This window comes from Pseudomonas sp. FW215-R2 (assembly GCF_058789255.1).
In genome coordinates this window covers 1-53936 of record NZ_JBYTBO010000021.1, presented here as the reverse complement: position 1 = coordinate 53936, position 53936 = coordinate 1, and the positions used below count along the sequence as shown (strand labels likewise).

Sequence of the window (53936 nt, the reverse complement as noted above, 5' to 3'; positions counted from 1 at the left end):
GGGCCGGATCGATCCGCTGGTCGGGCGTGAAACGGAAGTCGAGCGTGTCGCGCAAATTCTCGCGCGTCGTCGCAAGAACAATCCGCTGCTGGTGGGCGAGGCGGGCGTGGGTAAAACCGCGATTGCCGAAGGCCTTGCCAAGCGCATTGTCGACAACCAGGTGCCGGACCTGCTGGCCAACAGCGTCGTTTATTCCCTTGATCTGGGCGCCTTGCTCGCAGGCACCAAGTATCGCGGTGATTTCGAGAAGCGCTTCAAGGCGTTGCTCAACGAACTGAAAAAACGTCCGCAGGCGATCCTGTTCATCGACGAGATCCACACCATCATCGGTGCGGGTGCGGCGTCGGGTGGCGTCATGGATGCCTCGAACCTGCTCAAACCGCTGCTGTCGTCTGGCGACATTCGCTGCATCGGTTCGACTACGTTCCAGGAATTCCGTGGCATCTTCGAAAAAGACCGTGCCCTGGCACGTCGCTTCCAGAAGGTCGATGTGGTCGAGCCATCGGTGGAAGACACCATCGGTATCCTGCGCGGCCTGAAAGGGCGTTTCGAGCAGCACCACAACATCGAATACAGCGATGAGTCGTTGCGCGCCGCTGCAGAACTGGCTTCGCGCTACATCAATGACCGGCATATGCCGGACAAGGCCATCGATGTGATCGACGAGGCGGGCGCCTATCAGCGTCTGCAACCGGTCGAGAAGCGTGTGAAGCGCATCGAAGTGCCGCAGGTCGAGGACATCGTGGCGAAGATCGCGCGGATTCCGCCGAAGCACGTCACCAGTTCCGACAAGGAACTGCTGCGTAACCTCGAGCGCGACCTGAAGCTGACGGTGTTTGGTCAGGACGCGGCGATCGATTCGCTGTCGACTGCGATCAAACTGTCCCGTGCCGGCCTCAAGTCGCCGGACAAACCAGTCGGTTCGTTCCTGTTCGCCGGGCCTACCGGTGTCGGTAAAACCGAGGCTGCGCGCCAATTGGCCAAGGCTCTTGGGATTGAACTGGTTCGCTTCGACATGTCCGAGTACATGGAGCGCCACACCGTATCGCGTCTGATCGGTGCGCCTCCGGGTTATGTCGGTTTCGACCAGGGCGGTCTGCTGACCGAAGCGATCACCAAGCAGCCGCATTGCGTGTTGCTGCTCGACGAAATCGAGAAGGCGCATCCGGAAGTCTTCAACCTGCTGCTGCAGGTGATGGACCACGGCACGCTGACCGATAACAACGGGCGCAAGGCGGACTTCCGCAATGTGATCGTGATCATGACCACCAATGCCGGTGCTGAAACGGCGGCGCGTGCTTCGATCGGTTTCACTCATCAGGATCATTCGTCCGATGCGATGGAAGTGATCAAGAAGAGCTTCACGCCGGAATTCCGCAACCGTCTGGATACCATCATTCAGTTTGGTCGCCTCAGTCATGAGGTCATCAAAAGCGTGGTGGACAAGTTCCTCACCGAACTTCAGGCGCAGCTGGAAGACAAGCGTGTGCTTCTGGAAGTTACCGATGCGGCGCGCAGTTGGCTGGCGGCCGGTGGTTACGATTCGGCCATGGGCGCTCGTCCGATGGCGCGTCTGATCCAGGACAAGATCAAGCGTCCGCTGGCGGAGGAGATTCTGTTTGGCGAGCTGGCCGAGCATGGCGGTGTGGTTCACATCGACATCAAGGATGGTGAGCTGACGTTTGACTTCGAGACTACGGCGGAAATGGCCTGACGGCTGTGAAGTGAAAAGGCGCCTTCGGGCGCCTTTTTGTTGTCTGTTTGTTTGGTGTGAATATCCGTTGCTGCGGTTATGGCCGCTTAGGGTTCCGTCCTTACGGCGGGTCACTTTTGGCAAACGCCCCAAAAGTAACCAAAAGGTCTATGCCCTGACGTTCGGCCCTCGCTGTGGCTCGGGTTCCTTCGCTCCGGGATTGATCCGGGGGCATCGCCTACGGTTTGCTTCGCTGCACCTCCTCTCGATGTGTTTGGCTTCGCCAAACGGTCGCTGCGCTCCCACCCCGGATCAATCCCTCCACTCAGCCTGCCGACGGGCCTTGAGATCAAAAGCTTTACTCGAGCTAACGCTCATCGTGTTGAGTGTTGAGTATTGAGGGGCTCTTGATCTGGCTTTTGATGTAGCTCTTGATTTTTTGCCCCTTCGGCAGGCCGAGCGGAGGTGTCCATCAGGGGGTGGGCGCGCAGCGCCGTGCGGCGAAGCCGCATACATCGAGAGGAGGTGCAGCGAAGCAAACCGTAGGCGATGCCCCCTGGTGGACACCGTAGCGAGGGAACGCTGAGCCTAAGCGAAGTGCCGTACGCCGGGGCCAAGACTTTTTGGTTACTTTTGAGGCGTTTGTCAAAAGTGACTCGCTGTAAGAGCGAAACCGCCAGCGGCAGCACCCGAGACAACGGATATACACCCAAAACTCAAGCACAAACCCAAAGCGCCAAATCCCAGACAAACAAAAACGCCCGGCATTAAGCCGGGCGTCTTGTATTGACTTGATTAGCGAGCGCGGTAAGTAATACGCCCTTTGCTCAAGTCATAGGGCGTCAGCTCGACGCGCACTTTGTCACCGGTAAGAATACGAATGTAGTTCTTGCGCATCTTGCCGGAGATATGCGCGGTTACGACGTGCCCATTTTCCAACTCCACACGAAACATGGTGTTGGGCAGGGTGTCGACGACAGTGCCTTCCATTTCGAAGCTGTCTTCTTTCGACATGCAGTAAAGCCCTCGGTGTCCAATGAATGGCCCGGTGCAACTGCGCCAGGCAAAAGCGGCGTGCATTGTGCCCGAAAAATGGGGTTTACGCCAAGGGGTTTAGGGCTTGCATTCAGTTCAGGATGACCCAGCGCTGATTAATCAGCAGTTCGATCGGTCGATATTGGGTCTTGTAGTTCATCTTTTTGCAGTTTTTGATCCAGTAACCCAGGTACACCGCTTCAAGCCCCAGCCGCTGGGCCTCGCCGATCTGCCAGAGGATGGCGTAGCGCCCGAGGCTGCGGCGCTCTTCCTCTGGTTCATAAAAGGTGTAGACCGCCGACAGGCCATTGGGCAGCAGGTCGGTGACGGCGACCGCCAGCAACCGTCCGTCGAGCCGGAACTCGTAGAAGCGTGAGAAGGGCAGGTCGCGAACCAGAAAAGTCGAGAATTGATCACGGCTCGGCGGGTACATATCGCCGTCGGCATGGCGCTGTTCGATGTAACGCTGATAAAGATCGAAATATTCTTCGCTGAAACCAGGCTTGACCGGGCGCACCTGCAAGTCGGCATTGCGTTTGAAAATGCGTTTTTGCTGCCGATTGGGGTTGAACTGCGCCACCGGAATGCGCGCAGGCACGCAGGCATTGCAGTTCTGGCAATGCGGGCGGTACAGGTGATCGCCGCTGCGACGAAAGCCCATTTCCGACAGGTCTGCGTAGACATGCACATCCATGGGCTGGCTCGGGTCGAGAAACAGGGTCGTGGCCTGCTCCTCGGGCAGATAACTGCAAGAGTGAGGCTGAGTGGCATAAAACTTCAACCGCGCCAACTCGGTCATGATCAACCCTCGGGGGTAAGCTGGTGAATTAAGTGTAAGCCACGCGCGCAAAAGTCGCTCAGCAAACCCAGGTGGCAAGGTTGGGTTGATCGAGGTGCCGGGCCAGATATTCGGCAAATGCGGGGCGGGAGATCGCCCGGGCACCGAGGCTGTGCAGATGATCGGTAGGCATCTGACAGTCGATCAGCACGAAACCCGAGTCTTTCAAGTGTCGCACCAGGGTGGCAAAACCGTACTTGGAGGCGTTGTCGGCGCGACTGAACATCGATTCGCCAAAAAATAGTTGCCCCATCGCCAGGCCGTAGAGTCCGCCGACCAGTTCGCCCTGGTCCCACACTTCTACCGAATGGGCGAAGCCGCGCTGGTGCAGTTCGACATAGGCGTCCTGCATGGCCTGGGTGATCCAGGTGCCATCGGCGTAATCCCGTGGTGCGGCGCAGGCGCGAATGACCGCCTCGAAATCCTGATCGAAAGTCACTTGATAGCGTTGCTGGCGCAGCAGTTTGCCGAGGCTGCGCGAGACATGCAGTTCGTCGGGAAACAACACGGTGCGCGGATCCGGCGACCACCAGAGGATGGGCTGGCCTTCGGAGAACCACGGAAAGCAGCCATGGCGATAGGCCTGGATCAAGCGATCGGCGGACAGGTCGCCGCCGGCCGCCAGCAATCCGTTGGGATCGCGCATGGCCTTTTCCAGTGGCGGGAAAGTCAGTGAATTGCGTTGTAACCAAGTCAGCATGGCGTCCAGGCTTGCAGAAGGGGAGGGCAGTGGGCGGTGAGGCCCGTTACAAAGTGTGCCGGTAAAAAGCGCGAATGTCCCCCCGAACCTGTTCGAAGATTGCACGGCTGCAACTTGGTCGGGTGGACGCGGTCGTAGACGGGCGTCGGGGGCGAATGTGCACGGTGTCCGGGAAGGCGTCGAGTGGGGGCATTTGGCCGTCATGAACGATCAGATGTAGATGCTTCGCTACGTTCATCAAATACACCTCATAAGCCTTTGTCACAAAAGACAATGCATGCTCAAATTGCGTCGCAGGTTTTGTCTGCTTGGCTATGCTTGAACCTGGAGTTCGAAGCATGGCATCGCACGCGCAAACCCGTACAATGCCGGGCTGTTACAGAATATTCGCAGCGTGCCGTGTTTATAAAACACGGGGCGCAGTGTTAAAAGTAGTCTCAGTTGTGCCCGTCAATTTTTTTACCTGCCTGGATTGGGCAGTTTTTTATTGTCATTCAATAGATGGACGCGCCTCTGGCGCAGGAAAAGAAGCGTTTTGAAGAAATCCACCGCAGCACCAAAAACAGTCGTCCCGCTCTGGCGCCAGCAATTGCACTACCGACTCAAGGAAGGTGCATTGATCGCCATCGGTGCCTTGTGCCTGTTCCTGATGATGGCCTTGCTGACTTACGGCAAGGACGATCCGGGCTGGAGCCACAACAGCAAGATCGACGACGTGCAGAATTTCGGCGGCCCGGCGGGCTCCTACAGCGCCGACATCCTGTTCATGGTGCTGGGTTACTTCGCGTACATCTTCCCGTTGCTGCTGGCGATCAAGGCGTATCAGATCTTCCGTCAGCGCCACGAACCCTGGCAGTGGAGCGGCTGGCTGTTCTCCTGGCGCCTGATCGGCCTGGTGTTTCTGGTGCTGTCCGGCGCTGCGCTGGCGCACATTCATTTCCATGCTGCCACCGCGTTGCCGGCCGGTGCGGGTGGCGCGCTGGGTGAAAGCCTCGGTGATCTGGCCCGCAACGCCCTGAACATTCAGGGCAGCACATTGCTGTTCATCGCGCTGTTCCTGTTCGGCCTGACCGTATTCACCGACCTGTCGTGGTTCAAGGTGATGGACGTTACCGGCAAGATCACCCTCGATCTGTTCGAACTGTTCCAGGGCGCGGTCAACCGCTGGTGGTCGGCGCGGACCGAGCGCAAGCAACTGGTCGCGCAATTGCGTGAAGTCGATGACCGGGTACACGACGTGGTCGCCCCGACAGTCACCGACAAGCGCGAGCAGGCCAAGGTCAAGGAACGTCTGATCGAGCGTGAACAGGCCCTGAGCAAGCACATGTCCGAGCGCGAGAAACAGGTTCCGCCGGTCATCGCTCCGGCCCCGGTCAAGGCGCCGGAGCCAAGCAAGCGCGTGCAGAAAGAGAAGCAGGCGCCGCTGTTCGTCGACAGTGCCGTGGAAGGCACCTTGCCACCGATCTCGATCCTCGATCCTGCGGAAAAGAAACAGCTCAACTACTCGCCCGAGTCCCTGGCGGCGGTCGGCCACTTGCTGGAGATCAAGCTCAAGGAGTTCGGCGTCGAAGTCACTGTGGATTCGATCCATCCCGGCCCGGTCATTACCCGTTACGAAATCCAGCCAGCCGCTGGCGTCAAGGTCAGCCGTATCGCCAACCTGGCCAAAGACCTTGCACGTTCGCTGGCCGTGACCAGCGTGCGGGTGGTCGAGGTGATTCCGGGCAAGACCACGGTCGGTATCGAGATTCCCAACGAAGACCGGCAGATCGTGCGCTTCTCCGAAGTGCTGTCGACCCCTGAGTACGACAACTTCAAGTCGCCGGTCACCCTGGCCCTGGGCCACGACATCGGCGGCAAGCCGGTCATTACTGACCTGGCGAAGATGCCTCACTTGCTGGTGGCCGGTACGACCGGTTCCGGTAAGTCGGTAGGCGTGAACGCGATGATCCTGTCGATCCTGTTCAAGTCCGGCCCGGAAGACGCCAAGCTGATCATGATCGACCCGAAGATGTTGGAACTGTCGATCTACGAAGGCATTCCGCATCTGCTGTGCCCGGTCGTGACCGACATGAAGGACGCCGCCAACGCACTGCGCTGGAGCGTTGCCGAGATGGAACGTCGCTACAAGCTGATGGCGAAGATGGGCGTGCGAAACCTGTCCGGCTTCAACGCCAAGGTCAAGGAAGCCCAGGACGCCGGCGAGCCGCTGAGCGATCCGCTGTACAAGCGCGAAAGCATCCACGACGAAGCGCCGCTGTTGCAAAAGCTGCCGACCATCGTTGTGGTCGTGGACGAATTCGCCGACATGATGATGATCGTCGGCAAGAAGGTTGAAGAACTGATCGCCCGTATCGCCCAGAAAGCGCGGGCCGCCGGTATCCACCTGATCCTTGCGACCCAGCGTCCGTCGGTGGACGTGATCACCGGTCTGATCAAGGCCAACATCCCGACGCGGATGGCGTTCCAGGTATCGAGCAAGATCGACTCCCGGACCATCATCGATCAGGGTGGTGCCGAACAACTGCTTGGCCACGGTGACATGCTCTACATGCCGCCGGGCACCAGCCTGCCTATCCGGGTTCACGGCGCCTTCGTGTCCGACGATGAAGTTCACCGGGTGGTGGAAGCCTGGAAGCTGCGCGGTGCGCCGGAATACAACGACGACATCCTCAACGGTGTCGAAGAGGCGGGCAGTGGTTTCGAAGGCAGTAGCGGCGGCGGTGACGGCGATGATCCGGAAGCCGACGCGCTGTACGACGAAGCCGTGCAGTTTGTACTGGAAAGCCGCCGCGCCTCCATCTCCGCTGTACAGCGCAAGCTGAAGATCGGTTACAACCGTGCCGCGCGCATGATCGAAGCCATGGAAATGGCCGGGGTCGTGACGTCCATGAACACCAACGGTTCCCGCGAAGTCCTGGCCCCTGGCCCGGTGCGCGACTGATTCGATACCCTGATTCACATGCAAAGGACGGTGCATGAAGCGCCGTCCACTTTCCCACGAGTATTCAAGAGGACTCCCATGCGTCTTATCCGCATGCTGCTGCCAGTACTGGCTCTGACCACCCTCACGGCTCACGCCGATGACAAGGATGTGGCACGCCTGACCCAATTGCTGGAAACATCCAAGACCCTGACCGCGAACTTCTCCCAGCTCACTCTCGACGGCAGCGGCACCCAGTTGCAGGAAACCACCGGCGACATGACCCTGCAGCGTCCGGGCCTGTTCTACTGGCACACCAATGCCCCCGCCGAGCAGACCATGGTGTCCGACGGCAAGAAAGTCACCCTGTGGGACCCGGACCTGGAACAGGCCACCATCAAGAAACTCGATGAGCGCCTGACCCAGACCCCGGCCCTGTTGCTGTCCGGTGACGTATCGAAGATCAGCCAGAGCTTCGATATCAGCGCCAAGGAAGCCGGTGGCGTGATCGACTTCACCCTGAAGCCGAAAACCAAGGACACCCTGTTCGACAGCCTGCGTCTGTCGTTCCGCAACGGTCTGGTCAATGACATGCAACTGATCGACAGCGTCGGCCAGCGCACCAACATCCTGTTCACCGGGGTGAAGGCCAACGAAGCGGTCCCGGCCTCGAAGTTCAAGTTCGACATCCCGAAGGGTGCCGATGTGATCCAGGAATAAACACAGAGGTTTCAACGGTACGTGATGGATCTGTTTCGCAGTGCACCGATTGCCCAGCCGCTGGCCGCCCGTTTGCGGGCGACCAATCTGGATGAGTACGTCGGTCAGGAACACGTGCTCGCTCGCGGCAAACCACTGCGCGAAGCGCTGGAGCAGGGTGCCCTGCATTCGATGATCTTCTGGGGCCCGCCGGGCGTGGGCAAGACCACCCTGGCGCGGCTGCTGGCGGAAGTCTCGGATGCGCACTTCGAAACGGTTTCGGCCGTATTGGCCGGGGTAAAAGAGATCCGTCAGGCGGTGGAAATCGCCAAGCAGCAGGCCGGCCAGTACGGCAAGCGCACGATCCTGTTTGTCGACGAAGTTCACCGCTTCAACAAGTCCCAGCAGGACGCTTTTCTGCCTTACGTTGAAGATGGCACGCTGATCTTCATCGGGGCGACCACCGAAAACCCCTCCTTCGAATTGAACAACGCGCTGCTGTCGCGGGCCCGGGTCTACGTACTCAAGAGCCTCGACGAGGCGGCGTTGCGCAAACTGGTGCACCGCGCACTCACCGAAGAACGCGGCCTGGGCAAGCGCAATCTGACCCTCAGCGATGAAGGCTTCCAGATGCTGCTGTCCGCCGCCGACGGCGATGGCCGGCGCTTGCTCAATCTGCTGGAGAACGCTTCGGACCTCGCCGAAGACAACAGCGAGATGGGCACCGAGCTGCTGCAAAGCCTGCTTGGCGACACGCGTCGGCGTTTCGACAAGGGCGGCGAAGCGTTCTACGACCAGATTTCCGCGCTGCACAAATCGGTGCGCGGCTCCAATCCGGACGGCGCGTTGTACTGGTTTGCGCGGATGATCGACGGCGGCTGCGATCCGCTATATCTGGCCCGCCGCGTGGTGCGCATGGCTAGCGAAGACATCGGCAATGCCGACCCGCGCGCCCTGAGTCTGTGCCTGGCGGCGTGGGAAGTGCAGGAGCGACTTGGCAGCCCGGAAGGTGAGTTGGCAGTGGCTCAAGCTATTACGTATCTGGCTTGCGCGCCGAAAAGCAACGCGGTGTACATGGGCTTCAAGACCGCATTGCGGGCCGCTGCCGAACATGGCTCGCTGGAAGTGCCGCTGCACCTGCGCAACGCACCGACCAAGTTGATGAAACAATTGGGTTATGGCGACGAATACCGCTATGCCCACGATGAACCGGACGCCTACGCGGCCGGCGAAGACTACTTTCCGGAAGAGCTCGACCCCATCCCGTTCTACCAACCGGTGCCCCGTGGCCTGGAACTGAAGATTGGCGAGAAGCTCAACCACCTCGCCAAACTCGATCGTTTAAGCCCCCGGCAGCGGAGAAAATAGTGATTCGAACGATTCTTGCGGTGTCCGTGGCGGGCATCGCTGGTACATTACTGCGTTTCGCGGCTGGCAATTGGGTCAGCGCCAATTGGCCCCGGCATTTCTATGCGGCAACGCTGGCGGTCAATCTGGTCGGCTGTCTGATCATCGGCCTGCTGTACGGACTGTTTTTGACCCGGCCGGAAGTGCCGATCGAAATCCGCGCCGGTCTGATCGTCGGTTTTGTCGGCGGTCTGACGACGTTTTCATCCTTTTCACTGGATACGCTGCGTTTGCTGGAAAGCGGACAGGCCCTGATAGCCTTCGGTTATCTGGGCATCAGCGTGTTCGGCGGCCTGCTCGCGACCTGGGCTGGCCTGACTTTGACCAAACTTTGATAACGAGAAACCGACATGCTCGATTCCAAACTGTTACGTAGCAACCTCCAGGACGTAGCGGACCGCCTGGCTTCCCGTGGCTTTGCCCTGGATGTCGCGCGCATCGAAGCGCTGGAAGAACAGCGCAAGACCGTCCAGACCCGCACCGAAGCACTGCAGGCTGAGCGTAACGCGCGTTCCAAATCCATCGGTCAGGCCAAGCAGCGCGGCGAAGACATCGCGCCGCTGATGGCGGACGTCGAGCGCATGGCGGGCGAACTGAGCGCCGGTAAAGTCGAGCTGGACGCGATCCAGACCGAACTGGATTCGATCCTGCTGGGCATTCCGAACCTGCCGCACGAATCGGTACCGGTTGGCGAAGACGAAGACGGCAACGTCGAAGTCCGCCGCTGGGGCGCTCCGACGGCCTTCGATTTCCCGGTTCAGGATCACGTGGCCCTGGGCGAGAAGTTCGGCTGGCTCGACTTCGAAACCGCTGCCAAGCTGTCCGGTGCGCGTTTCGCGCTGCTGCGTGGCCCGATTGCCCGTCTGCATCGCGCACTGGCGCAGTTCATGATCAACCTGCACGTCACCGAGCACGGCTACGAAGAGGCTTACACGCCTTATCTGGTTCAGGCCCCGGCGCTGCAAGGCACCGGTCAACTGCCGAAGTTCGAAGAAGACCTGTTCAAGATCGCTCGCGAAGGCGAAGCCGATCTGTACCTGATCCCGACCGCCGAAGTGTCGCTGACCAACATCGTCGCCGGTGAAATCGTCGATTCGAAGCAGCTGCCGATCAAGTTCGTCGCCCACACCCCGTGCTTTCGCAGCGAAGCCGGCGCGTCGGGTCGTGACACTCGCGGCATGATCCGCCAGCACCAGTTCGACAAGGTCGAGATGGTGCAGATCGTCGAGCCGTCGACGTCGATGGACGCGCTGGAAAGCCTGACCGCCAACGCCGAGAAAGTCCTGCAACTGCTGGGTCTGCCTTACCGTACCCTGGCGCTGTGCACCGGCGACATGGGCTTCAGCGCGGTCAAGACTTACGACCTGGAAGTGTGGATTCCGAGCCAGGACAAATACCGTGAAATCTCGTCGTGCTCCAACTGCGGCGACTTCCAGGCCCGCCGCATGCAGGCGCGTTTCCGTAACCCGGAAACCGGCAAACCTGAGCTGGTACACACCCTGAACGGTTCGGGTCTGGCGGTCGGTCGTACCCTGGTAGCCGTGCTGGAAAACTACCAGCAGGCCGACGGTTCGATCCGTGTGCCGGACGTGCTGAAGCCGTACATGGGTGGCCTTGAGGTCATCGGCTAAATGAAATATCTGCCGCTGTTTCACAACCTGCGCGGCAGTCGTGTGTTGGTCGTCGGCGGTGGGGAAATTGCCTTGCGCAAATCCCGCCTGCTGGCCGATGCCGGTGCGCTGCTGCGGGTGGTCGCACCTGAAATCGAAGCGCAACTGCGCGAACTGGTTGCCGCCAGCGGTGGCGAGTGTCTGTCGCGCGGTTACGTTGAAACGGATCTGGACGGTTGCGGGCTGATCATTGCCGCCACCGACGATGAAGCCTTGAACGCGCAAGTTTCCGCCGATGCTCATCGGCGCTGCGTGCCGGTCAACGTGGTGGATGCGCCGGCGCTGTGCAGCGTGATCTTCCCGGCGATCGTTGATCGTTCGCCGCTGATCATTGCGGTCTCCAGCGGCGGCGATGCGCCGGTGCTGGCCCGGCTGATTCGCGCCAAGATCGAAACCTGGATTCCTTCGACCTACGGCCATCTGGCCGGTCTGGCCGCACGTTTTCGCAATCAGGTCAAAAACCTGTTTCCCGATGTGCAGCAGCGTCGTGCCTTCTGGGAAGACGTGTTCCAGGGGCCGATTGCCGACCGGCAGCTGGCCGGGCAGGGCGCTGAAGCCGAACGTCTGTTGCAGGCGAAAATCGATGGCGAAGCGGCCGTGGCCACGGGCGAGGTGTATCTGGTGGGCGCGGGGCCGGGTGATCCGGATCTGCTGACTTTCCGCGCCTTGCGCCTGATGCAGCAAGCCGATGTGGTGCTGTATGACCGTTTGGTCGCTCCGGCGATTCTTGAGCTGTGCCGTCGCGATGCAGAGCGGGTTTACGTCGGCAAGCGTCGCGCCGATCACGCCGTGCCGCAGGATCAGATCAACCAGCAACTGGTGGATCTGGCCAAGGCTGGCAAGCGCGTGGTGCGGTTGAAGGGCGGGGATCCGTTCATCTTCGGCCGTGGCGGCGAGGAGATCGAAGAACTGGCGGCCCATGGCATCCCGTTCCAGGTGGTGCCGGGCATCACCGCGGCCAGCGGTTGCGCGGCGTATGCCGGTATTCCGCTGACCCATCGTGATTACGCGCAGTCGGTGCGTTTCGTCACCGGGCACTTGAAGGACGGTTCCACCGATCTGCCGTGGGCCGACCTTGTCGCGCCGGCGCAGACGTTGGTGTTCTACATGGGCCTGGTGGGGTTGCCGATCATCTGCGAGCAGTTGATCAAGCATGGTCGTGCGGCCGATACCCCGGCAGCGCTGATCCAGCAGGGCACCACGGTCAATCAGCGGGTCTTCACCGGCACGCTGGCCGACCTGCCGCGTCTGGTGGCGGAGCATGAAGTCCATGCGCCGACGCTGGTGATCGTCGGCGAAGTGGTGCAACTGCGCGAGAAGCTGGCGTGGTTCGAGGGCGCTCAGGGTCAAATCTGACGACTCTGAAGTGATCGTTCCCACGCTGTGGGAACGATCCTGCTCTCAACCTTTGCGCCAAACCCCTTTCCCGCCCAACCGGTCCCGGTCATGGGCCACATTGAAATCCTGCTCCGGCCCCTTCGGCACCACCCCGGTCGGGTTGATGGTCTTGTGGCTGCCGTAGTAGTGGTTCTTGATGTGCTGGAAATCCACGGTCTCGGCAACGCCCGGCCACTGGTACATCTCACGCAGCCAGTTCGACAGGTTCGGATAATCGCTGATCCGCCGCAGATTGCATTTGAAGTGCCCGTGATACACCGCGTCGAAACGAATCAGCGTGGTGAACAACCGCACGTCCGCCTCGGTCAGGTATTCACCCGTCAGATAACGGTTGGCGCCCAGCAGCTGCTCCAGATGATCGAGTTCGGCAAACACATCATCGAAAGCCTCTTCATAGGCGTTCTGCGAAGTAGCAAACCCGGCGCGATACACGCCGTTGTTCACGGCGGGATAGATCCGCTCGTTCAACGCATCAATCTCACCGCGCAACGGCGCCGGATAGAAGTCCAGATCGTTGCCGGTCAAGTCGTCGAAGGCGCTGTTGAACATGCGGATGATCTCCGCCGATTCGTTGCTGACGATGCGCTTGAGCTTTTTGTCCCACAGCACCGGTACGGTGACGCGGCCGGTGTAGTCGGCGGTGTCAGCGGTGTAGCGCTGGTGCATGAAGTCGAAGTGGTCGAGTTTGTCGCCGGTCGAGCCGAGGTTCTGGTCGAAGGTCCAGCCGTTTTCCAGCATCAGCCAACTGACGACCGAAACATCGATCAGGCTTTCCAGGCCCTTGAGCTTGCGCAGGATCAGCGTGCGATGCGCCCAAGGGCAGGCGAGGGAGACGTAGAGGTGATAGCGCCCGGCCTCGGCGGCAAAACCGCCTTCACCGCTCGGGCCAGCCTCACCGTTGCGAGTGACCCAGTTGCGACGCTGCGCCTGTTCGCGCTGGAACGCGCCGTCCTTGCTGCTTTCGTACCACTTGTCCTGCCAGCGGCCGTCGACGAGTAAACCCATGATCAAGACTCCGGAAACCAATAATCGTTGGAGCCGAGTCTATTCCGATGAGTTCGAACAAAAAGCGCAAAGATCGGGCGTGAATGATCGGTTAAATAGATTTGTTCCGTGCGGCCCAGTATTGCTCGGCAGTTTCGAAGGCTTGTTCGCGACTTTGGCCAAGGCCTCGCAGGGCCAGGGCCATGGTCGAAATCAGGGCCATTTGCGGATAGCTGTCGACCACGTCGCCACGCCAGACGGCCTTCAGATGCTCGATATCCAGCGACGCCGGTTTGACGTGGCGTTGCGCCGACAACTGCGGCCATTCCTCGTCCCAACTCTCGCCGCCGGTGGTGCCGTACAGGTGGCTGTCGGCATCCGGATTGATCTCGATTTCGCCGCCGTCACCCTTGATCACGATCGCCGTATCGCCGAGCAGACCGCTGGCATCGCGGTGCACCGCCTGATAGCCGGGGTGGAAAATACTCTGCAAGCCGCAACGCGCGCCCAACGGATTGAGGATCCGCGCCAGCGAATGAATAGGCGAACGCAGGCCGAGGGTATTGCGCAGATCGATCATTCGCTGCAGCTGCGGTGCCCAGTCCAACAGTGGCATGAACGCCAGGCCACCGTTGTCCAGCGCCGCGCCGACCTGTTGCCAGTTGCGGCACAGCGGAATGTTCAGTTCACCGAGCAGTTGTTCGGAATACAAACGCCCGGCGGTGTGCGCGCCACCGCCGTGCATGAAGATGCGCAAACCGTTCTGTGCCAGGCACTTGGCTGCCAGCAGATACCACGGCAGGTGACGTTTCTTGCCGGCATAGGTCGGCCAGTCCAGATCGACCTTCAGTGCTGGCGCCTGCAAGCGTTCACGCAGGGCTTCGGTGAAGCCGGCCATTTCCTCGGCGCTTTCTTCCTTGTGCCGCAGCAGCATCAGGAAGGCGCCGAGCTGGGTTTCTTCGACGGCTTCGTCGAGCACCATGCCCATGGCTTCCCGGGCTTCCTCGCGGGTCAGGTCGCGGGCGCCGCGCTTGCCCTTGCCGAGGATGCGCACGAACTGGGCGAACGGGTGCTCGGCGGGCGTTTCGAGGGTCAGCGCTGGATAGTCGGTCATAGGCAATTCGTCGGTTTGGGCAGGCCCGCCAGTTTCGCGGCGAGTTTGGCAGGGGTGCCTTTGAACAGTCGGTTCAGGTGCAGGCTGTTGCCTTTCTCTGCGCCGAGCTTGAGCGCGGTGTATTTGATCAGCGGCCGGGTGGCCGGGGACAGCTGGAATTCGGCATAGAAGCTGCGCAGCAGTTCGAGGACTTCCCAGTGTTCGGCGCTCAGCTCGATGTCTTCGGCAGCGGCGAGGGCGCTGGCGACTTCGGCCGACCAGTCGTTCAGGTCGACCAGGAAGCCGTCCTTGTCCAGTTCAATGGCGCGGGCGCCGACGGTCAGCGCATTCATAGCCAGGAATTGACCTTGTCGTGGTGGATCGACAGTTCGACGAAGGCCGGGTAATCGATGGCTTCGGCCCAATCCGGAACCTGCACGGCGCGGGCTTGCGCGTCTTCGGCCAGAACGAAGAGTTTCACCCGACGGGTTTCCAGCGCAATGAACGGCGCAGTGCCGGGTTGCAGCGCATAAGCAGCATCGCCAGATAGCAACAGCGCGTCGGCAGAACCGAGCAGGCGCAGGCAACTGGTCAGGCGTTCGTCACCGAACGGGGAATGAGACAACACATGCAAAGTCGACATCAGAGGGTGATCACCTGGTCGTAACGGTCAATGAGGGCGGTGATTTCATCGGCGGCCAAGGGCAATGCCTCGTCCAGCGAGCGATCGCCGAGGCCGCGAGCACTGGCGCTGTCGGCGCAGTAGAACAGCGCTTCGACGCCGAACATCGGCAACGCTTGCAGGTTGGCGCTCAGGTCTTTCTGTTGCAGGGCCTTGGCGTTTTGCCCGGCGGCCAGTTGCAACACACCGTCGTCGAGAAACAGCAGGCCGATCGGCAGATCGAAGGCACCGCCGGCCAGCACGATGTCCAATGCTTCACGGGCACCGGGCCCGGACCACGGCGATTGACGGCTGATAATCAGAAGGGACTTGGCCATGTCATGCGCCTCCGAAACAGATCAGACGGTCGGCATCCTGAACCGCGTCATGCAACTGGCCGAGGCCGGACAATTCCCACGGTGCGCTGACCGCCACGGCATCACGCTGATAACGCCCGGCTTCCTCGGCATTCAACACGCCACGGCGCAAAGCGGCGGCGATGCACACCACACCGTCGAGGTTTTGTTCGGTGATAAACGTTCGCCACTGTTTGGGCAGGTCCAGTTCGTCCTGCGGCGTGACCACGGCGTCAGACGCGTTGTAGACACCGTCCTGATAGAAAAACAGCCGGACGATTTCATGCCCGCCGGCCAGCGCGGCCTGAGCAAACAGCAGGGCGCGGCGCGAGGAGGGCGCATGGGCGGCGGAAAACAACGCAATGGCGAACTTCATGACGGACTCGATCAGCAAAACTGCGGCCATGATAAAGCTTTCTCGGCGGGGCGGCGAAGTGGATGTTGCCGCAGACTTCAGCGCGGCATGTACCCCAACTGCCAGCGCCGGGGGATTTTCAGCGAGACCAGGCCGATCAACGCAGCCAGCAAACCGCTGGCGTACAGCGCTTTGAGCCCCAGGTGATGCTCCAGAACGGCACCGAGGATGGCGCCGATGAACATGCCGCTCCACGGCACTAGTTGCACGCGCCAGCCATTGCGCCGCTCGCCCATTATCCAGCGCCCCAGACCGCGACCGAACCGCGAGAGTGCACCGGTGACATAGGTCAGTCCCACCGCCAGACCGTTCACTTCTTCCACCGCGGCATTGAGCATGCCCATGGCGGTGATTGCCGCCAGCAATGCCGGCAGTTGCACGTCTGACGGCCAGGCGGCGGCCCCGCAGAGCAGCGTCGCGATGCACAGCAGCAACGGCAGTGCGCGGCGTCTGCCAAGGCGACCGATCACCACGCCGAGGGCGTTGCCGAGGATGAACGTCGCGACCAGGATCACCAGCCGCAGCGTCAGACTCACATCGCCATCACTGATCGCCACCGCCAGCCGTGTGGTGTTGCCGCTCATGAATGAAACGAAGTCACCACTGGCCATGAAGCCGATGGCATCGGTCATCCCCGCCAGGACCGAGAGCGCGGCCACCATGGCCAGCCCTACGCGACCGCGCCATTTCTGCATATGCAAGTGGCCGGGGCTGGCGCGGTGAGTCGAGAGGGTTGGCAGCATTGGTGCGGATGTCCTTGCGTAGAGGTCAGGGTTCTATGCCATAAAGGTCGCAATATGCCAACCATTCCATCCCGGCCATCTCCGCCACTTCCCGATGCACTTCCAGGCGTTGCGCCTGATAGTCCTCGGGCGTTGCAGCGGTCAGTTGCAGCGTCAGTTCCCAGGCAAACAAGCCCTGGCTTTCGGCCTCGGCTTCGAAGGCTTCGTGCAGGCGTTCTTCGCGGTACTGTGCCGGGGTTTCGCCTTTGGCCTGGGCCAGCAACGGGTTGAGATGATCGAGGGCTTCGCGCACTTCAGGGTGTGCATCGAGAAACAGTTTCAGGGCATGTTCATGTCGCTGGTCGGTAGGCGCCATGGGGTTTCCTTGTGGGGCTGATGACCTTTAATGTGCCGCAGCGGCCGGCGGGTGTCGCGCTCTAAATGCAGTAAAGCAGAACGATTTTGCGCGTTGCGGTGATACAGTCCGTTTTTTTTCCGAATGAGCGAATGCAATGCGAATGCTGATGGTGGCACTGGCGGCAACCCTGCTGGCCGGTTGCGCGGGTTCGGCGATGGAAGACGCCCGCACGCAAACCCCTTACAAGGTCCTGAGCTCGGACAAACCCGAGAAAGTCGTGGCCCAGTGCGTGCAATTCGCCTGGCAGGACGAAGCGGTGTTCGGCGTCGATGCGGCGGCGTATCTGCAACCGGGCAAGAAGGGCGGTTCGACGGTCTACACCCGTTCGGCGGAGTCGTTTGTCGACGTGACCACGAATGCGTCCGGCACGGTGCTGAGCTACTACGCGCAGAAGGATGACTTTGTCGCCAAGCGCCGGCTGGCGGCGTTGGCGACCTGTCTGTAACACCTGGCGATCCGCGGGGTTCAGACGTCCAGACGCTTCTGGAAAAACATGCGTTTGTGCCCCGGCGGGTAATCCGACAACTCGCCAAACTGGCTATATCCCAGCTTCTTGTAGAATTCCGGCGCCTGAAAATCGAAGGTGTCGAGCCAGGCCCCGATGCAACCCTTCTCACGCGCCAGGTCTTCGGCCATGCGCATCAGTTTCGACCCGATCCCCTGGTGGCGACCCTGCTCCGGCACCGACAGCAAATCGACGAACAGCCACTGGCAGACCAACCGGCCATAGAGTCCACCCAGAATGGTGTCGTGTTCATCGCGTACCAGCAGCGTGAGCGGCTCCGATACGGCAATCCCGGCCTGAGCGACGTTGTAGGCGTGCAGCGGCGCCAGAATCGCCAGGCGTTCTTCTTCTGTAGAGTCTTGCGACAGCTCGATCCGTAAACTCATGTGCAACATCCTTATGGCAGTGAACCGGCAGCCTATCGCGCCTCGGTCAATTGATCCATCCCGGCATCGAACAGTTGGAACCGTCGCTCCAGCGTTGGGGTCTAGCCCTTGAAGGCGTTCATTCCGAATGCGTTTATCGAGGAGAGTCCATGAACATTTTCGAAGCCCTTCGCGAGAGCCACGATCGCCAGCGTGGGTACGCCAAGACCTTGATCAAGACCAGCGGCGATACCCCGGAACGCGTCGAAGCCTACAAGCAACTCAAAGTCGAACTGCAGGCCCACGAAACGGCCGAAGAACGCCACTTCTACATCCCGTTGATGGAGTTCGACAACGGCGTCGATCTCAGTCGCCACGCCATCGCCGAACACCATGAAATGGACGAAATGATGGAGGAGCTCGACGAGACCGAAATGTCCAGCCCGGCCTGGCTGGCCACGGCGAAAAAGCTCTCGGACAAGGTCCATCACCACTTGAAGGAGGAGGAGCAGAAGTTCTTCCAGATGGCTGGCAAGCTGCTCGACGACAAACAGAAAGAACAGCTCGCCGGGCAGTATGAAAAGGAGTTCAAGGCGCAGCTTCCCTGAGCCGGTGAATGCAGGTTTTTGTAATGACGCCGTGTAGGCTTTTTGCCATGCGTTGGGTGAGCGTCGTCGCAATGTACTGTGTTTATATACAGTATTTTCGGTGTTTTACGCATTTCACCGCCGCAGGCTGCGACAAAACCGCCGATGGACAAAAAATCCCCCTCCGTTAGCTTGAAGGCCTCTCCTCGGAAAGGAGAGTTCTTAAATCAACGGAGTGAAAAACATGAACCAACCACAAGCTCAAACCCAACTGCGACACGGTCGCGTCATTTCCCCTGCAAGCCGCGGTGCGGTGGCCATCGAACAAGGACTGCTCGGTGGCTGGCAGGTCAACGAGATGGAAGGTGGCAAGAACTTCCCGGCACTGGCGGCCGGCCCGTTCCCGGCGCCTTTCGAGTCGGATAACCCGAGTGTCGTGCCTCCGGCCGACGGTCACATTCTCAGCGGTGGCAAGGACGATGCCCGCGATTGCGTGAACTTCACCGACGAGGAAATGAGCAAGAAACTCGGTCGTCCGTTCACCTGGCCGCTGCTCAACGTCACCCCTGGCCAGACCCTTGAAGTCAAATGGGAATACACCGCGCCGCACACCACTCGCGGTTACCGCTGGCTGATCACCAAGGATGGCTGGGACCCGAAACAACGCATCACCCGTGCACAACTGGAAGCAAAACCGTTCGCCGAGGACTTCTATCCGCAAGTGCCGTACTACAGTCATGCGGTGGAGCTGAAGGCCAAGGTCAATCACGCAGTGAAACTTCCGGCCAACAAGCAAGGTCATCACGTTGTTGTCCTGATGTGGATCGTCGCCAACACCGGCAACGCCTTCTATCAGGCCTTCGATGTGGACTTCAAATAAGTCCGTAACACCCACCTACACGTTCTGAAGGATTAGAACATGTCAAATATCGACTTCACCTTATTGCAAAACCAGGCGAGCGACGCGGCTTCGCTGATGCCGAGCATCGCCGGCAAGAAAATCCTCATGGGCTTCTGGCACAACTGGCCGGCCGGCCCGAGCGATGGCTATCAGCGTGGTCAGTTCGCCAACATCGCCCTGGAAAACGTGCCCAAGGACTACAACGTGGTTGCGGTGGCGTTCATGAAGGGCAGCGGGATACCGACCTTCAAGCCGTTCAACGTTTCCGATGCCGAGTTCCGCCGCCAGGTTGGCGTACTCAACAGTCAGGGCCGGGCCGTGCTGATTTCCCTCGGCGGCGCCGATGCGCACATCGAGTTGCGTGCCGGGCAGGAGCAACCGCTGGCCAACGAAATCATCCGTCTGGTGGAAACCTACGGCTTCGACGGGCTGGACATCGATCTTGAGCAGAGCGCGATTGATTTCGCTGCCAACAAGACCGTCCTGCCGGCCGCCCTGAAACTGGTCAAGGATCACTACGCAGGCCAGGGCAAGCACTTCATCATCAGCATGGCCCCGGAGTTTCCGTACCTGACCACCACTGGCAAATACGTCGGTTACTTGCAGGCGCTGGAAGGCTACTACGACTTCATCGCGCCGCAGTTCTACAACCAGGGCGGTGACGGTGTCTGGGTGCCGGAGGCCAACAATGGCAACGGGGCGTGGATCGCGCAGAACAACGATGCGCTGAAAGAGGACTTCCTCTATTACCTGACCGAAAGTCTGGTGACCGGCACTCGCGGATTCACCAAAATCCCTGCGGACAAGTTCGTCATCGGCCTGCCAGCCAACGTCGACGCCGCTGCCACCGGTTACGTGATCGACAAGAACGTGGTCGGCAATGCGATGAAACGCCTGGCGGTCAAAGGGCACCCGATCAAGGGCCTGATGACGTGGTCGGTGAACTGGGACAACGGCACCAGCAAGGATCGCGTGCCGTACAACTGGGAGTTCAGTCGGCGTTATGGGCCGTTGATCAACGGCGCAGGAGCGGCCTCGCCGGAGCCTGATGTCGCGATTGCGGACATGGCCCGCCAGCGGTAATCGAATTAAAAAGCCCGGTAGCGCTGCCGGGCTTTTTTTCGCCTAACATGGGGCCTCCCGATGACAACAATGGATGAAGCGTCATGCCCAACACCGCCGAGCGGATCAATATCGTCGACACTCAGGTGTTGTCCCACGACTGGTACCTGCTGAAGAAAATCACCTTCGACTACCTGCGCAACAACGGTGAATGGCAACGCCAGACCCGCGAGGTCTACGACCGTGGCAATGGTGCGGCAATTCTGTTGTTCAACCGCGAAAAACGCACAGTGGTACTGACTCGCCAGTTCCGTCTGCCGGTGTTCGTCAACGGTCACGACGGTTTGCTGATCGAGGTCGCTGCCGGGTTGCTGGAAGGCGCAGCACCGGAGCAGCGCATTCGCGATGAGGCCGAGGAGGAAACCGGTTACCGCGTGCATGACGTGAAGAAGGTGTTCGAGGCATACATGAGCCCGGGCTCAGTGACCGAGAAGCTGCACTTCTTCGTCGCCGAATATGACGCGAAGTCGAAGGTCGGCGATGGCGGCGGCCTGGAAGAGGAAACCGAAGAACTTGAAGTGCTGGAGTGGCGTTTCGACGATGCACTGGCAGCGTTTCATCGAGGCGAAATCTGCGATGCCAAGACCATCATGCTGTTGCAGTGCGCGGCGATGAATCACTTCTTCGGCGCTTAAAACAGATCACCGGTCTTGCCGATGTCCGACCACTGGCCACCTTCCAGTGTCAGCAACCGCTCCTTGGCTTCAAGGCCTCCGGCAAACCCGGTCAGTTTTCCCGACGCGCCGATCACCCGGTGACAGGGCGCGATGATCGAAATCGGGTTTTTGCCGTTCGCCGCGCCGACGGCGCGCACTGCGCTGGGGTGACCGATCTGCCGGGCAATCTGGCTGTAGGTGCGGGTTTCGCCAAACGGAATGGTGAGCAATGCGGCCCAGACCTTTTTCTGGAACTCGGTGCCGGCGAAATCCAGATCCAGATCGAACGCACTTCGCGTCCCGGCAAAATATTCTTCCAGTTGCTGCGCGGTTTTCATCAACACCGGATTGTCCGGGGCTTCGTTCATCGGCCCGAGGCGCACCCGGTTCGGTTTGTCGTTTTCCCAGAGGATGGCGGCCAGTCGTGAACCGTTCGCGACCAGCTTCAACTCGCCAACGGGCGAGGGCAGGGTGATGAACGTGTAGGCCATGGGGAAAACTCCGGATCGGCTCGGCAACAGCGCCCAGCATACTGCCGGATCGGGGAGGCGCAAACCGCAATCGCGACCATACTGGCTGATGCTCTTGAAGCGCTTTCCTACCTTATAAAAAGAAGAGACCGACTCATGAAGTACGAACCTTTTGCCAAATCGCTGATTGCGACCTCGTTGGCGCTCAGCTGCCTCATGGCTCACGCCGCCTCGGTTGCCCCGGTCGCCGCCGAAAACGGCATGGTGGTCACCGCCCAGCACCTGGCCACTCACGTGGGTGTCGACGTGTTGAAAAGTGGCGGCAACGCGGTGGATGCGGCGGTCGCCGTGGGTTATGCACTGGCGGTGGTTTACCCGGCGGCGGGCAACCTCGGTGGTGGTGGTTTCATGACCATTCAACTGGCGGACGGGCGCAAGACCTTCCTCGACTTCCGCGAAAAAGCCCCGCTGGCCGCGACGGCCAACATGTACCTCGACAAGGACGGTAACGTCATTCCGGACCTGAGTACCCGTGGCCACCTCGCGGTCGGCGTACCGGGCACCGTGTCCGGCATGGAGCTGGCGCTGAGCAAGTACGGCACCAAACCGCGCAAGGAAATGATTGCCCCGGCCATCAAACTGGCCGAAGACGGTTTTGCGCTGGAGCAGGGTGACGTCGAACTGCTGGAATACGCCACCGACGTGTTCAAGAAGGACATCAAAGACTCCGGAGCGATCTTTCTGAGCAACGGTGAGCCGATGCAGGTCGGGCAGAAACTGGTGCAGAAGGACCTCGGTAAAACCCTGCGCACCATTTCCGAAAAAGGTGCGGACGGTTTCTATAAAGGCTGGGTCGCCGACGCGATCGTCACGTCCAGCCAGGCCAACAAAGGCATCATCACCCAGGCCGACCTCGACAAATACAAGACCCGCGAACTGGCTCCGGTGGAGTGCGACTATCGCGGTTATCACGTCGTGTCGGCACCGCCGCCAAGCTCCGGCGGGGTGGTGATCTGCCAGATCATGAACATCCTCGAAGGCTACCCGATGAAAGATCTGGGCTTCCATTCTGCCCAGGGCATGCACTACCAGATCGAAGCGATGCGCCACGCGTACGTGGATCGCAACAGCTATCTGGGCGACCCGGATTTCGTAAAGAACCCGATTGAACACCTGCTGGACAAGAATTACGCGACCAAGCTGCGTAACGCGATCCAGCCGCAGAAGGCCGGTGTGTCGGCGGAACTCAAACCCGGCGTCGCGCCCCATGAAGGTAGCAACACCACGCACTATTCGATCGTCGACAAATGGGGCAACGCGGTCTCGGTTACCTACACCCTCAACGACTGGTTCGGCGCGGGCGTGATGGCGAGCAAGACCGGGGTGATCCTCAACGATGAAATGGACGACTTCACCTCGAAAGTCGGCGTGCCGAACATGTACGGCCTGGTGCAGGGCGAAGCCAACGCCATCGCGCCCGGCAAGGCGCCGCTGTCGTCGATGAGCCCGACCATCGTGACCAAGGACGGCAAGGTGGTGATGGTGGTGGGCACGCCGGGTGGTAGTCGCATCATCACGGCAACCTTGCTGACCATGCTCAATGTCATCGACTACGGCATGGGCCTGCAGGAAGCGGTCGATGCGCCGCGTTTCCACCAGCAGTGGATGCCGGAGCAAACCAACCTCGAAGACTTCGCCGCCAGCCCCGACACGAAGAAGATTCTCGAGAGCTGGGGCCATAAGTTCGCGGGTCCGCAGGACGCCAACCACATCGCTGCCATTCTGGTCGGCGCGCCGTCGCTGGGCGGTAAACCGGTCGGCAAGAACCGCTTCTACGGTGCCAACGATCCACGGCGCAACACCGGGTTGTCATTGGGTTACTGAGAAGGGTAAAAAGGGGGCGGGCACACGTCCGCCCCTGTCTCAAGGACCGATCAAGGAAGGCTCACCATGACCACCGCATTGCTGATCATCGATGTCCAGCGCGCCCTGTGCACAGGCGAATACGAGTGCCACGACATCAAACGGGTGATCGACACCATCAACGGCCTCAGCGCCCGTGCCCGCAAATCCGGCATTCCTGTGGTGCTGATCCAGCACAACGAAAAAGACAGCCCGCTCGCCCACGGCGCCAAGGGCTGGCAACTGGCTGACGGCCTGGCAACCGCGCCGGGCGATCTGCGCGTCGACAAGACCGCCAACGACTCGTTCTACCAGACCAACCTGCAGAAACTGATCCCCCGGGAAGACTTCGACCGCCTGGTGATCTGCGGTCTGCAAACCGATTACTGCGTCAACGCCACCGTGCGCCAGGCCCATCAACTGGGCTATGACGTGGAACTGGCGGCCGACGCACATTCCACCGTCGACAACGGCAACATGAGCGCCGAAGACATCATCGCCGAGCACAACAAGGACTGGGCGCACCTGACCGGTTCCGTGGCACGGATCGATGTGAAGCCGGCGGCTGACATCGCGTTCTGATGCTCTTTTGCCGAAGCCCCCGGTTGTCTGCCTGCAACCGGTGAAAAATCCAGAGCATCGATAGCCCGGGCGCGGCATACTGCCGCCGCCTCAGGAATGGAATCTGTCGATGCTCGCTTTCAATCTCCGTCACGCCTTGCTGCTGACGTCCCTCGTTTTTGCTGCCAACACTCACGCTGCCAGTTTTGACTGCGCTGGCGCTTCCAACCCGGTTGAAAAAGCCATTTGCGCTGATCCGTATACGTCGAGACTTGATGAGAAGCTTGGGGGGCTTTGGCAGACAACGTTGGCGCAGGTGGCTGACCCGCAAGCGCTCAAGGCCGACCAGCGGCAGTGGCTGAAGAACCGCAAGGGCTGCGACCAACAGATGGCCTGTCTGCGTCGGGAATATCTGATGCGGATTGCCGAACTTGAGTACGCCGCCAAGCCGTTCAATTGGGACTCTACCTGGCAGCTCATCCCAGGAAGCCCTTCGTCCGCCGCAGAAATAAAAACCAAGCGGCGCGGCGCGACGCATATAAATTTTGATGTTTCGGCAGCGGAGGGCGGTAACTCCGGCAATCTGGAAGGCGTTGCTTCGTTGAAGGGGAAACAGGCCGATTACGACGAAGAACAATGTTCGCTGAGTTTTACGGCAATCAACGGAATACTCCACGTGATGCAGGACGGTGCCGATGCCGACTGCGGCGGTGGGATGGGTGTTTATTACGCTGGCCGTTATGTGGCATCCGACGAACCCTTGAAGCTTGATTACGATTTGCTCAGCCTCGGTTTGGCCCGTTCAACTGAAGAAAACGAAACGTTGCGCACATTGCTCAAGACTGACTATCAATTGCTGGTGGAAATATCCGGCTCAATGATGACTGGCGCCCCCAGTGCCGATGTGCCGGGCAGTCAAATGGTGGAGATGTGGATGCGTGGTCTGGGCAATACCGCGATGTTCATGAGTGCGCCAGACAATCAGTTGTGGGTAATGGTGATGGCCTACGACGGACAGGGAAAATCCCGTGTCCGTTACTACACCAACGTGCCGCAATGGAAGACTCGTTTACCCGATGCCATGCAGGCCTGGTACAAGCAGAAGTCGGCTGAAGGAACGCTGCCGCTGGATTTCATGCCCTGACTCTTCAAGTCGCAAACATCAACCTGCGAGCATCACTCACCGGCTCGGACACCACACCGCCCAACACCAACCGCGTAATGGTATCCGCCGCCACCGCATAATCCTCATCCTGCGGCACTTCCCGCCCGGTGATGCGCCCCATCTGCCAGCCGATATTGGTGTAGGTGCGCGTCGCCGACCAGATGAACAACATCAAATGCTCGGGATCGACCGGGGCCAGCAAGCCGCGTTCGATCCAGCTGCGCAGGCACTCGACATTGCGCCTGGCTTCGGCATGCAGCAGGTCACGGCATTCGTCAGGCAACTGGTGACCGCCCAATAGCAGTTCACCACTGAACACTTTGGCAATCGCCGGATGCTCGCGGGCAATGCGGATGCGCGCGGCGACGTAGGCGCGCAGGCCGATCAGCGGGTCATCACTTTCGCGCAGCACCGCCGAGGCTTCCAGCAGCGGCTCGACGAAGCCGAGCAGCACTTTGCCGTAGAGGTTTTCCTTGCTCTGGAAGTAGTAATACAGATTGGCCTTGGGCACCCCGGCACGGGCGGCGATGTCGCGGGTCTGGGTCGCGTCAAAGCCGTTGGCGGCAAACTCTTCGCTGGCGGCTTTGAGGATCTGTTGCTGGTTGCGTTCGCGGATGCTGCTCATGGACGGCATGGAAGGTCTGGCCATTTCGGGCTCGCAATATACAAAACTATATAGCGGTTAAGCCAGCGAACTCGACAGACAGCGCTATGCTGGTGCAACCATTTGAATCGATCGGGGAGGGGATATGAGCCTTCAGGCACTGCGCGCCCACGTGGAACATCTGGATGCGGTAGCCGAACTGTTCGACGGTTATCGCGGTTTCTATGGCCAGCCGTCGAACCTGGCGCAATCGCGGGCCTTCATCGCCGAGCGCATGGCCGGTAATGAATCGGCGATTTTTCTGGTTGAAGATGAACGCGGCGAAGCGCTGGGGTTCGTGCAGCTGTACCCGACGTTTTCTTCGATAGACGCCCATCGCACCTGGCTGCTCAGCGACCTGTTCACCACGCCGGCCGCCCGAGGCCGTGGCGTCGGACGATTGCTGATGAACACTGCACGCGACTTCGCCGTGGACACCGGCGCCAAGGGGCTGGTGCTGGAAACCGCCACCGACAATTTCACGGCCCAGGGCTTGTACGAGTCCCTCGGTTGGGTGCGTGATACCGGGTATTACACGTATGTGCTGGACCTGCGGCAGGGCTGATCCGCTCAGCCGGCCTGAGCCAGCAATCGCTCGATCTGCGCCAGTTCCCAGGTGCTGAGCAGGCTGACCGGATCGGTGCCGAAACGTTGAGTCGTGTCGAGTGTCCACACACGGTCTTCCGGACACCGGCATTGCAGGCAGTGGTGCAGGCGTTGGCCGTCAAAGTCGAGCGACAGGTGCCAGCCGTCGATATCGACCGACATCTGGCCTGGCCCGGTTGCCTGCGCGAGACGCCGTAACGGGCAAACTTCCAGCGCCGCATCGCGCAAGCGCTGGCAGACTTCGCGGGTGGATAGAGGTGACATGTTCAAACCCGTTGATCAACGAAGCGCGCAAGCATAGAGCGCCAAGCCGTCCCTGTCAGCGATCACTGGCCCGTGCCCGGGCATTTGCGTAACATCCGCAACCCTCTTTTTCCCGCGAATGCAGCGGCCGCCCGTGTCGGCCGCTTTGTCAGGTAAGCCATGAAACCGATTCGTCTGCGCGCCGATGTCCTGGCCGGACTCACCACCTCGTTTGCCCTGTTGCCCGAATGCATTGCGTTTGCGCTGGTGGCTCACCTCAATCCGCTGATGGGCCTGTACGGCGCCTTCATCATTTGCACGCTGACCGCGCTGTTCGGCGGCCGGCCGGGCATGGTGTCCGGGGCGGCCGGTTCGATGGCGGTGGTGATCGTCGCGCTGGTGGTGCAGCACGGCGTGCAGTATCTGCTGGCGACGGTGTTGCTTGGCGGGTTGATCATGATGGCGTTCGGGCTGTTGCGCCTGGGCAAACTGGTGCGCATGGTGCCGCACCCGGTGATGCTAGGGTTCGTCAACGGTCTGGCGATCATCATTGCGCTGGCGCAACTGGAGCATTTCAAAAGCGGTGAGCAGTGGCTCAGCGGCACGCCGTTGTACCTGATGACCGGGCTGGTGCTGCTGACCATGGCCATCGTCTACCTCCTGCCGCGCCTGACCCGCGCGGTGCCGCCAGCGCTGGTGGCGATCCTAGGCGTCGGTTTGCTGGTTTATCTGCTTGGCCTGCCGACCCGCACCCTCGGCGACATGGCGCACATCGCCGGCGGTCTGCCGACGTTCGCGCTGCCGGACATTCCGTGGACGCTGGACACCCTGCGCATCATCGCGCCCTACGCGATTTTGATGGCTATGGTCGGCCTGCTGGAAACCCTGCTGACCCTCAACCTCACCGATGAAATCACCGAAACTCGTGGCTACCCGGATCGCGAGTGCGTGGCGCTGGGCGCGGCAAACATGGTGTCCGGTGCGTTCGGCGGCATGGGTGGTTGCGCGATGATCGGCCAGACCGTGATCAACCTCAGTTCCGGCGGGCGCGGGCGGTTGTCCGGGGTGGTGGCGGGGGTGTTGATCCTGCTGTTCATTCTGTTTCTGTCGCCGCTGATCGAGCGGATTCCGCTGGCGGCGCTGGTGGGGGTGATGTTCGTGGTGTCGCAGCAGACGTTTGCCTGGGCCTCGTTGCGGGTGCTGAACAAAGTGCCGCTCAACGATGTGCTGGTGATCATCGCGGTAACCACCATCACGGTGTTCACCGATCTGGCCACGGCAGTGCTGTGCGGGATCATCATCGCGGCGCTGAACTTTGCCTGGCAGCAAGCGCGCGAGTTGTACGCCGATGAACACCTGGAAGCCGACGGCAGCAAACTCTATCGCCTGCACGGCACGCTGTTTTTTGCCTCGACCACGCCGTTCCTCAATCAGTTCGACCCGGCCAGCGACCCACAACGCGTGACGCTGGATTGCCGGCATCTGAGCTTTGTCGACTACTCGGCCATCGCTGCGTTGAAAACCCTGCGCGAACGTTACGCCAAGGCCGGCAAGCAATTGCAGGTGTTTCACCTGTCCGAGCGCTGCAAGAAATTGCTGAAACGCGCCGGGGTCGATCACGACTGAGATCGACCCCGGTCACCGATCAGGCATCGATGGCCGGGAAATCGATGTCGGTCAGCGCCACGTTGTTGAGGTAGTTGGTCAGGGTCTGCGCGGCGACGATGGCGATCACTTCGATGATCTTCTTGTCGTCGATGCCGGCAGCGCGGGCGGCGGCGATCTGTTCATCGCTCAGATGGCCACGGGTTTCCGTCAGTTGATGGGCGAGGGCGGCGAAGGCGTTCAGCCGACCGTGACGCGCCTCGACAATCTCCTGCGCTGCCAGCCCGGCCTTGCTGGCAAACAAGGTGTGCGCCGCCAGGCAATAATCGCAGCCGTTGACCTGCGACGTGGCGAGGTACACCGCTTCTTTTTCCTTGGCGCTCAGGGACGTTTTGCCCAGTGTGGCGGAGATTTGCACGTAGGCATCCAGTGCGGCGGGCGCAACAGCCAGGGTCTTGAACAGGTTGGGCAGGAAGCCGATTTTTTTCTGCACGCCTTCAAGCGTCGGGCGAGTGGCGTCAGTGGCGGTTTCGAGGCTGACAGGGACGATGCGGCTCATGGTGATTCTCCGAAAGTCCGGTGCGAAGTGCGCCGGGGATGGAGGTCATGTTATTGAGCGCAATTGGTGCTTTGGGTGCAAATCGTCGAGGATATGCGACAGATCGTCCAAATCTTCCGTCGGGGATTCTTCCATGGATCGCTTGTCCACGTTGCTCAGCCACTTCGGCGTCAATGCCGGCACCTTCCACAGCGGCACCTTCTGCGGCATCAGTGCCTACGGTGGCGATCAGGTCTGCGGTCATGTGCATCTGTTGCAGGCCGGGCAGGTGCTGCTCAAGCCGGGGAATGACCCCGAACTCACGCTCAGTGAACCGACCCTGATTTTCTTCCCCCGACCGTTTGCCCACCGACTGTTCGCCGACGAGGCCATGAACACGCAACTGGTGTGCGCCTCGCTGACGTTTGATGGCGGTGCGGGCAATGCGCTGGCGGCGGCATTACCGGATTATCTGGTGCTGAAACTCGGCGACCTTCCTGAAATGGCCAGCACCCTGGAGTGGCTGTTCAAGGAAGCGTTCGACGGCCACTGCGGGCGCGAAGCGGTGATGGATCGGCTGTTCGAGTTGCTGGTGATTCTGCTGCTGCGGCATCTCATCAGCAGTCGCGACCAGCAGCCGGGCATGATGGCGGGGCTGGCGGATCCGAAGATTTCCCGTGCGTTGAGCCTGATGCATGACCAGCCGGCCAAGGCCTGGAGTGTTGCCGAACTGGCAGCGACCGCACATTTGTCCCGTGCCGGTTTTGCCGAGCACTTCCGGCGAGTGGTGGGGCAGACGCCGGTGGATTATCTGGTGAGCTGGCGAATCAGCCTCGCGCAGAAACGTCTGCGCGAAGGGCGACCGATCGCCCTGATCGCCGAAGAAGTCGGCTATGAAAGTCCTTCGGCGCTGGCCCGGGCGTTTCGGCGCAAGACCGGGCTCAGTCCACGGGAGTGGAAAGCGGGAGTGAGTTGAAGGTCATTTGGCGAATTTCTTCGCCCCGGCGACGCACAGGATCACGCCCAACGTGACCACCAGCATGCCGACGCTGACCTGTTCATGCAGCAACGTCGCCGCCAACGCCAGGCCGAAGAACGGCTGCAACAACTGCAACTGCCCGACTGCCGCAATCCCGCCCTGGGCCAGGCCGCGATACCAGAACACAAAACCGATCAGCATGCTGAACAGCGAAACGTAAGCCAGGCACACCCATGCCGACACGCTGATGCCGCTGAACGAGGCAGGCGCCCGCCACACGCTCAGCACGGCCATCACCGGCAACGACAACACCAGCGCCCAGCAGATCACCTGCCAGCCGCCGAGGGTACGCGAGAGTTTTGCGCCTTCGGCATAACCGAGGCCGCAGGCGAGGATCGCCGCCAGCATCAACAGATCGCCGGTGGGCGAGGCGGTCAGGCCTTGTGAAACAGCAAAACCGACCACCAGCGAACTGCCCAGCACCGAAAAGATCCAGAACACCGGACGCGGCCGTTCACCGCCGCGCAACACGCCGAAAATCGCTGTCGCCAGTGGCAGCAATCCTACAAACACAATGGAATGCGCCGACGTCACGTATTGCAGCGCGAGGGCAGTCAATAACGGGAAACCCACGACCACGCCCAGCGCGACAATCAACAACGAGAACCACTGATCCCGCGCCGGTCGTCGTTCGCGAAACAGCCATAACAGGCACAGCGCCAACACCCCGGCGATGGTGGCGCGGATGACGGTGAGGAACACCGGGTCGAATTCCAGCACCGCCAGCCGAGTGGCCGGCAGCGAACCGCTGAAAATCACGACGCCGATGAAACCGTTGATCCAGCCACTGGTTTTTTCCAGGGCCGGTGCGGGCAGATTCGTGGTTCGTTCCATGTTGGGTCACGCTCAAGAGTGGGGTTGCTTGCGGTTCATCCTATGGCTGAGAATCAGCACAATCAAAGAATTGTCATGGATACATCCCGACATGCCGCGCTCTCGTTACAAGACCCTCGTTGATACCTATGCCGCCGATATCCGCAGTGGTCGCCTGCTACCCGGTACGCGTTTGCCGACCCACCGGCAACTGGCTGCCAGCGAAGGGCTGGCGCTGGTCACGGCGTCGCGGGTGTACGCGGAGCTTGAGGCGATGGGCCTGGTCAGCGGCGAAGCGGGGCGAGGTACGTTTGTGCGGGAGACGTCGTTGCCGTCGGGGCACAGCATCGATCAGAAAGACGTGGCGGTCGGCATGGTCGATCTCAATTTCAACTACCCGTCGTTGCCCGGTCAGGCCGAGTTACTGCGAACGGCGCTGCGGCAACTGGCGCTGTCCGGCGACCTCGAAGCGCTGCTGCGCTATCAACCCCACGCCGGCCGAGTGCACGAGCGCGCCTCGGTCGCCCGGCATTTGCAAACCCGTGGCCTGAAGGTCGATGCCGGGCAAGTGCTGATCGTCAACGGCGCGCAACAGGGGCTGGCCGTCGCGCTGATGGCGTTGTTCAAACCCGGTGACGTCATTGCCGCCGATGCATTGACCTATTCCGGCTTCAAGGTCCTGGCCGAGGCGTTGCACCTGGAAGTGGTGGCGATTCCGGTGACCGATCACGGGCCGGACTTGCCGGCGCTGGAGCGACTCTGCCACAGCCGCTCGGTGCGTGCCGTGTACAGCATGCCGACCCTGCACAATCCGCTCGGCTGGGTCATGTCCCTTGATCAGCGCGAACAGCTGGTGGCGATTGCCCGACAGCATGACCTGACGATCATCGAGGACGCGGCCTACGCCTTTCTGGTCGATAACCCGCCGCCACCGTTGGCCGATCTGGCAGCGGAGCGGACGATTTACGTCTCGGGGCTCTCGAAAAACATCGCCACCGGCCTGCGCGTCGGCTTCATCGCCGCGCCGCTGCAAACCGTCCCGGCCCTTGAGCGCATCATCCGCGCCACCACCTGGAACACTCCGGGCGTCATGACTGCCATTGCCTGCGGTTGGCTCGACGACGGCACCGTCACGGTGCTCGAAGCGCAAAAACGTCACGACGCTCGGGCACGTCAGGTGCTGGCGGGCGAGATACTCAAAGACATTGCACACATCGGCCATCCGTCCTCGTATTTCCTCTGGCTGCCATTGCCGGAGGATGCGCGCGCCGATCAGGTCGTGGTCGAGTTGATGCAGCAGCAGATTGCGGTATCGATCGCCGAACCGTTCGTGGTTTCGGCGCACGTCCCCCACGCGATCCGGATTGCCCTGGGGTCGGTGGACATGGATGTACTGCGTCAGGCGCTGATAAAAGTCCGGCAGGTGGTGGGCGCCTACCGCTAGCCGAAGCCTTTCGGATCGCCACAAAATGCTACCCTTGCGCCGCCCGATTTACGCCAGTCCGGAACCAGCAATGAAAAAACGCGCCTTACTGACTTTCGCCCTGATCCTCAACGCAGGCCTGCTCAGCACGTCCGCCCTGGCGGCGGGCGACGCCGAGGCCGGCGCCAAAATCTTCCCGCGCCTGTGCGGCGGCTGCCACCAGGTCGGCGAATCCGCCCGCCCCGGATTCGGCCCGGAACTCAATGGCATCATCGGCCGCCCGGCCGGGACCTCGGCGAACTACGTCTACTCCGACGCCATGAAAAACTCCGGCGTAACCTGGAACCGTGAAACGCTGACGGCGTATCTGAAGGACCCGAAGGGCGTGGTGCCGGGGACGCGGATGATCTTCTGGGGGCTGAGTGACGAGGAGAAGATCGATAATCTGTTGGCGTATCTCCAGACTTTTCCCAATCAGTAAATATCCGCGGCGGGAGCTGGTCCAGGCAGTTCCCGCTTTCAATTCTCCCGTTCGGCCTGCCCCGCAAACCACCCCATCACCACCCCACACGCCGGATGCGAAGCCGCTGAAGGCTGCAAGCACAACGAGTAAATCCCCCCGGTTTTCAGTGGTTCCCCGAACGGCACCACCAGCACGCCACGCTCGATGGATTCTGCCGCCAGCGTCATGTCCGTCACCGCCACACCCAATCCCCGCGCCGCCGCATCCAGTGCCAGTTCATCGAGGTTGAACGGGATATGCCGGTAATCCTCCAGCGGTTTGCCGTCGTTCGCGGCCAGCCATTCGATCCATGCCTGGCGATCTACCGAGCGATGCAGCAGCGGGAAGCGCAGCAACGCGTCCACTGAGCGCGGTGCTCCGGCCAGATTCGGGGCGCACACCGGCACCAGCGTTTCCTGAAACAGCGTCAGGCAATCCGGATCGCTTGATGCTGTCGGCAAGTAAAGGATGTAGGCATCGCTGTCGCCGGTCGGTTCGACGACTTCGGTGGCGACGGTTTCGATGGCCAGCGAGACCTCGGGATGGCGCAGATAAAAGTCGCTGAGTTTGGGCAGCAACCAGCGCACCGCCAGCGATACGTGCATGCGAATGCGGAACGGACGTTTCTGCGGCGTAAGGCGTTCTTCAAGGGTTTTCAGTTGCTCAAAGATGCTCCGTGCGCTGGCCAAAACCTGCTCGCCTTCCGGCGTCAGGTGCAGGTTGCGGCTGGTGCGCACGAACAGCGCCACGTTGAAGTGACTTTCCAGTTGCTGGATCTGCCGGCTCACGGCGCTTTGGGTCAGGCACAACGTCTGCGCTGCCTGAGTGAAGCTGCCGCATCGGGCGACTTCGACCAGTGCCTGCATGGCTTGCAGGGAAGGGACGTGGCGAATTTTATCCATGCGTTTTCAGAATGGCTCGATGATTTCTTAGCGTTGGTGAGGCGTTCGAAGACCTTATAGATTCTAGCTCTGGCGGTGATCTTCACAACACGGGCATGCGATTCACGCATGAGCCTGCAAAGAAGGCAAGTCGCCGAACGACAGTCGAACGAGGTGATGCATGGACAATATCTGTGGCTGGATCGCGCAAGCCGGAAACTCCCCGGCACGCGGTCGCCTGAGCGGAGCGCAAAAAGCCGACTGGCTGGTGATCGGGGCCGGCATCACCGGGCTCAGCGCTGCGCATAACCTCGCGCAACTGCATCCCCAGGCGCGGATTGTGGTGGTGGATCGGCAATCGGCGGCGCAGGGCGCGTCGGCGCGCAACTCGGGTTTTGTCGTCGCCCATGAACACCCCGCCGACAGCGAACTGATCGGCGCCGCAGGTTTTGCCGGGTTTGAAGTCGACACGGCGATTTCCCGCGCCGCCAGCGAAGAAGTCCGCCAACGCATTGCCCGACACGGCATCGACTGCGACTTCCGCGACAGTGGGTATTTCTTTGCCGTGAACGATCCGGCCAAGCTCAATCAGGTTGACGCGAAACTGGCCACGCTGCGCGCCCTCGGTGCCCGCGCCGAGTTTCTGCAAGGCGAGGCGCTGAGCCAGAAGCTTGGCACTCGCCACTATCAGGCCGCGATCTGGTGTGGCAATGGCAATGCGCTGCTGCAACCGGCCAAGTACGTGAAGGGCTTGCTCAATGCGCTCCCGGACAACGTCACGGTATTCGAGAACACCGACATTTCGGGTCTTGAGCGTGTCGGCCAGGGGCATCTACGCGCCCAAGGTGCCGAAGGCAGTATCGAGGCGAAGCAGGTGCTGGTGTGCCTCAACGCCTTCATTCCCCGCGTCGGCATCAACGACAGCGCCACGTTCCCGATGGAGTTGAGCGCCAGCCTTACGCGTCCGCTCACGGATCAGGAGTTCGCGGCCATCGGTTCGGTCGAGCCGTGGGGCGTGCTGTCGACCCGGCCGCTGGGCGCCACCGTGCGGTTGACCCCGGATCGTCGGGTGATGATTCGCAACACCGCCGAATACCGCACGCGGGACCTGTCCAACAGCGAGCTGGTCCTGCGTCGGCAACACCATGTGCGCGGTCTGCAACGGCGTTTTCCGTTCTTGGGCGAGCAAGACATTCGCTACACCTGGACCGGTCACCTGAGTGCGACCCGCAGCGGCCAGGCGTATTTCGACCGGGTTGAGGAGGGCGTTTTCGCCGTGGCCGGTTGCAACGGCTCGGGCGTGGCGCGCGGAACCCTGTGGGGACGGCTGTTGGCGGAGCTGGCGTCGGGCATCGACTCGCCCTTGCTGCAATCGGTGATGCAACGGGCCGAACCCGGCTGGCTGCCGCCGCGACCTTTCTTCGATATCGGTGCCATGCTTCGCATGCGCGTGGAGGCGGTCAGGGCCAGAACAGAAATCTGAAATTCCGCACATCCCACAAGAACAAAAGCCACTCAATTCAGGTGACAGAACATGCGCGTCAATACACTTTCCCTGGCGGTCTTGCTCGCAACGGCTTCGGCGGGCGCTCTTGCCGACGAAGCGGTCAACATTTCCAACTGGAACGGCTACATCGCCGACGACACCCTGGCCAACTTCACCAAAGACACCGGCATCAAGGCCACTTACGACATCCATGACAGCAATGAAGTGCTGGAATCGAAATTGATGACCGGCAATACCGGTTACGACGTGGTCAGTCCGTCGAACCACTTTCTGTCGCGACTGATCAAGGCCGGCGCCATCCAGAAACTCGACAAGTCGCAACTACCCAACTGGAAGAACCTCGATCCGCAGTTGATGAAAAAACTTGAAGTCAACGACCCGGGCAATCAATACGGTTATCCGTACATGTGGGGCACCGCCGGCATCGGTTACAACGTCGAGAAGATCAAGGCGATCTTCGGCAACACGGACGTTACCCGCTCGTGGAAGATGTTCTTCGAAGAGGACAACATCAAGAAGTTGAGCCAGTGCGGCGTGGCAATCATCGACAACCCGACTCAGGTACTACCGATCACCCTCAACTACCTGGGCTTGCCGCCACACAGCCATGAACCGGCGGATTACAAAAAAGCCGAAGCGGCCTTGTTCAAGATTCGCCCTTACGTGCAGTACTTCCATGCGTCGAAGTACATCAGCGATCTGGCCAACGGCAACGTCTGTGCGGTGATCGGCTTCAACGGCGATGTGATCCAGGCGGCCGCCAGTGCCAGGGAAGCGAAAAACGGCATCGACATCGCCTATTCGATCCCGGACGAAGGCACGACGTTGTGGTTCGACATGGTGGTCATGCCCAAGAACGCGCCCCACGAGAAGAACGGCTACACCTACATGAACTATCTGCTGGAACCCAAGGTGATCGCCAACATCAGCAACAGCATTCACTACGCCAACCCCAACGCGGCTGCCAATGAGTTCCTGACACCGGCGGTGAAACAGGATCTGGCGATCTATCCGCCGAAAGAGGTGATGGACAAATTGTTCACCGTGGAAGAGTTGCCGGCGGCGATTGCCCGGTTGACGACGCGGTTGTGGACCAAACTCAAGACCAACACTTGAAGTTGAAGAGGTAACGCTGTCGGCGATTAAACCGACAGCGTTACATGAAACACGCTTCATGAAATATTGTCAGGTTGATACCAATGTGCCACTGCCTCCAGTAAAGTGTGCGCCGCCCGAGAGATGGATCCCGGGCTTATACCCATGGAGTCTTGAAGTGAAATACCTCAGCAAAGTAGTCGCCGCCGCACTGTTCGGTGTGGTTCTGGCAGGTTGCACCGGCACCGCGATGAACACCAAACAATACGACAGCAGCCAATACACCGTGATTGGCCACAGCGAAGCGACCGCCACCGGCCTGCTGCTGTTCGGCATTATCCCGATCCGTCAGAACAGCCGTTTCGTCCGCGCCCAGGATGCCGCGATCAAAGCCCGTGGCGGCGACGCGATGATCAACACCCAAGTCCAGGAAAACTGGTTCTGGGCATGGGTTCTGACTGGCTACACCACCAAGATCTCCGGTGACGTGGTCAAGCTGAGAACCGCTCAGTAAGCGACGGTTGGATGTGAAAAAGCCCGGCTGATCAGGCCGGGCTTTTCTTTTTCTTGCGATTGGGCCGTCAAGTCATGCGACGCGGCGTTCCATCAGACGATCCGAACCACCTTCGGCAACACGGCGTTCCATCAGACGATCCGAACCACCTTCAGCAACGCGACGTTCCAGCAGACGATCCGAGCCACCTTCGGCAACGCGACGTTCTTGCAGACGATCCGAGCCACCTTCGGCAACTCGACGTTCTTGCAGACGATCCGAGCCACCTTCGGCAACTCGACGTTCCAGCAGACGATCCGAGCCACCTTCAGCTACACGGCGCTCTTGCAGACGGTCCGAGCCACCTTCGGCAACTCGACGTTCCAGCAGACGATCCGAACCACCTTCGGCAACGCGGCGTTCTTGCAGACGATCCGAACCACCTTCTGCTACACGGTGTTCGATCAGTCGATCCGAACCGCCTTCGGCGATCATGGTGTGAGCGGGTTTGGCTGCAAAAGCGTTGACTGCAAGAACCGAGAAAGCGATGCCGAGAAGGATTTGGCGTTTCATGATCGTGTGCTCCGGGGTGTTGTTTGTTTGGTATGGAGCCGATCTTACGCCCGGGATTTTTTATGAGAACTTCATTGACGTGATGGTGACTATCGACGCCAGCGATGGATGCCTGAGCCCCGATTCACGGGGCTGTCGCGCGAACGCATAGCTCCCCGGTGGCGCGGGTCAGGGCCAGTTCGTGCAACCCGTCATGAGTCAAACCGCTACGCGCCTTGGCCAGCCATACCGGGCAATTCGGGTCGCGGCGGTAGGGCGTGAAGTCGGCGTATTGCTGCAACAGGCGGGATTGCAGCTCATCCAGGCGCGGCCGAATCTGCTTGCCCAGATCCGGGCGCGGTGTGTCCGGCGCGGCACCCGCCGCTTGCCACTTCGCCAGCAAACCGTATTGCACCAGTTTGTTGGCTTCCATCTGCGCGGCGATCAACTGCGCCACGTCTTCTGGATCAAGCTTGCGTTCAGTGGCCAGCGTTCGGGCGTTGGCGATGACCTGGGCTTCGCGGGGACTGTCCTGGATCGGCTTGCCGCTGTCCCACTTGGTCAGGGCGACGAGATCGCCGATGTTCAGGCGTTCGTTCAGGGTGCTCAGCAGGCTTTGCAGCGATTGGGGCGCTGGTGTCGGGGCGGCGTTGGCTGTCGTCGCCAGAACGGCAAAAAGGGTAGAGGTCAGCAGGGTCGAGACGCGGGACATGGGATCGGTTCACTTCCATTTTGGGCAAGTGGTGGAGATTACGAAGTTTTAATGCAAACGGGTACGACCTGAAGCGCTTTGCATACCTTAGACTCTCCCCATCGCTCCCACCCGAGACGGACCCTCAATGCAAAACCCCGCCCAAAAACCCCTCTGGAAAACCTACCTGCTGTTCCTTGCCCCGATGGTGCTGTCGAACTTCCTGCAGTCGATGTCCGGCACGGTCAACAGCATCTATATCGGCCAGATGCTCGGCACTCAGGCGCTGGCGGCGGTGTCGGGGATGTTTCCGATCATCTTTTTCTTTATCGCGCTGGTCATCGGTCTGGGCGCCGGGGCGGGGGTGTTGATCGGCCAGGCGTGGGGCGCGCGTGAGTCGCATATGGTGAAGGCGATTGCCGGGGCGACGTTGTTGCTGGGGGTGTTGATCGGGCTGGTCGCGGCGGTGCTGGGCAGTGTGTTTGCGCGTCAGGCGTTGCAGGGGTTGGGGACGCCGGCGGATGTGCTGGACGACGCGGTGGCCTATGCCCGCGTGATGATGTGGACCTTGCCGTTTGTGCTGGTGTACGTGCTGTTCACCCAGTTGTTGCGCGGGGTGAGCGACACGCTGTCGCCGATGCTGGCTCTGCTGCTGTCGACCGTGGTCGGTCTGGCGCTGACCCCGGCGTTCATTCGCGGATGGCTGGGCTTGCCGCAGTTGGGGATTCAGAGCGCGGCGTTCGCCGGGCTGGCCGGTACGCTGGCGGCGATGGCATGGCTGGCGTGGAGCCTGATCCGCAAGGGCCATCCACTGGCGCCGGACCGGGAGTTCTTCGGGGCGTTGCGGCTGGACGGCGAGATTCTCGGCAAAGTGTTGCGCATCGGTCTGCCGACCGGGGTGCAGATGATTGTGTTGTCGCTGTCGGAGCTGGTGATTCTGGCGCTGGTCAACCAGCACGGCTCCCAGGCGACGGCGGCGTATGGCGCGGTGACGCAGATCGTCAACTATGTGCAGTTTCCAGCGCTGTCGATTGCAATCACTGCGTCGATCCTCGGCGCCCAGGCGATTGGCGCCGGGCGGCTGGAGCGGATGGGCCCGATCCTGCGCACCGGGCTGTGGATCAATGTGTGCCTGACCGGTGGTTTGATCGTGCTCGGTTACCTGTTGTCGCACTGGCTGCTGGGGCTGTTCCTGACCGAGGACTCGACCCGTGCGATGGCCGAGCACTTGCTGCACATCATGCTGTGGAGCCTGTTGATCTTCGGCTTCCAGGCCATCATCGGCGGGATCATGCGCGCCAGCGGCACGGTGCTGGTGCCCGTCGCGATCGCGATCATTTGCGTGGTCGGCGTGCAGTTGCCGGCGGCGTACTGGCTGGACGGGCAGTTTGGCTTGCAGGGTGTGTGGATGGCGTTCCCGGTGGCGTACCTCGGGATGCTGGTGCTGCAGACGCTGTACTACAAACTGGTCTGGCAGCATCAGAAGATCGAGCGGCTGGTTTGACGGATCGCAAGTGATCGAGCGGCCCGATCCGCAAAGGGTTGTCCTGTGAGGGACAGCCCTTTTTTGTGGGCGGCGGGAGGGGTGTCAACGCGGATTGCCGACCCGAATCAGTGGCCGACGGTGCTGCCAAGGCAAGGCCTGTTCGAGCTGCCCGGCCAGGCGCAACAACAGGTCATCGGCACCGAAGCGTGCGGCAAATTGCAGGCCTATCGGCAGGCCGCTGCCGGACATGCCCAGCGGCAGTGAAATTGCCGGGGTTCCCGCGACATTGAACACCGGCGTGAAGGGCGAGTGCTCGAAGACCCGCGCCGTCCATTGCCGCCCGTTCATGGTTTCGGCGCCTTGGTTGTAGGTGCCGATGGCCTGGGGCAGGTGCGGCAGGGTCGGGGTCAGCAGTACATCAATGTCCTCGAACCACGCGGCCACCTGACGGGCGATGCTGTTGCGCACCTCCAGCGCAGCGGCGAAATCCGTGCCGCGCGATTGTTGGCCGAAGGCGTAGCAGGCGAGGGTGGCCGGTTCCAGGGTGCTGCGATTGACGGGGCGCCGGGTTGCGGTGGCGAGATGGTCGATCCAGCGCACCAAGCTGGCACACCAGATATGCGCATTGGCTTCGACGAAGGCGTCCCACGACAAACCGAGCGGTGCCCGGACGGTTTCAACCTGATGGCCGAGGGATTGAAGTTCACGGGTAACACGAGCGGTGGCATCGCGGATCTCGGGATCGACGCTGGCCCCGTTCCACGGCGTGTCGAGGAAGCCGATGCGCAACCGTCCGGGATCGCGGCCGACCTGAGCCAGAAAACCTTCGGCCGGTGCCGCCGTGTAATAAGGATCTCCCGGCGCACAGCCCTGCACCACATCCATCAGCGCCGCGCTGTCGCGCACCGTCCGCGACAGACCCAATTGCACGCCGAGCCCGGCAAACACTTCATCCATCAATGGCCCGTGGGAGCTGCGGCCGCGCGTCGGCTTGAGGCCCACCAGACCATTGAAGGCTGCCGGAACACGGATCGATCCTGCCGCGTCGGTGGCATGGGCGATGGGTACGATGCCGGCGGCGACAGCCGCGCCGGCGCCACCGCTCGAGCCCCCAGCGGAAAGTTGCGGGTTCCACGGATTGCGGGTCGGGCCTTGCAGGACGGAGTCGGTTTCGGTGCTGAACGCCATTTCCGGGGTGGTGGTGCGGCCGAGGGTGATGAGCCCGGCGGCGTTGAAGCGTTGCATCAGCGTGGAATCGCTTTCTGCGACCAGGCCCTGCGCGAGTCGGCTGCCCAGTTCATTACGCCGTCCGGCCGCGGTGATTGCCAGGTCCTTGATCAGAAACGGCACTCCGGCCAACGGGCCACTGCCGCTGGCAGCCGTCGGCGTCCAGTGTTCGATGATCGCGTTGATCGATGGGTTGACCTGTTGTATCGCTTCGATGGCCAGTGTGGCCAGCTCATTGGCGTGGACTTCGCCGGACGCAACCAACTGCGCGAGGCCTATGCCATCGTGTTCGGCGTATTCGTTAAGATTCATGGGTATCACTCCGAGAGGGAGCGTCGATATTAGGTCGCAGGGTCTCAGGTGATTAGCCCATAATCGCGGCATGAAATGTGCCATGAGTGGCACAATCCATTGTCCTCAGGCAGGCCCGAAATGATCCGCGATTTGAACGACACGCTGGTGTTTGTCCGCGTGGTGCGCCTCGGCAGTTTCACCGCTGCCGCCCACGCCTTGCAGATTCCGAAAACCACGGTCAGCCGCCGGGTGCGCGAGCTGGAGCAGGCCATCGGTGTGCAACTGCTGCGCCGCACCACCCGCCAGTTGAGCCTGACCGAGGCGGGCGCGGTGTATTACGAGCAGTGCAAAACCATCGCCGACACCCTCGAACACGCCGAACGGGCCGTGCATCAATTGCGTGACGGGCCGCGTGGCTGGTTGCGGGTAACGGTGCCGTTTTCATTCGGGGTGAGTTGGTTTGCACCGTTGCTAGCGGGGTTTCGTCAGGCGTACCCGGAAATTCGCCTGGAGATTCTGGCCTCCCACGTACCGATGGATCTGGTGGGCGAGGAGATCGACGTGGCGCTGCGGCTGGGAGCATTGCCGGACTCGAGCCTGATCGCCCGGCGGCTGGCGAGTTTCCCCACGGGCATTTACGCGGCCCCGGCATACCTCGCGCATCACGGTACGCCGCAAACTCCGGAAGAATTGCTTCACCATCAAACGTTGACGCTGCATCAGGCACGGCGCGATGTCGGTTATGTCTGGCCGTTGCGTCGGGAAGGGGCGCGCCTGAGAGACTATCGAGTCGAGCCCACCATCCTCGCCAACGACCCGGCGCTGTTGCACGATGCGTTGCGGGCAGGCGAAGGGCTGAGTCTGGGAATGGACCTGAGCATGAAAGCCGATGTGCAGGCTGGATGCCTGATCCGGGTTCTGCCGGAGTGGATCGGCCCGCCGCAGGATCTCAACGCGGTCACGGCTCGCGAACATCTGCCGTCGCCCAAGGTGACGGCGCTGATCGGTTACTTGAAGGCGCGCATGAACGGTGAAGTGGCATAACCGCCCGATGTTTGCTTAAGTCAGTCGAGACCCACCGAGGCACCGGAGCATCCCATGTCGATTCGATTGTTGTTGGTTGCCGCGTGTTGCCTGATCCTCATGCCGGCGGCGCAGGCGGTGGAGTACACCCGGGTCAATACCACCGCCAGCCAGATCAGTTTCACCTATAACCAGATGGGCTCGCGGATGTACGGCACGTTCGGCAAGTTCGACGCGACGCTGGACTTCGACACCGAGCATCTGGGCCGCGCCCGCACCACGTTGCACATCGACCTCACCAGCATCGATGCCGGCAGCGAAGACGCCAACACGGAGCTGGTGAAACCGGCGTGGTTCGACACGCAAAAGTTTCCGACGGCGGTGTTCGAATCGACCCGTTTCAGCCGGGTCGATGAAAACCATTACCTGGTTGCCGGCCGACTCACGCTCAAAGGTGTCACCCGCGAGGTGCAGGTGCCGGTGCAATTGAAGCCGGACAGCAGCATCGGCATCTTCGACGGTGAACTGGTGCTCAAGCGCGACGCATTCGGCCTCGGTGCCGGGGAGTGGGCCGACACCGTGGTTTCAAACGACATCGCGATCAAGTTCAAGGTCGTTGCACCGGCGCAGTGACCGGCCTCAATACGCCCGCCAATGTCCCGGCACCCAGCGCCATTGGTTGCCGGCCCAGCGATAATGGCCGGCGACCCAGTGATAACCCGGCGCAGGCATTACCGGGACCACTTCGACGATCGGTGGTGGCCGGTGCGGGCGGACCGGTTCGACGACGCAGCCCGACAGAGTGATTGCCACGAGTGAGGCAGCGAGCAAGGTTTTCAGGGTTTTCGACATGACGATGTTCCTGGTGGGTAACGTGGGCGGGCAGGCGAGCAATCAACGCACCCAATGACCTTCAATCCAGTACCAGTTCGGCCCGCGGGCCTGCCAGTGGCCCGGTTTCCAGCGTGCGCCGTGACGCACCGGTTGCCAGTGGCCCGGCACCCACGCATATCCCCGGCCTTCCCAGCGCCAATGGCCCTGATCCCAGGCATAGCCGGGCCGTGCACCGGGCATCGGTTCCATACGCATCGGTGGCGGGGCTTCACGGATGATGATTTCGGGCTGGGCAAACACCGGGGTACTGGCCAGCGCGGCCAGTGTCAGCGGCACCAGCAGCAGGGCTTTTCGCCATTTGAACAGGGAACGCAGAACGTTCATGACAACTCCTCAGGGCCTGCGTCGGGAAATGAACGCAGCTGAAGAATTGGACGCCAGATCGGCGAAAGATCCGTTCTCGGGCAGATGAAATTTTTGTCAGGCTTGCACAGGGTATGATGTCGCGGTTCGCCGGTCGCTCAACCCGCCCGGCAGCTTGTGTTTTACCGCCGGAGTCCACCCGCCATGCCCCGCATCACCCACTACAAATCCCCGTGCCCCGAGAGCGTCAACAGCCAGATCCTGCAAATGGTGGTCGACTACCTGACCGACATCAGCGCGATCGGTCTGGGCCCGAGCAACCTGCTGTACAACGTCTATCAGTACGCGGTCGGCTACGAGGTGCATTTGTATCTGGAGGCGTTGAACGGCGAGAAGGGCACCGAGGTGGAACTGCTGGTGGCCACCGACGACGAAGACCCGGAGCAGGTGATCGGCTTCCTGTTGTACTTGCCGGTGCAGGGCGATTGGGAGGCGTGCAACGTGGCGTATCTGGCGGTGCAGCAACCGTACCGCCGTCAGGGCGTGGCCCGGGCGTTGATCGCCGACATGCTGACGCGTTACCCCCATGCCGAGCTGACGTGCAGCGTGGGTAAAGTCCCGTATTTCGAGGCGCTGGGCTTTGAAGTGCTGGGCCAGTTGGAGACCCAGGTGCTGATGAGCACCCGGCATTACCGCAGCAACGGCTTGCGCGGTTTTATCGACACCACGCCGATCTACCGCTCGCTCGAAGTGCAGCAGATCCACACCTACCTCCTGCAAAAGCACGGCAAACGGGCGATGGTCGATGCCGAGAAACAGCGCGACCGGCATCTGGATCAAGTCACGCGGCACACCGAAGAATTTGTCCGCCAGCGTCTGACCGTTCACTGATCCGGCGAACGGCAAAAGCCCTTGTTGCGATGACAGCAACAAGGGCTTTTTTGTGCCTGGGATTTCAGGACAGCTTCACGTTCATGGTGATTCGCGCCGTGAACACCTTCTTGCCTTCGGCGTCGTGGATGTCCACCGGCACGATCTTGTCGCCTTCGGTCTGCCAGTCCAGCCCTTCGCCATTGGCCACGGCGGTCACATCGGATTTGGCTTTGGCGAGGTACTCGACGGTCATGCCTTTGGGAATCCAGCGTGCACCGGCGGGAATCGACACGTCGGTCATCATCCCGGCCGCCAGTTCGGCGGCGTTGCACATGGCAATGGCGTGCACGGTGCCGAGGTGGTTGGTGATCTCGCGGTGAAACGGCACCTGTACCGTCGCCGAACCTGCGCGCAGTTCGCTGACCAACGGATTGATGCTGCTGAAATACGGCGCGACCTGACAGGCCATCTGGCTGAACGCTTGGGGGCCGGCGCTGGTGAACATGCTGAGAAACTGACTCATGGTTAAGCCTCGCGATTAGGAGATTTAAAGAATAATGTTCCGTAACAGAATATTGTTCTGTAACGGAACGGTATTCTGTCCGTGGGAAATCTGTCAACCTAGGCGCGTTTCGATTACCGGCACGGGCGTGCCTTTCAACCGGATTTACAAGGCCTTCAACCCCATGGACACCGCAGATCTACTCGAGCGCAGCTACCCCGGCCGCCGGGCCGAACTCAAGCGCGACATCTTTCGCAAGGCCTTGCGCCTGTTCAACGAACAGGGGATCGAGGCCACCACCATCGAAATGATCCGCGCCGAGTGCGACACCAGTGTCGGGGCGATCTATCACCATTTCGGCAACAAGGAAGGGCTGGTAGCCGCGTTGTTTTTCACCGCCCTGGAGGACCAGGCGCGCCTGCGCGATGCGTACCTGGCCGACGCAACGACCACCGAAGAGGGCGTGCAGGCGCTGGTCTTCAGCTATGTGGATTGGGTCGAGAACCAGCCGGAATGGGCGCGGTTCCAGTATCACGCGCGTTATGCCGTGACCCGGGGCCCCCACAAGGACGAACTGGCCGCCCGCAACAAGACGCGCAATCTCAGCCTGCGCACCTGGCTGAGCGAGCCCGGGCGCGCCGCCGAACTCAATGAGTGTCCCGCCGAGCTGCTGCCGTCGCTGATCGTCGGTCAGGCGGACAGCTATTGCCGGGCATGGTTGTCCGGGCGGGTGAAGGGCAGTCCGAAGGCTTATCGCGAGTTGCTGGCGCAGGCCACGTGGCGTTCGATCCGTAGCGAACCGGAACGCTGATTTTCAGAGACAAAAAAAGAGCCTCAAGACTCTTTGATAGGGAGGAGTAGAGCCCGTGAGGCTCAAGATGCGCGTGAAACAAAGTGCGGGCTTGATTGGGGTTCAGGGCACCTGCACCTACGCAGCGGTTTGGCGAACCAAGCGACTGCGTATCTCCATCCTAGGAAGGTGCGGCGGCGGTCTCAAGTACCGTCAGTCACTTGCTTTTGCGGCGCTGGCGGCGGCCCTTTCGACCATCGCGGCGATCGTTGCAAACAGCTCGTCACGGGCCTGTGTGGCGCTGATTTCTCCGGTCGCCGCTGCTTGAGACAGCGCCTCGGCGGCGCCGAGCATGGCGCGTAATCCCGCCTGGGTAATGTCGCCACCCTCAGCGAAAGGCGACAGCACGCTGCGGCACTTCTCCAGGAAAATCGCCTCGTACTCGCGCTTGATCTTCTCCAGTTCCGGCGTGCTCGCCAGTGCGGCGATCACCCCGGGAATCTCGTTGCCCTGGGTCAGCACACAATCGACATACGCCGTGGCGATCACCGAGGCGGTGCCGCTCAACGTCGCCTCGCAATTGCCTAGCGCAATATCCATCAGCGCGGTCTGGCGTCTGTCGAAATCCTGATACAGCGCAGCCAGCAAACCGGCGCGAGTGGTGAAGTGGTCGTAGACCACCGGTTTGGTCACGCCAGCCTTTTCCGCCAGATAACCCAGGGTCAGCGCATCGGTGCCTTCTTCGCGAATCAATTGCCAGGCCATGTCGAGCAACTGGCGCTGGCGGTCTTCCCGTGACAGGCGTCGGCGGGGCTGAGCGGCTTCGGAAATTTCAGTGGTTGACATCGCTTATATACCAAAAGTAACTTACGATTCGTAACTTACCAAGAGTATATAACCCTTGGTCAGCATCCACCAACCGGAGATTTCCCTATGCACGCATTGATTGTTGTGGCTCATGACGACCCCCGTTCGCTGACCCATGCGCTGGCGCAGCAGATTGCCAAAGGCCTGTCAGAGAGCGATCTGTCCAACACCTTCGAAATCGCTGACCTGCACGCCGAGGAATTCGATCCGCGTTTTGGCGTGGCCGACTGGGCGGTGCATCACCGTGAATCCGCACCGCCAGCAGACGTCCTGGCCGAGCAGGCACGCATCGACCGCGCCGATGCGCTGGTGCTGGTGTATCCGGTGTTCTGGTGGTCGATGCCGGCGCTGCTCAAGGGCTGGATCGACCGGGTGTTCAGCAATGGCTGGGCGTTTGATTTCGATGGCGATTCGACCCTGAAGAAGCTCGGACGACTGCGTGTGCAACTGGTCGCACTCGGCGGGGCGGATGCACGTACCTACGAACGCCACGGCTACGGCGCGGCGATGAAGGCGCAGATCGATCACGGTGTTTTCGATTATTGCGGGGCGACGGTGGCGGGCTCGGCGTTGTTGCTGGAGTCCGAGTTGCGCGACCCTGCGGTGCAACTGCAGGCAGCGCACGAACTCGGACTTGGGTTGTTCCGCTAAAGGTCTTTGGGAACCGTTTCAGCGAGCGCCGGGCCAGCCTGCTTTATCCAGGGCGGCGAGCAGGGTCGCGGCATCCAGCCCCGGCACCGAATGCCCGTTGCCTTCGGTGCTGTCGCTGGCAAGCAGGGCGTTGATGATCGCTTCTTCAACCGCCTCGGTCGCCGCCAGAAACAGCTCGCTGATGTGGTCGTTGTTGACCATCCGCAAGCCGTCACAGGTCGACGCGCCTTTGCCTTCATAGGCGGCGGGCGGGATGTGGCCGTTGCCGGTGGCGAAGGCGATGAAAATGTCGCCGCTGTGGTCTTCGTTACCGCCGCCGGTGCGCGCCAGACCGAGGCTCGCCCGTTGCGCCAGTCGCGTGCATTGATGCGGCAACAGTGGCGCATCGGTGGCCAGGCACACCACGATCGAACCCATGCCCGGATGGGGTAGCGAGGCACGCAGGAACGGCGAATCCACCTGTTCCATGTAGCGCCCGACGGGGTAGCCGTCGACCCGCAACTCGCTGCGAATCCCATGGTTGGCCTGAACGATGGCGCCCACCGTCCAGCCACCCTGAGCCTTGCTCAATCGGCGCGATGCGGTGCCGATCCCGCCCTTGAATTCATGGCAGATCATGCCGCTGCCACCGCCCACCGCGCCTTCCTGCACCGGGCCGTCAACGGCATTGCTCATCGCCTCCGCCACGTGCCCGGGTTTCACGTGAAAGCCGTTGATGTCGTTGAGCAAACCATCGAAAGTTTCCAGCACCACCGGCATGTTCCAGTAGAGACGACCGTCGTCCGGTTGCTGCGCGCGATCCAGCTCGATCAACGCATCGCGCACCACGCCGAGGCTGTGGGTGTTGGTGAAAGCGATCGGGCTGGTCAGCAGGCCGGCCTCGCGAATCCATTCCAGCCCCGTGGCATCACCGTTGCCGTTGAGTACGTGAACGCCGGCAAAACACGGTTGAGCATTGGTCGAACCTGCGCGCGGTTCGATGAGGGTTACGCCGGTGCAGATGTCGCGTCCGGCGGCGCTTTGCCCCCGCACATTGCTGTGGCCGACCCGCACACCGGGCACGTCGGTGATGGCATTGAGCGGGCCGGGCTGCAGCTGGCCGATGCGGATATGGAGATCGCGGGCTCTTGGTTTCATGGTGTTTTCTTCTCTGTTCAATGTTGATTATTGGCCGTTCTTGACTTTGCTCCAGACCCGCGTGCGCACCCGTTCGGTGGCTTTGGGCAGGGGCTCGAGGGTGAACAACGTCGCCATCGCTGTGGCAGACGGATACACCGCCGGGTTGTCGCGGGTGGCTTCGGCGACCAGCGCGGTGGCGGCACGATTACCGTTGGGGTAGGAGAGGTGATCGCTGACCGGCGCAATCACGTCGGGCCGCAGCAGGTAGTCGATGAACGCCAGGCCTTGGGTCGGATGCGGCGCGTCCTTGAGCAGTACCAGCGTGTCGAACCACACCGGCGCGCCTTCCTTCGGCAGGCTGTACTGGATCTTCACGCCGTTGCCGGCCTGCTCCGCGTTGGTCTTGGCTTCGAGCATCGCGCCGGACCAGCCGACCGCCACGCAGATGTTGCCGTTGGACAGATCGCTGATGAATTTCGAGGAGTTGAAGTAGGCGATGTGCGGGCGCAGTTTCAGCAGCAGCGCTTCGGCTTTCTGATAGTCCTCGGCGTTGGTGCTGTTCGGCGGCAAGCCAAGATAGTGCAACGCGACCGGTAGCATTTCCGACGGCGAATCGAGCATCGCCACGCCGCACTCGCCGAGCTTGGCCAGGTTCTCTTCCTTGAACACCAGATCCCAGGAATCCACCGGCGCCTTGTCGCCCAGTACGGCGCGCACCTTGTCGACGTTGTAGCCGATGCCGTTGGTGCCCCACAGATACGGCACGGCGTACTGGTTGCCGGGGTCGTTGTTGGCCAGTTTGCTCAGCAGGTCGTTGTCGAGGTTCTTCCAGCCCGGCAGTTGATTGCGGGGCAACGGGGCGAGGGCGCCGGCCTTGATCAGGGTCGGCAGGCTGAAATTGCTTGCCACCACCACGTCGTAGCCGCTGTGGCTGGTCATCAGTTTGCCTTCCAGCACTTCGGCGCTGTCGAAGGTGTCGTAGACCGGTTCGATGCCGCTGTCGTGCTTGAAATCATGCAGGGTGTTCGGGCCGATGTAGTCGTACCAGTTGTAGACATGCACGCTCGGCGCATCGGCCGCTTGAGCGGTCAGTGCGACGGACACGACGCCCGCCAGGCCCAGGTTGATATACCCACGATGACAACGCATGATGCGGCACTCCTGGCCTGCGGCAGGCCGGTAATGAACAGGAGTGGTCAGCCTATCGGGCAGGCCGCGCCAGACCCATTCCCATCATGGGTTACTCAAAAGGGGTAGAGCGTGGACGCGTTGCTGCAGGAATTGCCGGTGCATCAGAGCCTGTCGCGGGTATTCGCCAGCATCGGCCAGGACGGTTTCTGGCGGGCGCTGGTCGATACCTTGCGGCTGCTGGTGCCGCTGGACAATGCGCTGGTGGCGGTGATGCAGACGGGGCACCCGCCGCAATTGCTGATCGATGTCGACAGCCAGGGCCGCGCCGAGGAGCAGGAAGAACTGGCCGGTTACTGTGCCGGCATGTACTTGCTCGATCCGTTCTATCAGGCCGCGTGCGCCGGGATCACCGACGGTTTGCACAGCCTCGCGTCCGTGGCACCGGACCAGTTTCTGCACAGCGAGTACTACCTGAGCTACTTCCGCTCGGTGGTCGGCGCGGATGAGTTGCAATTCATGGTCAACACCGACGACGGCGTGCTCGGCTTGTCGATGGGCCGGGCCACGGCGTTCAGTTTGCAGGAGCAAGGGCGCCTGCTGTGTGTACGGGACTGGGTGTTGTCAGCGATGCGCCGGCATGTGCAGTTGCTGCCGCCGCAAGGTGCGGTGGTCGAGGCGCCGGTTGGCGATCTGGCGGCGCTGCTGGACCGTTTCGACGCGCGGCTGACCGCGCGCGAAATCGATACGGCGCGCCTGATTCTCCAGGGCTTCTCGAGCAAAGCCATCGCCCAGCACATGAACATTTCGCCGGAGACGGTGAAGGTGCATCGGCGCAACCTCTATCACAAGCTCAACGTCACCGGGCATGGCGAGTTGTTTGCGCTGGTGTTGCGCCCGCGCTGAGCAGGGTCAGTCGATCTGCTTGAACAGCAGCGCCTTCAGACCGCTTTCCGGGTCGACGTCCGGAAACTCCGGCGGGTTTTCCAGCCGCTGCTCGAAACGCAGGCTCGGCGCCTCTTGGGTCACGCCATCGATCAGGAAATCCGAACCGAACGCCGGATCGTTCATGCAGGCCAGCACCGTGCCCTGGGCTGTCAGCAGTTCCGGCAGGCGGCGCAGTACGCGCTGGTAATCCTTGGTCAGCAGGAAACTGCCTTTCTGGAACGACGGCGGGTCGATGATCACCAGGTCATACGGGCCGCTGTTGATGACCTTGCCCCAGGACTTGAACAGGTCGTGGCCGAGAAAACTCACCTTGCTCAGGTCATGCCCGTTCAGGCGGTGATTGTCGCGGCCGCGGCTCAGCGCCGCGCGGGACATGTCGAGGTTGACCACATGGTTGGCGCCGCCCTCGATGGCTGCCACCGAGAAACCGCAGGTGTAGGCGAACAGGTTCAGCACCCGTTTGCTGGCGGACTGCTCGCGCACCCAGTTGCGTCCGTAGCGCATGTCGAGGAACAGCCCGGCGTTCTGCTTGCGGCCCAGATCCACGCGGTATTTCAGCCCGCCCTCGACGATGGTCATCTCGTCGATTTCTTCGCCCAGCAGCCATTCGGCGGTGCTTTGCGGCAGGTAGCGATGCTGGATCAACAGGGTGTGAGCGCCGGATTGCTGCCATGGCGCTGAACCGGTGATCTCCAGCAACAGACGCTTGAGATCTTCCAGTTGCGAAGCCTCGGGTTCCTTGAACAGCGACACCAGCACCACGCCTTGCAGCCAGTCGACGGTGAGCTGTTCCAGCCCCGGCCAGCAGCGCCCACGGCCATGGAACAGACGCCGGGTTTCGGCCGGTGCCGAAGTCAGCGCGGTGAGCAGGTGGGCGTGGAGAACGGCGAGGGCTTCAGGGTTCATCAATCGGGATCGGCAAGCAAAAGGGCGCGCATTTTAACCGCAATTACGGGTCGGCGACTGCCCGTTGACCGGGTGTTATCGAAAAGACCTGTATCAAAAATGAATTTCTGTAGAAGGCGCTGCTCATACCAGATAAGCAGCGGGATCAAGCCGCTAAATCGTTCATGCAATTCAGGGAGTGCCAGTTCATGTGTCCAATTCCGACGGCGAGCGCGCACCTTCCTGGCGGGTTGATTCTGGTAGTCGAGGATGACCCGTTGATTCTGGAGTTTTTGTGCGAAATTCTTCAGGAGGAAGGTTTCAAGGTCGAGCCGCAGACCAGTGCCGATGCGGCGTCGCGATACCTGGAAGAGCACGCACCGGAAGTCGCGCTGCTGCTCACCGACATCACCATGCCCGGCACCCTCAATGGCGCGGACCTGGCCAATCTGGTCGGCGAGCGCTGGCCGGAAAAACCGGTGATGGTCATGTCCGGTTATGAAACGCCGGAGACCTCCGGCGTCCGCCATCCAGTGGCGTTCATCAAGAAACCCTGGGCCATCGGCCAGTTGCTCGATTGCGTGGACGACGCATTCAAATCCAAGGCACCGCGTCTGCACTGAAGCCTTCGGCAGATGCTACATTGCCGGGCACATTTGCCCGGCTCTGCCTAAGGATGCGATCCCTTGTCTGCTCACGATGCTGTTTTCAATCGCGCGTTCGGCGCGTTCCTGTTCGACATGGACGGCACCGTCCTCAACTCCATCGCCGCCGCCGAGCGGATCTGGGCGGCCTGGGCCGAGCGTCATGGCGTGGATGTCGAGACCTTCCTGCCGACCATCCACGGCGTGCGCGCCATCGACACCATCACTCGCCTGAACCTGCCGGGCGTGGACGCCGAGGCGCAAGCAGCGTTCATCACCGAGGCGGAAATCGAAGACGTCGAAGGGATTGTCGAGATCCCCGGTGCGGCGGCGTTTCTCAAGTCGTTGCCGGCAGATCGCTGGGCCATGGTGACCTCGGCGCCACGGGATCTGGCGTTGCGGCGAATGGCGGCGGCGGGGATTCCCGAGCCTGCGGTGATGATCACGGCTGAAGACGTGACGGCGGGCAAACCTGACCCGGCCGGCTATCGACTGGCCGCCAAACGTCTGGGACTGGAACCGGCCGATTGCCTGATTTTCGAAGACGCGACTGTTGGCATTCAGGCGGCGGAAGCGGCCGGTGCGCCGTTGATGATCATCACCGCGACTCACCAGCATCCGATTGAAACCTCACACGCGACCATCGCCAGTTACCGCGACGTTGCGCTGAGCATCGACAACAACGGCCAGTTACGCCTGCAACCTCAGTAAACGCCCGGCAACAACCGCCAGCTGCGCGCGCAATAGGCATCGTATTCGGCGCCGAACTGGGTGCGCAGCAAGGCTTCTTCTGAATGGATGCGGGCAATCAGCGGGATCAGCGTCAGCGCCGCCAGCAGGATCCCGACGACCGAACGAAACGCCAGTGCCCAGCCCAGTGCGTTGACGACCAGCCCCAGATAGCTGGGATTGCGCAGGTGCGTGTAGATGCCTTCAGTGACCAGTCGATGTCCCGGCTGAATCGCCACCAATCCGCTGAAACGGTGGCCCAGAACGAACACCGGCCACAGGCGCAAGGCACCGCCAGCGATGAACAACAACGCCCCCAGCCAACGGGTGCCTTCGCGGCCAACGGTCCAGAAACCGATGCGGTCGCAGTAAGCCGGCAGAAAAGCACTGACCAGTCCGATCACGCCGAACGCCGGAATCACCCAGCGATTGGCCCGGTCCTCGCGTTCGCCCGAACTCAAGTTCACCTCGCTGAACAGCGACACCACCACCATCGCCAGCGTCGCCAGCGCCACCACCACCAGCGCGCCGTGGGAAAAGAACACCGCCACGCCACCAATGCCCCACATCGCCAGCCCCAGGTAGGCGAGAGTGGCGATTACCGCGACGACGGTCATTTGCGCTGACATTTTCATAGGCACCTCACGGCTGTTCCGTTCAGTGTAGATCGCTGCACGATCCCCGGCGTTTACCGTCGAGGGGGCAGGGTGAACTAAGCTTCAGACAGGGACGTTTCGACTTCAACCGTCCACGCGCCGGCGAACAGGTCGCCCGGGCGTGGCGTCATCAGGAGTCCGCCATGCTGCACATCCGCACGCCGTTGATCCTCCATCCGACCCTGTCGACCACTTCCCGGCGTATCTGGCTGAAACTGGAAAACCTGCAACCCTGTGGTTCTTTCAAACTGCGCGGCATGGGCCTGCTGTGCAGTCAGGCAGCGGCGCAGGGCAAGCGCAAAGTTGTCTGTCCGTCCGGTGGCAATGCAGGTCTTGCGACGGCGGTGGCGGCGGTCAGCCTGGGCCTGCAAGCCTGCATCGTGGTCCCGCACACCACCCCCGAAGCCACCCGCGCGCGCATTCGTCGTACCGGTGCCGAAGTCATCGTCCATGGCAAAGTCTGGGATGAGGCCAATCAGCGCGCCCGTGAACTGGCCAGCGCGGCGGACACCGAATACGTCCCGGCCTTCGATCACCCGGTGTTGTGGCAAGGGCACAGCACAATGATCGATGAAATCCTCGAAGACTGCCCGCAGGTCGACACCGTGGTCACCTCGGTCGGCGGCGGGGGATTGCTTGCAGGAATTCTCACAGGGCTGTTGCGCCATGACCGGCGTGACTGCCGGATCATCACCTGCGAAACCCAGGGCGCCGCCTCGTTTGCCGCCGCCGTACAGGCCGGCCACCCGGTGCGCCTGAGCAAGATCGACACCGTCGCCACCTCCCTTGGCGCCGCGCAGGTAGCGGAGTGGCCGGTGCAGCACATCGGCGAGTTCGATCACGAATTCCTGGTGCTGTCCGATGACGACGCGATCATGGGCGTGGTGCGTTACGCCAGTGATTTGCGGCAACTGGTGGAGCCGGCGTGCGGGGTGTCGCTGGCGGTGGCTTATCTGGATCATCCGGCGCTGGCGGAAGCTCGGGACGTGGTGGTTGTTGTTTGTGGCGGGGTGAGTATCAGTGCGCAGTTGGTGGCGGGG

The 53936-nt window shown here is 61.3% G+C and carries 61 protein-coding genes and 1 pseudogene (1 of these 62 running past the window's edge); 33 read left to right on the top strand and 29 right to left on the bottom strand.

The window, feature by feature from the left end:
• On the top strand, positions 1-1714 hold the 3' portion of the coding sequence (gene clpA, locus AC3WRD_RS24305) for an ATP-dependent Clp protease ATP-binding subunit ClpA (protein ID WP_085732141.1). The gene continues 557 nt to the left of window position 1, outside the view; the window shows 1714 of its 2271 coding nt (coding positions 558-2271); its start codon lies off the left edge, out of view; the stop codon is at positions 1712-1714.
• Positions 1715-2488: 774 nt separating this feature from the next.
• On the opposite strand, the gene infA is transcribed toward clpA, so the two are convergent.
• The 3 genes from infA to aat all read right to left on the bottom strand — a co-directional run bounded on the left by infA (position 2489) and on the right by aat (position 4266).
• Positions 2489-2707, bottom strand: coding sequence for a translation initiation factor IF-1 (gene infA / locus AC3WRD_RS24300; RefSeq protein WP_002553999.1), 219 nt, complete (start codon positions 2705-2707; stop codon positions 2489-2491).
• A 112-nt stretch (positions 2708-2819) separates the two neighbouring features.
• Positions 2820-3527, bottom strand: a complete 708-nt coding sequence (locus AC3WRD_RS24295) for an arginyltransferase (protein ID WP_096822650.1) — start codon at positions 3525-3527, stop codon at positions 2820-2822.
• A gap of 58 nt (positions 3528-3585) precedes the next feature.
• Complete coding sequence (aat, locus tag AC3WRD_RS24290; RefSeq protein ID WP_102622715.1) at positions 3586-4266, bottom strand: leucyl/phenylalanyl-tRNA--protein transferase; 681 nt, start codon at positions 4264-4266, stop codon at positions 3586-3588.
• A gap of 535 nt (positions 4267-4801) precedes the next feature.
• Between aat and AC3WRD_RS24285 the strand changes: the two genes are divergently transcribed.
• From AC3WRD_RS24285 to cysG, 6 genes are all read left to right on the top strand, one after another.
• Positions 4802-7210, top strand: a complete 2409-nt coding sequence (locus AC3WRD_RS24285; protein WP_102622714.1) for a DNA translocase FtsK — start codon at positions 4802-4804, stop codon at positions 7208-7210.
• A 78-nt stretch (positions 7211-7288) separates the two neighbouring features.
• Positions 7289-7909 carry an outer membrane lipoprotein periplasmic chaperone LolA gene (gene lolA / locus AC3WRD_RS24280; protein ID WP_007958184.1) on the top strand — a complete coding sequence of 207 codons (621 nt, stop codon included), beginning with the start codon at positions 7289-7291 and terminating at the stop codon, positions 7907-7909.
• 24 nt (positions 7910-7933) lie between these two features.
• Complete coding sequence (locus AC3WRD_RS24275) at positions 7934-9256, top strand: replication-associated recombination protein A (protein WP_102622713.1); 1323 nt, start codon at positions 7934-7936, stop codon at positions 9254-9256.
• Entirely contained in the window at positions 9256-9630 is a 375-nt protein-coding gene (crcB, locus tag AC3WRD_RS24270) for a fluoride efflux transporter CrcB (RefSeq protein ID WP_096822646.1), read from the top strand. The genes AC3WRD_RS24275 and crcB overlap by 1 nt, the downstream gene beginning before the upstream one ends.
• Before the next feature lie 15 nt (positions 9631-9645).
• The gene (serS, locus tag AC3WRD_RS24265; protein ID WP_102622712.1) at positions 9646-10926 is read left to right on the top strand and encodes a serine--tRNA ligase; all 1281 of its coding nucleotides are present in this window, start codon (positions 9646-9648) and stop codon (positions 10924-10926) included.
• Positions 10927-12321 carry a siroheme synthase CysG gene (gene cysG / locus AC3WRD_RS24260; protein WP_102622711.1) on the top strand — a complete coding sequence of 465 codons (1395 nt, stop codon included), beginning with the start codon at positions 10927-10929 and terminating at the stop codon, positions 12319-12321. It begins immediately after the preceding gene.
• Between the two features lie 45 nt (positions 12322-12366).
• On the opposite strand, the gene AC3WRD_RS24255 is transcribed toward cysG, so the two are convergent.
• From AC3WRD_RS24255 to AC3WRD_RS24220, 8 genes are all read right to left on the bottom strand, one after another.
• On the bottom strand, positions 12367-13368 hold the full coding sequence (locus AC3WRD_RS24255) for a glutathione S-transferase family protein (protein WP_102622710.1): 1002 nt from the start codon (positions 13366-13368) through the stop codon (positions 12367-12369).
• Between the two features lie 91 nt (positions 13369-13459).
• A complete protein-coding gene (locus AC3WRD_RS24250; RefSeq protein WP_102622709.1) occupies positions 13460-14461 on the bottom strand; it encodes a glycosyl transferase family protein in 1002 nt (333 codons plus the stop codon).
• Positions 14458-14793 (bottom strand): TusE/DsrC/DsvC family sulfur relay protein, encoded by a 336-nt coding sequence (locus AC3WRD_RS24245; RefSeq protein ID WP_085732133.1) that lies wholly within the window; start codon positions 14791-14793, stop codon positions 14458-14460. The genes AC3WRD_RS24250 and AC3WRD_RS24245 overlap by 4 nt, the downstream gene beginning before the upstream one ends.
• Positions 14790-15083, bottom strand: a complete 294-nt coding sequence (gene tusB, locus AC3WRD_RS24240) for a sulfurtransferase complex subunit TusB (RefSeq protein WP_102622708.1) — start codon at positions 15081-15083, stop codon at positions 14790-14792. Before tusB ends, AC3WRD_RS24245 begins: the two co-directional genes overlap by 4 nt.
• Positions 15083-15439: a sulfurtransferase complex subunit TusC gene (tusC, locus tag AC3WRD_RS24235; protein ID WP_102622707.1), complete on the bottom strand. Its 357-nt coding sequence runs from the start codon at positions 15437-15439 to the stop codon at positions 15083-15085. Before tusC ends, tusB begins: the two co-directional genes overlap by 1 nt.
• Before the next feature lies 1 nt (position 15440).
• Positions 15441-15833: a sulfurtransferase complex subunit TusD gene (tusD, locus tag AC3WRD_RS24230; RefSeq protein WP_102622718.1), complete on the bottom strand. Its 393-nt coding sequence runs from the start codon at positions 15831-15833 to the stop codon at positions 15441-15443.
• Positions 15834-15910: 77 nt separating this feature from the next.
• Positions 15911-16615 carry a YoaK family protein gene (locus AC3WRD_RS24225; RefSeq protein WP_102622706.1) on the bottom strand — a complete coding sequence of 235 codons (705 nt, stop codon included), beginning with the start codon at positions 16613-16615 and terminating at the stop codon, positions 15911-15913.
• Positions 16616-16640: 25 nt separating this feature from the next.
• Positions 16641-16970 carry a DUF6388 family protein gene (locus AC3WRD_RS24220; RefSeq protein WP_102622705.1) on the bottom strand — a complete coding sequence of 110 codons (330 nt, stop codon included), beginning with the start codon at positions 16968-16970 and terminating at the stop codon, positions 16641-16643.
• 136 nt (positions 16971-17106) lie between these two features.
• Between AC3WRD_RS24220 and AC3WRD_RS24215 the strand changes: the two genes are divergently transcribed.
• Positions 17107-17457, top strand: a complete 351-nt coding sequence (locus AC3WRD_RS24215) for a hypothetical protein (protein ID WP_102622704.1) — start codon at positions 17107-17109, stop codon at positions 17455-17457.
• A 20-nt stretch (positions 17458-17477) separates the two neighbouring features.
• Here AC3WRD_RS24215 and AC3WRD_RS24210 read toward each other — a convergent pair whose 3' ends face one another.
• Positions 17478-17903, bottom strand: coding sequence for a GNAT family N-acetyltransferase (locus AC3WRD_RS24210; RefSeq protein WP_096822636.1), 426 nt, complete (start codon positions 17901-17903; stop codon positions 17478-17480).
• 149 nt (positions 17904-18052) lie between these two features.
• Between AC3WRD_RS24210 and AC3WRD_RS24205 the strand changes: the two genes are divergently transcribed.
• The 4 genes and pseudogenes from AC3WRD_RS24205 to AC3WRD_RS24190 all read left to right on the top strand — a co-directional run bounded on the left by AC3WRD_RS24205 (position 18053) and on the right by AC3WRD_RS24190 (position 21127).
• On the top strand, positions 18053-18490 hold the full coding sequence (locus AC3WRD_RS24205; RefSeq protein WP_102622703.1) for a hemerythrin domain-containing protein: 438 nt from the start codon (positions 18053-18055) through the stop codon (positions 18488-18490).
• Positions 18491-18713: 223 nt separating this feature from the next.
• On the top strand, positions 18714-19349 hold the full coding sequence (locus AC3WRD_RS24200; RefSeq protein ID WP_102622702.1) for a lytic polysaccharide monooxygenase auxiliary activity family 9 protein: 636 nt from the start codon (positions 18714-18716) through the stop codon (positions 19347-19349).
• 39 nt (positions 19350-19388) lie between these two features.
• Positions 19389-20417: pseudogene (locus tag AC3WRD_RS24195) on the top strand (chitinase); the annotation flags it as partial.
• Between the two features lie 119 nt (positions 20418-20536).
• Complete coding sequence (locus AC3WRD_RS24190; RefSeq protein ID WP_102622700.1) at positions 20537-21127, top strand: NUDIX domain-containing protein; 591 nt, start codon at positions 20537-20539, stop codon at positions 21125-21127.
• Here the strand turns inward: AC3WRD_RS24190 and AC3WRD_RS24185 are convergent.
• Positions 21124-21639: a methylated-DNA--[protein]-cysteine S-methyltransferase gene (locus AC3WRD_RS24185; RefSeq protein ID WP_102622699.1), complete on the bottom strand. Its 516-nt coding sequence runs from the start codon at positions 21637-21639 to the stop codon at positions 21124-21126. The two genes, AC3WRD_RS24190 and AC3WRD_RS24185, sit on opposite strands and share 4 nt — an antisense overlap.
• Before the next feature lie 135 nt (positions 21640-21774).
• Here AC3WRD_RS24185 and ggt point away from each other — a divergent pair, with 135 nt between their 5' ends.
• From ggt to AC3WRD_RS24170, 3 genes are all read left to right on the top strand, one after another.
• On the top strand, positions 21775-23502 hold the full coding sequence (gene ggt, locus AC3WRD_RS24180; protein ID WP_102622698.1) for a gamma-glutamyltransferase: 1728 nt from the start codon (positions 21775-21777) through the stop codon (positions 23500-23502).
• 66 nt (positions 23503-23568) lie between these two features.
• Entirely contained in the window at positions 23569-24102 is a 534-nt protein-coding gene (locus AC3WRD_RS24175) for a cysteine hydrolase family protein (RefSeq protein WP_102622697.1), read from the top strand.
• Between the two features lie 109 nt (positions 24103-24211).
• The gene (locus tag AC3WRD_RS24170; RefSeq protein WP_102622696.1) at positions 24212-25225 is read left to right on the top strand and encodes a lysozyme inhibitor LprI family protein; all 1014 of its coding nucleotides are present in this window, start codon (positions 24212-24214) and stop codon (positions 25223-25225) included.
• 4 nt (positions 25226-25229) lie between these two features.
• Here the strand turns inward: AC3WRD_RS24170 and AC3WRD_RS24165 are convergent, their stop codons facing one another.
• Complete coding sequence (locus tag AC3WRD_RS24165; protein WP_102622717.1) at positions 25230-25871, bottom strand: TetR/AcrR family transcriptional regulator; 642 nt, start codon at positions 25869-25871, stop codon at positions 25230-25232.
• A gap of 124 nt (positions 25872-25995) precedes the next feature.
• Here AC3WRD_RS24165 and AC3WRD_RS24160 point away from each other — a divergent pair, with 124 nt between their 5' ends.
• Positions 25996-26454, top strand: coding sequence for a GNAT family N-acetyltransferase (locus tag AC3WRD_RS24160; protein WP_102622695.1), 459 nt, complete (start codon positions 25996-25998; stop codon positions 26452-26454).
• Positions 26455-26459: 5 nt separating this feature from the next.
• On the opposite strand, the gene AC3WRD_RS24155 is transcribed toward AC3WRD_RS24160, so the two are convergent.
• Positions 26460-26759: a DUF7693 family protein gene (locus AC3WRD_RS24155; protein WP_102622716.1), complete on the bottom strand. Its 300-nt coding sequence runs from the start codon at positions 26757-26759 to the stop codon at positions 26460-26462.
• 159 nt (positions 26760-26918) lie between these two features.
• On the opposite strand from AC3WRD_RS24155, the gene AC3WRD_RS24150 reads away from it, so the two are divergent.
• Positions 26919-28364, top strand: a complete 1446-nt coding sequence (locus AC3WRD_RS24150) for a SulP family inorganic anion transporter (protein ID WP_096822625.1) — start codon at positions 26919-26921, stop codon at positions 28362-28364.
• 19 nt (positions 28365-28383) lie between these two features.
• Here the strand turns inward: AC3WRD_RS24150 and AC3WRD_RS24145 are convergent, their stop codons facing one another.
• Complete coding sequence (locus AC3WRD_RS24145) at positions 28384-28902, bottom strand: carboxymuconolactone decarboxylase family protein (protein WP_096822624.1); 519 nt, start codon at positions 28900-28902, stop codon at positions 28384-28386.
• 133 nt (positions 28903-29035) lie between these two features.
• Here AC3WRD_RS24145 and AC3WRD_RS24140 point away from each other — a divergent pair, with 133 nt between their 5' ends.
• A complete protein-coding gene (locus tag AC3WRD_RS24140) occupies positions 29036-29857 on the top strand; it encodes a cupin domain-containing protein (protein WP_102622040.1) in 822 nt (273 codons plus the stop codon).
• Positions 29858-29860: 3 nt separating this feature from the next.
• Here AC3WRD_RS24140 and AC3WRD_RS24135 read toward each other — a convergent pair whose 3' ends face one another.
• A complete protein-coding gene (locus AC3WRD_RS24135) occupies positions 29861-30754 on the bottom strand; it encodes a DMT family transporter (RefSeq protein WP_102622039.1) in 894 nt (297 codons plus the stop codon).
• 91 nt (positions 30755-30845) lie between these two features.
• Here AC3WRD_RS24135 and AC3WRD_RS24130 point away from each other — a divergent pair, with 91 nt between their 5' ends.
• Both AC3WRD_RS24130 and AC3WRD_RS24125 read left to right on the top strand, forming a co-directional pair.
• Positions 30846-32177 carry an aminotransferase-like domain-containing protein gene (locus AC3WRD_RS24130; protein WP_102622038.1) on the top strand — a complete coding sequence of 444 codons (1332 nt, stop codon included), beginning with the start codon at positions 30846-30848 and terminating at the stop codon, positions 32175-32177.
• Between the two features lie 70 nt (positions 32178-32247).
• Positions 32248-32637 (top strand): c-type cytochrome, encoded by a 390-nt coding sequence (locus tag AC3WRD_RS24125; RefSeq protein ID WP_102622037.1) that lies wholly within the window; start codon positions 32248-32250, stop codon positions 32635-32637.
• A 38-nt stretch (positions 32638-32675) separates the two neighbouring features.
• Here the strand turns inward: AC3WRD_RS24125 and AC3WRD_RS24120 are convergent, their stop codons facing one another.
• Positions 32676-33560: a LysR substrate-binding domain-containing protein gene (locus tag AC3WRD_RS24120; protein ID WP_102622036.1), complete on the bottom strand. Its 885-nt coding sequence runs from the start codon at positions 33558-33560 to the stop codon at positions 32676-32678.
• 160 nt (positions 33561-33720) lie between these two features.
• Between AC3WRD_RS24120 and AC3WRD_RS24115 the strand changes: the two genes are divergently transcribed.
• The 3 genes from AC3WRD_RS24115 (at position 33721) to AC3WRD_RS24105 (ending at position 36655) form a co-directional block, all read left to right on the top strand.
• Entirely contained in the window at positions 33721-35022 is a 1302-nt protein-coding gene (locus AC3WRD_RS24115) for an NAD(P)/FAD-dependent oxidoreductase (RefSeq protein WP_102622035.1), read from the top strand.
• Between the two features lie 51 nt (positions 35023-35073).
• Entirely contained in the window at positions 35074-36162 is a 1089-nt protein-coding gene (locus AC3WRD_RS24110) for a polyamine ABC transporter substrate-binding protein (protein ID WP_102622034.1), read from the top strand.
• A 157-nt stretch (positions 36163-36319) separates the two neighbouring features.
• Positions 36320-36655: a hypothetical protein gene (locus tag AC3WRD_RS24105; RefSeq protein WP_102622033.1), complete on the top strand. Its 336-nt coding sequence runs from the start codon at positions 36320-36322 to the stop codon at positions 36653-36655.
• 72 nt (positions 36656-36727) lie between these two features.
• Here the strand turns inward: AC3WRD_RS24105 and AC3WRD_RS24100 are convergent, their stop codons facing one another.
• On the bottom strand, positions 36728-37207 hold the full coding sequence (locus AC3WRD_RS24100) for a phage infection protein (protein ID WP_102622032.1): 480 nt from the start codon (positions 37205-37207) through the stop codon (positions 36728-36730).
• 124 nt (positions 37208-37331) lie between these two features.
• Positions 37332-37898 carry a chorismate mutase gene (locus tag AC3WRD_RS24095; RefSeq protein ID WP_096822614.1) on the bottom strand — a complete coding sequence of 189 codons (567 nt, stop codon included), beginning with the start codon at positions 37896-37898 and terminating at the stop codon, positions 37332-37334.
• 127 nt (positions 37899-38025) lie between these two features.
• On the opposite strand from AC3WRD_RS24095, the gene AC3WRD_RS24090 reads away from it, so the two are divergent.
• Positions 38026-39381, top strand: coding sequence for an MATE family efflux transporter (locus tag AC3WRD_RS24090; protein ID WP_102622031.1), 1356 nt, complete (start codon positions 38026-38028; stop codon positions 39379-39381).
• Positions 39382-39465: 84 nt separating this feature from the next.
• Here AC3WRD_RS24090 and AC3WRD_RS24085 read toward each other — a convergent pair whose 3' ends face one another.
• Positions 39466-40902, bottom strand: a complete 1437-nt coding sequence (locus AC3WRD_RS24085; RefSeq protein WP_102622030.1) for an amidase — start codon at positions 40900-40902, stop codon at positions 39466-39468.
• Positions 40903-41022: 120 nt separating this feature from the next.
• Here AC3WRD_RS24085 and AC3WRD_RS24080 point away from each other — a divergent pair, with 120 nt between their 5' ends.
• Together AC3WRD_RS24080 and AC3WRD_RS24075 are read left to right on the top strand one after the other, a co-directional pair.
• Positions 41023-41928: a LysR family transcriptional regulator gene (locus AC3WRD_RS24080; RefSeq protein WP_102622029.1), complete on the top strand. Its 906-nt coding sequence runs from the start codon at positions 41023-41025 to the stop codon at positions 41926-41928.
• A gap of 54 nt (positions 41929-41982) precedes the next feature.
• On the top strand, positions 41983-42540 hold the full coding sequence (locus AC3WRD_RS24075; protein WP_102622028.1) for a YceI family protein: 558 nt from the start codon (positions 41983-41985) through the stop codon (positions 42538-42540).
• Between the two features lie 6 nt (positions 42541-42546).
• Here the strand turns inward: AC3WRD_RS24075 and AC3WRD_RS24070 are convergent, their stop codons facing one another.
• Positions 42547-42759 (bottom strand): YXWGXW repeat-containing protein, encoded by a 213-nt coding sequence (locus AC3WRD_RS24070; RefSeq protein ID WP_096822609.1) that lies wholly within the window; start codon positions 42757-42759, stop codon positions 42547-42549.
• 42 nt (positions 42760-42801) lie between these two features.
• The gene (locus AC3WRD_RS24065) at positions 42802-43125 is read right to left on the bottom strand and encodes a YXWGXW repeat-containing protein (RefSeq protein ID WP_102622027.1); all 324 of its coding nucleotides are present in this window, start codon (positions 43123-43125) and stop codon (positions 42802-42804) included.
• Between the two features lie 183 nt (positions 43126-43308).
• Between AC3WRD_RS24065 and AC3WRD_RS24060 the strand changes: the two genes are divergently transcribed.
• Positions 43309-43995, top strand: coding sequence for a GNAT family N-acetyltransferase (locus AC3WRD_RS24060; RefSeq protein ID WP_096822607.1), 687 nt, complete (start codon positions 43309-43311; stop codon positions 43993-43995).
• A 64-nt stretch (positions 43996-44059) separates the two neighbouring features.
• On the opposite strand, the gene AC3WRD_RS24055 is transcribed toward AC3WRD_RS24060, so the two are convergent.
• The gene (locus tag AC3WRD_RS24055; RefSeq protein WP_102622026.1) at positions 44060-44500 is read right to left on the bottom strand and encodes a hotdog fold domain-containing protein; all 441 of its coding nucleotides are present in this window, start codon (positions 44498-44500) and stop codon (positions 44060-44062) included.
• Positions 44501-44663: 163 nt separating this feature from the next.
• Between AC3WRD_RS24055 and AC3WRD_RS24050 the strand changes: the two genes are divergently transcribed.
• On the top strand, positions 44664-45290 hold the full coding sequence (locus AC3WRD_RS24050; RefSeq protein WP_102622041.1) for a TetR/AcrR family transcriptional regulator: 627 nt from the start codon (positions 44664-44666) through the stop codon (positions 45288-45290).
• A gap of 192 nt (positions 45291-45482) precedes the next feature.
• On the opposite strand, the gene AC3WRD_RS24045 is transcribed toward AC3WRD_RS24050, so the two are convergent.
• Positions 45483-46115 carry a TetR/AcrR family transcriptional regulator gene (locus AC3WRD_RS24045; protein ID WP_102622025.1) on the bottom strand — a complete coding sequence of 211 codons (633 nt, stop codon included), beginning with the start codon at positions 46113-46115 and terminating at the stop codon, positions 45483-45485.
• An 87-nt stretch (positions 46116-46202) separates the two neighbouring features.
• On the opposite strand from AC3WRD_RS24045, the gene AC3WRD_RS24040 reads away from it, so the two are divergent.
• Positions 46203-46787 (top strand): NAD(P)H-dependent oxidoreductase, encoded by a 585-nt coding sequence (locus AC3WRD_RS24040; protein ID WP_102622024.1) that lies wholly within the window; start codon positions 46203-46205, stop codon positions 46785-46787.
• Positions 46788-46805: 18 nt separating this feature from the next.
• Here AC3WRD_RS24040 and AC3WRD_RS24035 read toward each other — a convergent pair whose 3' ends face one another.
• Both AC3WRD_RS24035 and AC3WRD_RS24030 read right to left on the bottom strand, forming a co-directional pair.
• The gene (locus AC3WRD_RS24035; protein WP_102622023.1) at positions 46806-47924 is read right to left on the bottom strand and encodes a DmpA family aminopeptidase; all 1119 of its coding nucleotides are present in this window, start codon (positions 47922-47924) and stop codon (positions 46806-46808) included.
• 27 nt (positions 47925-47951) lie between these two features.
• Positions 47952-49055, bottom strand: coding sequence for a polyamine ABC transporter substrate-binding protein (locus AC3WRD_RS24030; protein WP_102622022.1), 1104 nt, complete (start codon positions 49053-49055; stop codon positions 47952-47954).
• Between the two features lie 111 nt (positions 49056-49166).
• On the opposite strand from AC3WRD_RS24030, the gene AC3WRD_RS24025 reads away from it, so the two are divergent.
• A complete protein-coding gene (locus tag AC3WRD_RS24025) occupies positions 49167-49940 on the top strand; it encodes a helix-turn-helix transcriptional regulator (RefSeq protein WP_102622021.1) in 774 nt (257 codons plus the stop codon).
• A 6-nt stretch (positions 49941-49946) separates the two neighbouring features.
• Here AC3WRD_RS24025 and AC3WRD_RS24020 read toward each other — a convergent pair whose 3' ends face one another.
• The gene (locus AC3WRD_RS24020; RefSeq protein ID WP_102622020.1) at positions 49947-50888 is read right to left on the bottom strand and encodes a class I SAM-dependent methyltransferase; all 942 of its coding nucleotides are present in this window, start codon (positions 50886-50888) and stop codon (positions 49947-49949) included.
• Between the two features lie 188 nt (positions 50889-51076).
• Here AC3WRD_RS24020 and AC3WRD_RS24015 point away from each other — a divergent pair, with 188 nt between their 5' ends.
• Entirely contained in the window at positions 51077-51490 is a 414-nt protein-coding gene (locus tag AC3WRD_RS24015; RefSeq protein WP_096822599.1) for a response regulator, read from the top strand.
• 63 nt (positions 51491-51553) lie between these two features.
• Positions 51554-52222, top strand: a complete 669-nt coding sequence (locus AC3WRD_RS24010) for an HAD family hydrolase (protein WP_096822598.1) — start codon at positions 51554-51556, stop codon at positions 52220-52222.
• Here the strand turns inward: AC3WRD_RS24010 and AC3WRD_RS24005 are convergent.
• Complete coding sequence (locus AC3WRD_RS24005) at positions 52216-52875, bottom strand: methyltransferase family protein (protein WP_096822597.1); 660 nt, start codon at positions 52873-52875, stop codon at positions 52216-52218. The two genes, AC3WRD_RS24010 and AC3WRD_RS24005, sit on opposite strands and share 7 nt — an antisense overlap.
• A 164-nt stretch (positions 52876-53039) precedes the next feature.
• Here AC3WRD_RS24005 and AC3WRD_RS24000 point away from each other — a divergent pair.
• On the top strand, positions 53040-53936 hold an 897-nt coding region (locus AC3WRD_RS24000; protein ID WP_102650865.1), incomplete at its 3' end, for a pyridoxal-phosphate dependent enzyme.

Bases quoted from the DNA above. Each gene is read 5' to 3' on its own strand.
- AC3WRD_RS24275 (WP_102622713.1), top strand. From the start codon at position 7,934: ATGGATCTGTTTCGCAGTGCACCGATTGCCCAGCCGCTGGCCGCCCGT.
- AC3WRD_RS24155 (WP_102622716.1), bottom strand. From the start codon at position 26,759: ATGTCACCTCTATCCACCCGCGAAGTCTGCCAGCGCTTGCGCGATGCG.
- tusB (WP_102622708.1), bottom strand. From the start codon at position 15,083: ATGTCGACTTTGCATGTGTTGTCTCATTCCCCGTTCGGTGACGAACGC.
- AC3WRD_RS24125 (WP_102622037.1), top strand. From the start codon at position 32,248: ATGAAAAAACGCGCCTTACTGACTTTCGCCCTGATCCTCAACGCAGGC.
- AC3WRD_RS24055 (WP_102622026.1), bottom strand. From the start codon at position 44,500: ATGAGTCAGTTTCTCAGCATGTTCACCAGCGCCGGCCCCCAAGCGTTC.
- aat (WP_102622715.1), bottom strand. From the start codon at position 4,266: ATGCTGACTTGGTTACAACGCAATTCACTGACTTTCCCGCCACTGGAA.
- AC3WRD_RS24045 (WP_102622025.1), bottom strand. From the start codon at position 46,115: ATGTCAACCACTGAAATTTCCGAAGCCGCTCAGCCCCGCCGACGCCTG.
- AC3WRD_RS24020 (WP_102622020.1), bottom strand. From the start codon at position 50,888: ATGAACCCTGAAGCCCTCGCCGTTCTCCACGCCCACCTGCTCACCGCG.
- AC3WRD_RS24110 (WP_102622034.1), top strand. From the start codon at position 35,074: ATGCGCGTCAATACACTTTCCCTGGCGGTCTTGCTCGCAACGGCTTCG.
- AC3WRD_RS24130 (WP_102622038.1), top strand. From the start codon at position 30,846: ATGCCGCGCTCTCGTTACAAGACCCTCGTTGATACCTATGCCGCCGAT.
- AC3WRD_RS24115 (WP_102622035.1), top strand. From the start codon at position 33,721: ATGGACAATATCTGTGGCTGGATCGCGCAAGCCGGAAACTCCCCGGCA.
- AC3WRD_RS24005 (WP_096822597.1), bottom strand. From the start codon at position 52,875: ATGAAAATGTCAGCGCAAATGACCGTCGTCGCGGTAATCGCCACTCTC.
- AC3WRD_RS24145 (WP_096822624.1), bottom strand. From the start codon at position 28,902: ATGAGCCGCATCGTCCCTGTCAGCCTCGAAACCGCCACTGACGCCACT.
- AC3WRD_RS24165 (WP_102622717.1), bottom strand. From the start codon at position 25,871: ATGAGCAGCATCCGCGAACGCAACCAGCAACAGATCCTCAAAGCCGCC.
- AC3WRD_RS24035 (WP_102622023.1), bottom strand. From the start codon at position 47,924: ATGAAACCAAGAGCCCGCGATCTCCATATCCGCATCGGCCAGCTGCAG.
- AC3WRD_RS24295 (WP_096822650.1), bottom strand. From the start codon at position 3,527: ATGACCGAGTTGGCGCGGTTGAAGTTTTATGCCACTCAGCCTCACTCT.
- AC3WRD_RS24210 (WP_096822636.1), bottom strand. From the start codon at position 17,903: ATGAGTTTACGGATCGAGCTGTCGCAAGACTCTACAGAAGAAGAACGC.
- cysG (WP_102622711.1), top strand. From the start codon at position 10,927: ATGAAATATCTGCCGCTGTTTCACAACCTGCGCGGCAGTCGTGTGTTG.
- AC3WRD_RS24215 (WP_102622704.1), top strand. From the start codon at position 17,107: ATGCGAATGCTGATGGTGGCACTGGCGGCAACCCTGCTGGCCGGTTGC.
- AC3WRD_RS24075 (WP_102622028.1), top strand. From the start codon at position 41,983: ATGTCGATTCGATTGTTGTTGGTTGCCGCGTGTTGCCTGATCCTCATG.
- AC3WRD_RS24030 (WP_102622022.1), bottom strand. From the start codon at position 49,055: ATGCGTTGTCATCGTGGGTATATCAACCTGGGCCTGGCGGGCGTCGTG.
- AC3WRD_RS24085 (WP_102622030.1), bottom strand. From the start codon at position 40,902: ATGAATCTTAACGAATACGCCGAACACGATGGCATAGGCCTCGCGCAG.
- AC3WRD_RS24060 (WP_096822607.1), top strand. From the start codon at position 43,309: ATGCCCCGCATCACCCACTACAAATCCCCGTGCCCCGAGAGCGTCAAC.
- AC3WRD_RS24080 (WP_102622029.1), top strand. From the start codon at position 41,023: ATGATCCGCGATTTGAACGACACGCTGGTGTTTGTCCGCGTGGTGCGC.
- AC3WRD_RS24095 (WP_096822614.1), bottom strand. From the start codon at position 37,898: ATGTCCCGCGTCTCGACCCTGCTGACCTCTACCCTTTTTGCCGTTCTG.
- tusD (WP_102622718.1), bottom strand. From the start codon at position 15,833: ATGAAGTTCGCCATTGCGTTGTTTTCCGCCGCCCATGCGCCCTCCTCG.
- AC3WRD_RS24245 (WP_085732133.1), bottom strand. From the start codon at position 14,793: ATGAATGCGCTGACCGTCGGCGCCCGCGCCATTGAACTGGACAAGGAC.
- AC3WRD_RS24205 (WP_102622703.1), top strand. From the start codon at position 18,053: ATGAACATTTTCGAAGCCCTTCGCGAGAGCCACGATCGCCAGCGTGGG.
- tusC (WP_102622707.1), bottom strand. From the start codon at position 15,439: ATGGCCAAGTCCCTTCTGATTATCAGCCGTCAATCGCCGTGGTCCGGG.
- AC3WRD_RS24015 (WP_096822599.1), top strand. From the start codon at position 51,077: ATGTGTCCAATTCCGACGGCGAGCGCGCACCTTCCTGGCGGGTTGATT.
- AC3WRD_RS24185 (WP_102622699.1), bottom strand. From the start codon at position 21,639: ATGGCCTACACGTTCATCACCCTGCCCTCGCCCGTTGGCGAGTTGAAG.
- AC3WRD_RS24200 (WP_102622702.1), top strand. From the start codon at position 18,714: ATGAACCAACCACAAGCTCAAACCCAACTGCGACACGGTCGCGTCATT.
- AC3WRD_RS24220 (WP_102622705.1), bottom strand. From the start codon at position 16,970: ATGGCGCCTACCGACCAGCGACATGAACATGCCCTGAAACTGTTTCTC.
- AC3WRD_RS24135 (WP_102622039.1), bottom strand. From the start codon at position 30,754: ATGGAACGAACCACGAATCTGCCCGCACCGGCCCTGGAAAAAACCAGT.
- AC3WRD_RS24170 (WP_102622696.1), top strand. From the start codon at position 24,212: ATGCTCGCTTTCAATCTCCGTCACGCCTTGCTGCTGACGTCCCTCGTT.
- AC3WRD_RS24040 (WP_102622024.1), top strand. From the start codon at position 46,203: ATGCACGCATTGATTGTTGTGGCTCATGACGACCCCCGTTCGCTGACC.
- AC3WRD_RS24225 (WP_102622706.1), bottom strand. From the start codon at position 16,615: ATGCTGCCAACCCTCTCGACTCACCGCGCCAGCCCCGGCCACTTGCAT.
- ggt (WP_102622698.1), top strand. From the start codon at position 21,775: ATGAAGTACGAACCTTTTGCCAAATCGCTGATTGCGACCTCGTTGGCG.
- AC3WRD_RS24160 (WP_102622695.1), top strand. From the start codon at position 25,996: ATGAGCCTTCAGGCACTGCGCGCCCACGTGGAACATCTGGATGCGGTA.
- AC3WRD_RS24070 (WP_096822609.1), bottom strand. From the start codon at position 42,759: ATGTCGAAAACCCTGAAAACCTTGCTCGCTGCCTCACTCGTGGCAATC.
- infA (WP_002553999.1), bottom strand. From the start codon at position 2,707: ATGTCGAAAGAAGACAGCTTCGAAATGGAAGGCACTGTCGTCGACACC.
- AC3WRD_RS24190 (WP_102622700.1), top strand. From the start codon at position 20,537: ATGCCCAACACCGCCGAGCGGATCAATATCGTCGACACTCAGGTGTTG.
- AC3WRD_RS24090 (WP_102622031.1), top strand. From the start codon at position 38,026: ATGCAAAACCCCGCCCAAAAACCCCTCTGGAAAACCTACCTGCTGTTC.
- AC3WRD_RS24150 (WP_096822625.1), top strand. From the start codon at position 26,919: ATGAAACCGATTCGTCTGCGCGCCGATGTCCTGGCCGGACTCACCACC.
- AC3WRD_RS24065 (WP_102622027.1), bottom strand. From the start codon at position 43,125: ATGAACGTTCTGCGTTCCCTGTTCAAATGGCGAAAAGCCCTGCTGCTG.
- AC3WRD_RS24100 (WP_102622032.1), bottom strand. From the start codon at position 37,207: ATGAAACGCCAAATCCTTCTCGGCATCGCTTTCTCGGTTCTTGCAGTC.
- lolA (WP_007958184.1), top strand. From the start codon at position 7,289: ATGCGTCTTATCCGCATGCTGCTGCCAGTACTGGCTCTGACCACCCTC.
- AC3WRD_RS24050 (WP_102622041.1), top strand. From the start codon at position 44,664: ATGGACACCGCAGATCTACTCGAGCGCAGCTACCCCGGCCGCCGGGCC.
- serS (WP_102622712.1), top strand. From the start codon at position 9,646: ATGCTCGATTCCAAACTGTTACGTAGCAACCTCCAGGACGTAGCGGAC.
- AC3WRD_RS24250 (WP_102622709.1), bottom strand. From the start codon at position 14,461: ATGACCGACTATCCAGCGCTGACCCTCGAAACGCCCGCCGAGCACCCG.
- AC3WRD_RS24140 (WP_102622040.1), top strand. From the start codon at position 29,036: ATGGATCGCTTGTCCACGTTGCTCAGCCACTTCGGCGTCAATGCCGGC.
- AC3WRD_RS24120 (WP_102622036.1), bottom strand. From the start codon at position 33,560: ATGGATAAAATTCGCCACGTCCCTTCCCTGCAAGCCATGCAGGCACTG.
- AC3WRD_RS24175 (WP_102622697.1), top strand. From the start codon at position 23,569: ATGACCACCGCATTGCTGATCATCGATGTCCAGCGCGCCCTGTGCACA.
- AC3WRD_RS24255 (WP_102622710.1), bottom strand. From the start codon at position 13,368: ATGGGTTTACTCGTCGACGGCCGCTGGCAGGACAAGTGGTACGAAAGC.